48 protein-coding genes and 4 pseudogenes (1 of these 52 running past the window's edge) are annotated in these 57,671 nt (G+C 62.3%); 33 read left to right on the top strand and 19 right to left on the bottom strand.

The window, feature by feature from the left end:
- Positions 1–273: 273 nt before the first annotated feature.
- Together BKP54_RS29675 and BKP54_RS29680 are read left to right on the top strand one after the other, a co-directional pair.
- Positions 274–1,671 (top strand): PLP-dependent aminotransferase family protein, encoded by a 1,398-nt coding sequence (locus BKP54_RS29675; protein ID WP_025428411.1) that lies wholly within the window; start codon positions 274–276, stop codon positions 1,669–1,671.
- A gap of 383 nt (positions 1,672–2,054) precedes the next feature.
- Entirely contained in the window at positions 2,055–3,098 is a 1,044-nt protein-coding gene (locus BKP54_RS29680; protein WP_025428412.1) for a glutamine synthetase beta-grasp domain-containing protein, read from the top strand.
- Between the two features lie 185 nt (positions 3,099–3,283).
- On the opposite strand, the gene BKP54_RS29685 is transcribed toward BKP54_RS29680, so the two are convergent.
- The 7 genes and pseudogenes from BKP54_RS29685 to BKP54_RS29715 form a co-directional block, all read right to left on the bottom strand.
- Entirely contained in the window at positions 3,284–4,192 is a 909-nt protein-coding gene (locus BKP54_RS29685) for an ABC transporter ATP-binding protein (protein ID WP_025428413.1), read from the bottom strand.
- Positions 4,189–4,992: an ABC transporter ATP-binding protein gene (locus BKP54_RS29690; protein WP_025428414.1), complete on the bottom strand. Its 804-nt coding sequence runs from the start codon at positions 4,990–4,992 to the stop codon at positions 4,189–4,191. The genes BKP54_RS29685 and BKP54_RS29690 overlap by 4 nt, the downstream gene beginning before the upstream one ends.
- Positions 4,989–5,879: an ABC transporter permease gene (locus BKP54_RS29695; RefSeq protein ID WP_025428415.1), complete on the bottom strand. Its 891-nt coding sequence runs from the start codon at positions 5,877–5,879 to the stop codon at positions 4,989–4,991. Before BKP54_RS29695 ends, BKP54_RS29690 begins: the two co-directional genes overlap by 4 nt.
- 1 nt (position 5,880) lies before the next feature.
- The gene (locus BKP54_RS29700; RefSeq protein WP_025428416.1) at positions 5,881–6,858 is read right to left on the bottom strand and encodes an ABC transporter permease; all 978 of its coding nucleotides are present in this window, start codon (positions 6,856–6,858) and stop codon (positions 5,881–5,883) included.
- Between the two features lie 164 nt (positions 6,859–7,022).
- A pseudogene (locus BKP54_RS29705) lies at positions 7,023–8,668 on the bottom strand (ABC transporter substrate-binding protein).
- 35 nt (positions 8,669–8,703) lie between these two features.
- A complete protein-coding gene (locus BKP54_RS29710) occupies positions 8,704–9,726 on the bottom strand; it encodes a glycoside hydrolase family 3 N-terminal domain-containing protein (RefSeq protein ID WP_025428418.1) in 1,023 nt (340 codons plus the stop codon).
- A gap of 24 nt (positions 9,727–9,750) precedes the next feature.
- A complete protein-coding gene (locus tag BKP54_RS29715) occupies positions 9,751–10,230 on the bottom strand; it encodes a GNAT family N-acetyltransferase (protein WP_057208907.1) in 480 nt (159 codons plus the stop codon).
- A 521-nt stretch (positions 10,231–10,751) separates the two neighbouring features.
- On the opposite strand from BKP54_RS29715, the gene napE reads away from it, so the two are divergent.
- The 6 genes from napE to BKP54_RS29745 are packed head-to-tail and all read left to right on the top strand — an operon-like array spanning position 10,752 to position 15,375.
- Positions 10,752–10,943, top strand: coding sequence for a periplasmic nitrate reductase, NapE protein (napE, locus tag BKP54_RS29720; RefSeq protein WP_025428420.1), 192 nt, complete (start codon positions 10,752–10,754; stop codon positions 10,941–10,943).
- An 8-nt stretch (positions 10,944–10,951) separates the two neighbouring features.
- A complete protein-coding gene (gene napF / locus BKP54_RS29725; protein WP_081788922.1) occupies positions 10,952–11,446 on the top strand; it encodes a ferredoxin-type protein NapF in 495 nt (164 codons plus the stop codon).
- A complete protein-coding gene (locus BKP54_RS29730; RefSeq protein WP_025428422.1) occupies positions 11,439–11,726 on the top strand; it encodes a chaperone NapD in 288 nt (95 codons plus the stop codon). The genes napF and BKP54_RS29730 overlap by 8 nt, the downstream gene beginning before the upstream one ends.
- Positions 11,701–14,205 (top strand): periplasmic nitrate reductase subunit alpha, encoded by a 2,505-nt coding sequence (gene napA / locus BKP54_RS29735; RefSeq protein ID WP_084815339.1) that lies wholly within the window; start codon positions 11,701–11,703, stop codon positions 14,203–14,205. The genes BKP54_RS29730 and napA overlap by 26 nt, the downstream gene beginning before the upstream one ends.
- Positions 14,175–14,675 carry a nitrate reductase cytochrome c-type subunit gene (locus tag BKP54_RS29740; RefSeq protein WP_038577799.1) on the top strand — a complete coding sequence of 167 codons (501 nt, stop codon included), beginning with the start codon at positions 14,175–14,177 and terminating at the stop codon, positions 14,673–14,675. The genes napA and BKP54_RS29740 overlap by 31 nt, the downstream gene beginning before the upstream one ends.
- Positions 14,676–14,679: 4 nt before the next feature.
- Positions 14,680–15,375, top strand: coding sequence for a NapC/NirT family cytochrome c (locus BKP54_RS29745; RefSeq protein WP_025428425.1), 696 nt, complete (start codon positions 14,680–14,682; stop codon positions 15,373–15,375).
- 40 nt (positions 15,376–15,415) lie between these two features.
- Here the strand turns inward: BKP54_RS29745 and BKP54_RS29750 are convergent, their stop codons facing one another.
- On the bottom strand, positions 15,416–15,784 hold the full coding sequence (locus BKP54_RS29750; protein WP_025428426.1) for a YbaN family protein: 369 nt from the start codon (positions 15,782–15,784) through the stop codon (positions 15,416–15,418).
- Positions 15,785–15,803: 19 nt separating this feature from the next.
- Entirely contained in the window at positions 15,804–16,505 is a 702-nt protein-coding gene (locus tag BKP54_RS29755) for a DUF2161 family putative PD-(D/E)XK-type phosphodiesterase (RefSeq protein WP_025428427.1), read from the bottom strand.
- Positions 16,506–16,749: 244 nt separating this feature from the next.
- Between BKP54_RS29755 and BKP54_RS29760 the strand changes: the two genes are divergently transcribed.
- A complete protein-coding gene (locus BKP54_RS29760) occupies positions 16,750–18,114 on the top strand; it encodes a nodulation protein NfeD (protein ID WP_025428428.1) in 1,365 nt (454 codons plus the stop codon).
- Between the two features lie 26 nt (positions 18,115–18,140).
- Positions 18,141–18,914, top strand: coding sequence for a slipin family protein (locus BKP54_RS29765; RefSeq protein ID WP_025428429.1), 774 nt, complete (start codon positions 18,141–18,143; stop codon positions 18,912–18,914).
- 22 nt (positions 18,915–18,936) lie between these two features.
- Here BKP54_RS29765 and BKP54_RS29770 read toward each other — a convergent pair whose 3' ends face one another.
- The 4 genes from BKP54_RS29770 to BKP54_RS29785 form a co-directional block, all read right to left on the bottom strand.
- A complete protein-coding gene (locus BKP54_RS29770) occupies positions 18,937–19,749 on the bottom strand; it encodes an inositol monophosphatase family protein (protein ID WP_025428430.1) in 813 nt (270 codons plus the stop codon).
- Between the two features lie 122 nt (positions 19,750–19,871).
- Positions 19,872–20,933 carry an ABC transporter ATP-binding protein gene (locus BKP54_RS29775; RefSeq protein ID WP_025428431.1) on the bottom strand — a complete coding sequence of 354 codons (1,062 nt, stop codon included), beginning with the start codon at positions 20,931–20,933 and terminating at the stop codon, positions 19,872–19,874.
- The gene (locus tag BKP54_RS29780; protein ID WP_057208918.1) at positions 20,930–23,167 is read right to left on the bottom strand and encodes an iron ABC transporter permease; all 2,238 of its coding nucleotides are present in this window, start codon (positions 23,165–23,167) and stop codon (positions 20,930–20,932) included. The genes BKP54_RS29775 and BKP54_RS29780 overlap by 4 nt, the downstream gene beginning before the upstream one ends.
- 136 nt (positions 23,168–23,303) lie before the next feature.
- Positions 23,304–24,332 carry an ABC transporter substrate-binding protein gene (locus BKP54_RS29785; protein ID WP_025428433.1) on the bottom strand — a complete coding sequence of 343 codons (1,029 nt, stop codon included), beginning with the start codon at positions 24,330–24,332 and terminating at the stop codon, positions 23,304–23,306.
- A 192-nt stretch (positions 24,333–24,524) separates the two neighbouring features.
- On the opposite strand from BKP54_RS29785, the gene BKP54_RS29790 reads away from it, so the two are divergent.
- Entirely contained in the window at positions 24,525–25,526 is a 1,002-nt protein-coding gene (locus tag BKP54_RS29790) for a substrate-binding domain-containing protein (protein ID WP_025428434.1), read from the top strand.
- A 39-nt stretch (positions 25,527–25,565) separates the two neighbouring features.
- Here the strand turns inward: BKP54_RS29790 and BKP54_RS29795 are convergent, their stop codons facing one another.
- Both BKP54_RS29795 and fabZ read right to left on the bottom strand, forming a co-directional pair.
- The gene (locus tag BKP54_RS29795; protein WP_057208920.1) at positions 25,566–26,363 is read right to left on the bottom strand and encodes a phosphatase PAP2 family protein; all 798 of its coding nucleotides are present in this window, start codon (positions 26,361–26,363) and stop codon (positions 25,566–25,568) included.
- Between the two features lie 277 nt (positions 26,364–26,640).
- Positions 26,641–27,129 carry a 3-hydroxyacyl-ACP dehydratase FabZ gene (gene fabZ / locus BKP54_RS29800; protein WP_025428436.1) on the bottom strand — a complete coding sequence of 163 codons (489 nt, stop codon included), beginning with the start codon at positions 27,127–27,129 and terminating at the stop codon, positions 26,641–26,643.
- A 354-nt stretch (positions 27,130–27,483) separates the two neighbouring features.
- Between fabZ and BKP54_RS29805 the strand changes: the two genes are divergently transcribed.
- The 4 genes from BKP54_RS29805 to BKP54_RS29820 all read left to right on the top strand — a co-directional run bounded on the left by BKP54_RS29805 (position 27,484) and on the right by BKP54_RS29820 (position 31,106).
- The gene (locus BKP54_RS29805) at positions 27,484–28,179 is read left to right on the top strand and encodes a response regulator (RefSeq protein ID WP_025428437.1); all 696 of its coding nucleotides are present in this window, start codon (positions 27,484–27,486) and stop codon (positions 28,177–28,179) included.
- Positions 28,176–29,348 carry an ATP-binding protein gene (locus tag BKP54_RS29810; protein ID WP_171521349.1) on the top strand — a complete coding sequence of 391 codons (1,173 nt, stop codon included), beginning with the start codon at positions 28,176–28,178 and terminating at the stop codon, positions 29,346–29,348. The genes BKP54_RS29805 and BKP54_RS29810 overlap by 4 nt, the downstream gene beginning before the upstream one ends.
- Before the next feature lie 216 nt (positions 29,349–29,564).
- The gene (locus BKP54_RS29815; protein ID WP_234908102.1) at positions 29,565–30,569 is read left to right on the top strand and encodes a DUF535 family protein; all 1,005 of its coding nucleotides are present in this window, start codon (positions 29,565–29,567) and stop codon (positions 30,567–30,569) included.
- 144 nt (positions 30,570–30,713) lie between these two features.
- The gene (locus BKP54_RS29820) at positions 30,714–31,106 is read left to right on the top strand and encodes a GFA family protein (protein WP_025428440.1); all 393 of its coding nucleotides are present in this window, start codon (positions 30,714–30,716) and stop codon (positions 31,104–31,106) included.
- Between the two features lie 25 nt (positions 31,107–31,131).
- On the opposite strand, the gene BKP54_RS29825 is transcribed toward BKP54_RS29820, so the two are convergent.
- From BKP54_RS29825 to BKP54_RS29835, 3 genes are all read right to left on the bottom strand, one after another.
- Positions 31,132–31,761 (bottom strand): LysE family transporter, encoded by a 630-nt coding sequence (locus BKP54_RS29825; protein WP_025428441.1) that lies wholly within the window; start codon positions 31,759–31,761, stop codon positions 31,132–31,134.
- A 3-nt stretch (positions 31,762–31,764) separates the two neighbouring features.
- Entirely contained in the window at positions 31,765–32,214 is a 450-nt protein-coding gene (locus BKP54_RS29830; RefSeq protein WP_025428442.1) for an Lrp/AsnC family transcriptional regulator, read from the bottom strand.
- Positions 32,215–32,303: 89 nt separating this feature from the next.
- Complete coding sequence (locus BKP54_RS29835) at positions 32,304–33,362, bottom strand: LacI family DNA-binding transcriptional regulator (protein ID WP_057208922.1); 1,059 nt, start codon at positions 33,360–33,362, stop codon at positions 32,304–32,306.
- Positions 33,363–33,604: 242 nt separating this feature from the next.
- Between BKP54_RS29835 and BKP54_RS29840 the strand changes: the two genes are divergently transcribed.
- The 8 genes from BKP54_RS29840 to BKP54_RS29875 all read left to right on the top strand — a co-directional run bounded on the left by BKP54_RS29840 (position 33,605) and on the right by BKP54_RS29875 (position 42,056).
- Positions 33,605–34,597, top strand: coding sequence for an autoinducer 2 ABC transporter substrate-binding protein (locus BKP54_RS29840; RefSeq protein WP_025428444.1), 993 nt, complete (start codon positions 33,605–33,607; stop codon positions 34,595–34,597).
- Between the two features lie 183 nt (positions 34,598–34,780).
- Positions 34,781–36,295: a sugar ABC transporter ATP-binding protein gene (locus BKP54_RS29845; RefSeq protein WP_025428445.1), complete on the top strand. Its 1,515-nt coding sequence runs from the start codon at positions 34,781–34,783 to the stop codon at positions 36,293–36,295.
- The gene (locus BKP54_RS29850) at positions 36,288–37,289 is read left to right on the top strand and encodes an ABC transporter permease (protein ID WP_025428446.1); all 1,002 of its coding nucleotides are present in this window, start codon (positions 36,288–36,290) and stop codon (positions 37,287–37,289) included. The genes BKP54_RS29845 and BKP54_RS29850 overlap by 8 nt, the downstream gene beginning before the upstream one ends.
- On the top strand, positions 37,286–38,284 hold the full coding sequence (locus BKP54_RS29855) for an ABC transporter permease (RefSeq protein WP_025428447.1): 999 nt from the start codon (positions 37,286–37,288) through the stop codon (positions 38,282–38,284). Before BKP54_RS29850 ends, BKP54_RS29855 begins: the two co-directional genes overlap by 4 nt.
- 2 nt (positions 38,285–38,286) lie before the next feature.
- Positions 38,287–39,135 carry a sugar phosphate isomerase/epimerase gene (locus BKP54_RS29860; protein WP_025428448.1) on the top strand — a complete coding sequence of 283 codons (849 nt, stop codon included), beginning with the start codon at positions 38,287–38,289 and terminating at the stop codon, positions 39,133–39,135.
- Between the two features lie 93 nt (positions 39,136–39,228).
- A complete protein-coding gene (locus BKP54_RS29865) occupies positions 39,229–40,674 on the top strand; it encodes an FGGY family carbohydrate kinase (protein ID WP_057226875.1) in 1,446 nt (481 codons plus the stop codon).
- A gap of 20 nt (positions 40,675–40,694) precedes the next feature.
- Positions 40,695–41,390: a class II aldolase/adducin family protein gene (locus BKP54_RS29870; protein WP_057208924.1), complete on the top strand. Its 696-nt coding sequence runs from the start codon at positions 40,695–40,697 to the stop codon at positions 41,388–41,390.
- A 78-nt stretch (positions 41,391–41,468) separates the two neighbouring features.
- Positions 41,469–42,056, top strand: a complete 588-nt coding sequence (locus tag BKP54_RS29875; RefSeq protein ID WP_057226796.1) for a gluconokinase — start codon at positions 41,469–41,471, stop codon at positions 42,054–42,056.
- Positions 42,057–42,426: 370 nt separating this feature from the next.
- On the opposite strand, the gene BKP54_RS37205 is transcribed toward BKP54_RS29875, so the two are convergent.
- The gene (locus BKP54_RS37205) at positions 42,427–42,549 is read right to left on the bottom strand and encodes a hypothetical protein (RefSeq protein ID WP_025428452.1); all 123 of its coding nucleotides are present in this window, start codon (positions 42,547–42,549) and stop codon (positions 42,427–42,429) included.
- 620 nt (positions 42,550–43,169) lie between these two features.
- On the opposite strand from BKP54_RS37205, the gene bcsN reads away from it, so the two are divergent.
- The 10 genes and pseudogenes from bcsN to BKP54_RS29925 form a co-directional block, all read left to right on the top strand.
- Positions 43,170–44,147, top strand: coding sequence for a cellulose biosynthesis protein BcsN (gene bcsN / locus BKP54_RS29880; protein WP_025428453.1), 978 nt, complete (start codon positions 43,170–43,172; stop codon positions 44,145–44,147).
- Positions 44,148–44,259: 112 nt separating this feature from the next.
- Entirely contained in the window at positions 44,260–46,440 is a 2,181-nt protein-coding gene (bcsA, locus tag BKP54_RS29885) for a UDP-forming cellulose synthase catalytic subunit (RefSeq protein WP_057208928.1), read from the top strand.
- A pseudogene (locus BKP54_RS29890) lies at positions 46,437–48,784 on the top strand (cellulose biosynthesis cyclic di-GMP-binding regulatory protein BcsB). Before bcsA ends, BKP54_RS29890 begins: the two are co-directional and overlap by 4 nt.
- On the top strand, positions 48,781–49,836 hold the full coding sequence (locus tag BKP54_RS29895; protein WP_025428456.1) for a glycosyl hydrolase family 8: 1,056 nt from the start codon (positions 48,781–48,783) through the stop codon (positions 49,834–49,836). The pseudogene BKP54_RS29890 and the gene BKP54_RS29895 overlap by 4 nt, the downstream one beginning before the upstream one ends.
- Positions 49,833–52,042, top strand: a pseudogene (locus BKP54_RS29900) (cellulose synthase). Before BKP54_RS29895 ends, BKP54_RS29900 begins: the two are co-directional and overlap by 4 nt.
- A 283-nt stretch (positions 52,043–52,325) precedes the next feature.
- Positions 52,326–53,489, top strand: coding sequence for an isovaleryl-CoA dehydrogenase (locus BKP54_RS29905; RefSeq protein WP_025428458.1), 1,164 nt, complete (start codon positions 52,326–52,328; stop codon positions 53,487–53,489).
- A gap of 53 nt (positions 53,490–53,542) precedes the next feature.
- Positions 53,543–55,150: a carboxyl transferase domain-containing protein gene (locus BKP54_RS29910; protein ID WP_025428459.1), complete on the top strand. Its 1,608-nt coding sequence runs from the start codon at positions 53,543–53,545 to the stop codon at positions 55,148–55,150.
- 10 nt (positions 55,151–55,160) lie between these two features.
- On the top strand, positions 55,161–55,544 hold the full coding sequence (locus tag BKP54_RS29915; RefSeq protein WP_057208934.1) for a RidA family protein: 384 nt from the start codon (positions 55,161–55,163) through the stop codon (positions 55,542–55,544).
- Between the two features lie 16 nt (positions 55,545–55,560).
- A pseudogene (locus BKP54_RS29920) lies at positions 55,561–57,548 on the top strand (acetyl/propionyl/methylcrotonyl-CoA carboxylase subunit alpha).
- Positions 57,545–57,671 carry the beginning of a hydroxymethylglutaryl-CoA lyase gene (locus tag BKP54_RS29925; RefSeq protein ID WP_025428462.1) on the top strand. It continues 743 nt past the right edge of the window, so 127 of the gene's 870 nt are visible here — the first part of the coding sequence; the start codon lies at positions 57,545–57,547; its stop codon lies beyond the right edge, outside the window. Before BKP54_RS29920 ends, BKP54_RS29925 begins: the two are co-directional and overlap by 4 nt.

The raw sequence follows: 57,671 nt of genomic DNA on the forward strand, positions 1-57,671 counted from the left end.
TTGTGGTAGTCGACGCCAATATGGTAATCATAAGAGGCAGTCATGCTTCCAACTCCCTTGTTGAGATCTTCGAAACCCCAATAAGGTAAGCCGAAAGGCCGGAAGCGTGACTGTCCCTCGATCATCACCTGCATCTCAATGGTCCGTTCTCTCCTGGGACGCGGCTGCTTTCATGCCACCTCCTTTCCACCTGTATCGGCTGGGGGCGATGGTTCTTCCAGAGACAATGCGGTACAGTTACGCCAAACTGTCCTGTGCGAAGGTCCAATACAGATGGCGTTTCAACAAACGGAGATCGGTGGCGAAACCTTGCTCGACGGGGTCATGGGCACGATCCGGCAGCGCATTGCCAGCCGGTCGTTGACGCCGGGCGCCAAGCTTCCGTCCATTCGGGCGCTTGCGACAACGATGCGGGTTTCCAAATCGACGGTTGTCGAGGCTTACGAGCGTCTGGCGGCCGAAGGCGTGATCCGGTCGCGGCCCGGCTCCGGCTTTTTCGTGTCTGCCCCCCTGGCGCCGTTGTCGCTCACGGAAGTCGGACCGCGGCTCGACCGCGCAGTCGACCCTCTCTGGGTTTCGCGTCAGGCGCTTGAAACGGACGCCCACGTTCTGAAGCCCGGTTGCGGCTGGTTGCCGGCGTCCTGGATGCCGGAGGCAGCGCTCAGGCGGGCGCTGCGCTCGCTCGCGCGCACGGATGCCGCGAGCCTGACGGATTACGGCACGCCGCTCGGCTTGCGACCGCTGCGGCAGTTGCTGTCGCGAAGGCTGGCCGAGCATGGTGTCGAGGCATCGCCCGATCAGATCATCCTGACCGAGTCAGGCACCCAGGCGATCGATCTTCTCTGTCGGTTCCTGCTCGAACCGGGCGATACCGTCATCGTCGACGATCCATGCTACTTCAATTTCCAGGCGCTGTTGCGGGCGCATCGCGTCAATGTCGTCAGCGTGCCCTATACGCCTGTTGGTCCCGATCTCGATCGCTTCGCCGAGGCGCTGGAGGCCTACCGTCCTCGCCTCTACATCACCAATTCCGCCGTGCACAATCCGACCGGCGCCACGCTTTCTCCCGTGATTGCCCACCGCCTGTTGCGACTTGTCGAGCAGGCAGGGTTGACTGTTGTCGAGGACGACATCTTCGCCGATTTCGAGCATGTGCCGGCGTCACGGCTTGCCGCCTTCGATGGGCTCGACCGTGTGGTGCAGATCGGCAGCTTTTCCAAGACGCTCTCCGCCTCGGTGCGCTGCGGCTATATCGCCGCCCCCCGAGGCTGGATCGAGGGGCTGACCGATCTCAAGATCGCGACCACTTTCGGCGGCCCGAGCCTTGCAGCCGAACTGGTGCTGACCCTTTTGCGCGATGGCAGCTACCGAAAGCACATGGAGGCGCTGCGGCTGCGGCTGACGCGGACGATGACCGAGACGGTAGCGCGCCTGGCCACGGTCGGGATCACGCCCTGGATCGAGCCGCAGGCCGGCATGTTCCTCTGGTGTCGGCTCTCGGAAGGTCTTGATGCCTCGGAGCTGGCCCAGAAGGCGCTGGCTCACGATATTGTCCTCGCCCCCGGCAATGCTTTCAGCCATTCGGGTTCGGCGGCAGGATTTCTGCGCTTCAACGTCGCCCAATCGATTGATGAGCGGCTCTATCGCGTGCTGGCTGAGATTGCTCGATAACCACTCATATCCATAGCGGCCGATTTGAGCGAGCCGCGAGACGGTGCTTGTTCTTCGAGCAACCCTTTTGACGCAGGTTGTTGTCGACCGCGCGGCCGCGCCGCTTCTATTCGCCGGTGTTTACGGCACTCCGCCGGGCCTATGCCTCAAACCGCGGCGTTCAATGCCTATTTTATGTGCAATCCGCTTCATCCTTAGTCTTGGCGCGTCTTTCGCTCCATCGCCGCGAGTGGCGTGGGCATTGATTTTTCGATCTTTGGCGGCGCAAACGCAAACTGGCACGATTAATGCTTTCTTGTGAGTACCGGTTGTTGGGCAGCTGAATTGGGTTGCCGGGCCGCTTCGGAACTTAGCCAGATCATGGCGCCATGTGAGAGAACGCAATGACAAAGTATAAGCTCGAGTACATTTGGCTCGATGGGTACACACCGGCCCCGAACCTCCGCGGAAAAACCTTGATCAAGGAATTCGATGCATTCCCGAAGCTGGATGAGCTTCCTTTCTGGGGCTTCGACGGAAGCTCGACGATGCAGGCGGAAGGCAAGAGCTCGGACTGTGTCCTGAAGCCTGTCGCCGTCTATCCCGACAGCGAGCGTAAGAACGGCGTTCTGGTGCTCTGCGAAGTCATGATGCCCGACGGCAAGACGCCGCATCCGTCCAACACCCGCGCAACCGTCATGGAAGACGATAGCGCCTGGTTCGGCTTCGAGCAGGAATACTTCTTCTACAAGAACGGCCGCCCGCTCGGCTTCCCGGAAACCGGCTTCCCGGCACCGCAGGGCCCGTACTACACCGGTGTCGGCTACAGCAATGTCGGCGATATCGCCCGCCAGATCGTCGAAGAACATCTCGACATCTGCCTGGCGGCCGGCATCAACCACGAAGGCATCAATGCCGAAGTGGCTAAGGGCCAATGGGAGTTCCAGGTCTTCGGCAAGGGTTCCAAGAAGGCCGCCGACGAAATCTGGCTGGCGCGCTACCTGCTGCAGCGCCTGACTGAAAAGTACGGCATCGATATCGAGTATCACTGCAAGCCGCTCGGCGACACCGACTGGAACGGCTCGGGCATGCATGCCAACTTCTCGACCGCCTTCATGCGCGACGTCGGTGGCAAGGACTACTTCGAAAACCTGATGTCGGCTTTCGAGGACGCCCGCGCGGATCACATCGCCGTCTACGGACCCGACAACCATATGCGCCTGACCGGCAAGCACGAGACGCAGTCGATCCACCAGTTCAGCTACGGCGTGGCTGACCGCGGCGCTTCGATCCGCGTCCCGCACAGCTTCGTCAACAACAACTACCGCGGCTACCTCGAAGATCGCCGCCCGAACTCGCAAGGCGACCCCTACCAGATCGCTTCGCAGATCCTGAAGACGATCTCGACGGTTCCGACCGATGTCGAAAACCAGATGAAGGCGGCCTGAGCATGTGTCATGGCGTGCTGTAGCGGCACGCCATGCACGCTCTGTCTCCAAGCATATGCAATCGCTAACGGTTGCAAAGACAAAACGCCCCGCTTTCGAGCGGGGCGTTTTGTCTTTTGCTGTCCTGGGAGGATAGCTTCGGGGAGGGTGGGTGCCGGCGGCAATGCCGGCGGCGGCGCCGCGGTTCAGGCGGTGCGAACGAAGTGGTCCGTATCCACTTCGACGATGCGGTCCTGCGTCATCGCGGATTTGCGCCGGATCTCTTCGACATCCTCCGGACGCAGCCGAACGCTCGGGTCGTCGAAGCGGATATCCGGGTCAGGCACGGCAGAGAGCAGCAGCTTGGTGTAGGGGTGAGCGGGGTTGTCGATCACCTTGCCGACATTGCCCCATTCGACGATCTGGCCGGCATACATGACGGCGATATCCTCGGCGACATAACGGGCGGTGGCGATGTCGTGGGTGATGTAGAGCAGACCGAGCTTCATCTGCTGCTTCATCTCGCTCAAGAGATTGAGCACGCCGAGGCGAACAGAGACGTCGAGCATCGACGTCGGCTCGTCGGCGACGATCACTTCCGGCTTGGCGGCAAGCGCGCGGGCGATATTGACGCGCTGGCGCTGGCCGCCGGAAAGCTCGTGCGGATATTTGGGCGCGACGAGGTCGGGGTCGAGTTTCACCTGTTGCAGCAGCGCACGAACCGTCGCGTCGATCTCGGAACGCTTGATATCCGGGCGGTGCAGCAGCAGCGGCCGCTTCAAATGATAGGCGATGGTATGAGCCGGGTTGAGCGAGGCGAACGGGTCCTGGAAGATCATCTGCACCGCGCGTCGGTAGAGGACCGTCTCGGCCGGGCTGGCGCCGTCGACCGGCTCGCCCCTGAAGAGGATCTTTCCCTCCGTCGGCATATATTCGCGCATCGCCATACGGGCGCAGGTGGTCTTGCCGCTGCCTGACTCGCCGACGAGGGCGAGTGCGCGGCCTGCATGCAGCGAAAACGAGATCGAGCGGGCCGCATGGACTGCGCCCGGACCGTGGCCGAATGTCTTGGTGACCCTGTCAAGCGCAAGGATCGGGGTTGGCTGGGCGGTCATAGCAGGACACCTCCATGGAGCGACGGGAAGGAGGTCCAAAGTTGTTTTGTGTAGTCGTGCTGCGGCGATCCGTAGATCGCCTCCGCCGTGTTCTGCTCGACGAGCTTGCCGGCGAGCATGATGCCGATCCGGTCGCAGAACTGCACCATCAGCCCGAGATCGTGGGTGATGAACAGAACGGCGAAGCCGAGGGTTCGCCGCAATTCGTTGATTCGCTGGAGGATTTCACGCTGGACGACGACGTCGAGCGCCGTCGTCGGTTCATCCATGACCACCAGCCTCGGATCGAGCGCCAGGCAAATGGCGATGACGATGCGCTGGCGCATGCCGCCGGAAAACTGATGCGGGTAGTCGCGCATGCGGTCCGGGGCGATATCGACGAGTTTCAGCATTTCGGCGGTGCGGTCGCGCGCCTGCGCACGGCTCATGCCTTTGTGGGTCTTCAGCACGTCGTAGAATTGCTGCTCGATGCGCAGCACCGGATTGAGCGAGTTCATCGCGCTCTGGAACACCATGGCGACCTCGCGCCAGCGAAAATCGCGCAAGGCCTTGTCATCTAGGTCGAGCACGTTGCGGCCATTGAGCAGAATGGTGCTTTCCCTCCTGATCAGCGCTGGTGGCTTGTGTAGCCGGCTGATGGCAAAGGCAATGGTGCTCTTGCCGCAACCGGATTCGCCGGCAAGGCCGAAGACCTCGCCGGGAGCGACGTCGAAGCTGACATTGTCGACGGCGCGAAAGTCCTTTTCCTCGCCGATATAGTCGATCGTCAGGTTTTTGACGGATAGCAGTGGCGCGGTCACAGGCGACCCTCCCCGGATCGGATGAGTGCGGACCAGCGACCGAGCCGATTGCCGGTGCGCAGCCGCGGGTTGGCGATCTCGTCAACGGCGAAGTTCAGAAGCGACAGGCCGATGCCGAGGAAGGCGAGCGCAAAGCAGGGCGTGAGAATGTCCCACCACGCGCCGACCGAAAGCGCCGACGCCTTCTGCGCGGCATAGAGCATGGTGCCCCAGGAGACGACCTTCGGGTCGCCAAGGCCGAGAAACTCGAGCGTCGCCTGGGTGATGATCGCGAAAATGACGCTGCCGATGAAGTTGATGCCGACGATCGAGATCAGGTTGGGGAAGATCTCGAAGGTCATGATGCGCCAGCGCGGCTCGCCCATCATCTCCGCCGATTTGACGTAGTCCTTCTGCTTGACGGAAAGCGTCTCGGCGCGGGTGACGCGGGCGCCCCAGGCCCAGGAGGTTCCGCCGAGGATCAGCGCGATGACCCAGGGGCTGGCCTGACCGATGAAGGCGGCGAGCACCAGGAGCAGCGGCAGGTTGGGAACCACTAGCACCATGTTGGTGAAGAAGCTGATGACTTCGTCGACCTTGCCGCCGCGATAGCCGGCGAGAATGCCGAGCGCCGTGCCGACGATTGTTATGAGCAGGCCTGCGCCGAAGCCGACGGCAAGCGAGGTGCGGGCGCCATAGATCAGCCGCGTGAACACATCCTGGCCGATGCGGGTGGTGCCGAGCCAATGGGCAAACGACGGCGCCTGATGCGGGCGGCCGACGCGGGCACCCGGATCGTAAGGGGTAAGCAGCGGTGCGGCGATCGCCACGATGAGGATGAAGGCGATGATGGCGACGCCGACCAGAGCCTTGCGATTGCGGATCAATCCGAAGGGTTGGGTCTTCATCTCACGCCTTCTTCAGTCGGGGGTCGAGCAGCACATAGCTGACGTCGACGATGAAATTGGCAACCAGCATGGTCGCAGTCATGATCAGCAACTGCCCCTGGATAACGGGATAATCACGGGCGAGGATCGCCTGATAGAGGATGTTGCCGAGACCCGGATAATTGAACACGACTTCGGTGACGAGCGAGCCGCCGAGGATCGTGCCGATGGCGATGGCAAGGCTCGATACGGTCGGCAGCAGCGCATTGCGCGCCGCGTACCAGAGCATCACATGTCCGTCCGATAGGCCCTTGGCGCGGGCCATGACGATATAGTCCTCGCCGAGCAGGTTGATCATGTTGTTGCGCATGGTGACGGCGAAACCGCCGGTCAAGACCGTGCAGAGCGTCAGCATCGGCAGAATGCCGTGATAGAGGACGCTGCCGAGGTATTGCAGCGTAAAGGCCGGGTCGAGCGCCGGATCGGCAGCGTAGCCCGTCGGGAACCAGTTCAGCGTAAAGCCGAAGAAGAAGACGACGATCAGCGAGGTGACGACGGCCGGAACCGAGGTCGCGAAGATCGCACCGACCGAAACGATGACATCGAAAAGGCTGCCGCGGCGCCAGGCGGCGAGAATGCCGAGGAAGGTTCCCAGCGTGAAGCTGATGATGGTCGCCGTGCCCATCAGGCCGACCGTCCAGACCAGCGCGTTGCCGAGAACCGTCGTCACCGGAAGCGGGAAATATTTGATCGAGCGGCCGAGGTCGCCGCTGAAGATGCTGCCGAGATAGGTCAGATATTGCTGCCAGAGCGGGCCATCGACGAAACCGAAGGTGAGCTTCAGCGCCTGCAGGCTTTCGGGGGGAAGCTCCGCGCCCGCGCTCGAAAACATGATCTGCACGGGGTCGCCGGGCATCAGCCGTGGCAAAAAGAAGTTGATCGTCGCCGCCGCGACGAAGGCTGCCAGATAGAAGCATAGGCGGCGAAGCAGGAAAGCCATGGGGACTCCATCGACTGCGCCATGGCCCTGTTACCGGCAGGAAAGGCGGCAGAAACGCTTTGAAATGGCGCAAGCCTTTAATCGCGGAGCTATTGTGCTCCCGAGGCCGGCGCGAAAGCGGGAGCGGCCCGGTGATGAGCCACTCCCGCCAGTCCTGGGGGTGTTTAGTTGACCGGTTCGAGTGCCAGCAAATGCAGCAGGCGCGCCGGGTTGGTCCGCGAGATCGACGGATTGACGAACGGGGTCTCGGCCGTCACCCAGCCTTTGAAGCGCTTGGTGTTGTACTGGTACCAGTTTGGATTGTTGAAGACCGGCATCATCGGCAGGTTCTCGGCGACGATGCGCTGAGCCTTGTTCATGGCCTCCTTCTGCTTGGCGAGGTCAGCCGTGTGGGTGAACTCGGTCAAAAGCTTCTCGACATCGTCATTGAACCAACGCTGCGCGGTAAAGCGCGTCTTGCCCTTGTCCGAAGCACTGAAGGCGCGCTTGTACGGATAGTAGGGCGAGGCGGAGGCCGGCAGGCTGTTGATCGCCGCGTCGAACGTGCCGTTGATGAGATTGCCGGTCCAGACCGCTTCTTCCGGCGTCTCGATCTTGGCATCGAGGCCGACGGCTTGCAGGCCCTCGACGGCGATCGTCACCGTGTCGATCCAGTCGGTCCAGGAGCTCGGCACGATGATCGAGAAGGAGATCTTGCTACCGTCAGGATTGTCGCGGAAACCGTCGCCGTCCTTGTCGACATAGCCGGCCTCGTCGAGCAGAGCCTTGGAAGCATCGGCGTCGTACTTGCCGTAGGTGCCGAAGTCGGTCGCGACGACGGATCAGCCCAGCTCTTGTAGAGTTCGCCCATGCCGGCCGGATCTTCGTTGAGCGTCGGATAGCCGTAGCCGGCAACGTCGACCATGGTGCCACGGTCGAGCGCCATGCTGGCCGCACGACGGAATTTTACGTCGTTGAAGGCCTTGCGGTTGTTCTCGTTGGCGGTTTCCTGGTTGAAGAGGAATGCCACCATGCTGCTCGGCGAGTACCAGAAATGGAAGTGCTCCGGATCCTTGGCGACGTAGACGTTCTCGATATCCGGGATGAAGGAAACGCCCCAGTCGAGCGTGCCCGACGCGGTCGCGGTCAGGATCTGGTTGTTGTCGGCGAGCTGCGGGAAGCGCATGCAATCGACCTTGAGCGCGGCGTCCCAATAGTGCGGGTTGCGGCACTGGTCGTAGGTCTGGCCGGTGAAGCGCGGGATCTCCGTCATCGGGCCGCTGCCAACAGGTGTTTCGTTGGCGAAGGTCACCGGTTCGGCGACATCCTTCCAGACATGCTCCGGCACGATCGGCAGCTGGGCAAGCTGTTCGGCAGCAAGCGAGCTTGGATTGGCGAGCGTGAAGCGAACGGTCTGGCCGTCGACGGCCTCGACGCCGGTGATGAAGGTCCAGATGCTGACGAAGTCGAGCGCCGGGAACTTCTTCAGGTAGTCGTAGGTGAACTTGACGTCAGCAGCCGTCAGCGGCTTGCCATCGGACCATTTCAGGTTTGGGCGCAGCTTGAACTCGATGCTTTTCAGATCGTCGGCAAGCTTGAAGCTTTCGGCAAGCCGGAAGACCGGTTTGTTGTCATCGAAGCGATTGAAGACGACCAGCGGCTCGTAGATGAAGTCGAGCGTGCTTTGGCGCGCCGACGTCTGGTTGAACGGGTTGAAGTTGCGAACCCAGGTCGTGGCCGGCTCGATATTGACCGTCAGGATCGACTGCGCCATGGCCGGTGCAGCGAAAAGGGTCAGCGCGGTCGCTGCCCAGAGAATGGATTTTTTCATTGTTTCTCCCCTCTTGATTTGTGAGTGGCGTCTCGTCAGGCGACGAGAACGCTCTTGAACATCTCTTCGACTTCGGCGTGGGCCGCGCGAATGTCGACCTTGAGCTTGCCGAGCCGGCTCTGGCCGGCGGCGATGCGCTTCTGGGCGGCCTCTGTCAGCGGACGGGCGGCCTTGGCGGCAGCCTCGCTCTCGGCCAGATCGCCGTGGCTGTGAAGTGCGACGTCGGAGCCGGCGTCGAGCACCTGCTTCACACGCTCGGGCAAGGTGCCACGCAGCGATTCCATGAAGATGCAATCGGACACCAGCACGCCCTCATAGCCCATGTCGTTGCGGATCACTTCATGCATCGTCGGCGAGATCGAGGCTGGCAGCTCGCTGTCATAGGCGGAGTAGACGACGTGAGCGACCATCGCCCAGGGCGTGTCCTTGAGGGCAACGAAAGGCTTGAAGTCGGTCGCGACGAGCGTTTCTCGCGATGCATCGACGACCGGGCGCTCCTTGTGAGAGTCGCGTGTGGCGCGGCCATGACCGGGGATGTGCTTCATGACAGGCATGTTGCCGGTCTCAAGCAGGCCATCGACCACCTCGCGGCCGAGGGCGGCGATGAAGTCCGGATCCGAACCGAAGGAGCGCGCACCGATGACGGCGCTGGTCGTTTCGAACACGAGATCGAGGACCGGCGAGCAGCCGCTGGTGAGGCCGAGTTCGCTCATCATCGTGCCCATTGCCTGGGACGACAGGCGAAGCGCCTTCTTGCCGAGCGCAAGGTCATGGCGCGCCAGTTCGGCAAACTGGCCGAAGCTGCGGAAAAGCGGCCAGGGACCGGCGTCGAGATGCTGGACGCGGCCGCCTTCCTGGTCAGTGAAGACAGGTGCGTCTTCGCGCTCGACCGCCTCGCGGAAGCGCTCGATCAGGATCTTGACCTGGCCGGGCTCGCGCAGATTGCGCCGGCCGACGAAGAGGCCGAGCGGGTTGGTTTCGCGAAACAGGGCGAACTCGTCGTCCGAGAGTGTTGGGTTTGGTAGGCCGACGAAGAGGGCGAGCGGTGTCGATGCCATTGGAGAGCTCCGATGTTCAGATGATTATTTGGATGGATTACGAAGCATGCCTTCGTAGATGCCTTTGTCGGCGGCGGGGATGGCAACGGCGCCGATGGTCTTGGCGTAGAAATCGACCGGGCCGGCATCGCCGATAAAGGCATAGGCATGGCCGAGCGTCTTCATGGTCTCGAGCGATGCGGTCAACAGATCGACGCCAATACCGCGCCCACGGCTCTCGCCGGCGACCCCGGTTGGGCCGAAGAAGCCGCGCGCCGTCGTGTCGTAGCAGGCAAAGCCAAGCAGCTTGCCACCTTCCACCGCGATCAGGCAGGCGATTGGCTGGCGGGAGAAGGCGACCGAAACCTCGCTCGCCCAATTCTCACTGAAGTTCTGCCTTACCCAGTCGACGACGACATGCATTTCCGGCGGAAGCGCCGGGCGAATGCGAATGCCGGTCGTGTCGGTTTTCCGCTTGAGATTGGCGAGCGTCGGCGAATACAAGCTGACAAGCAAGTCCGGCACCCCTAGTCCTCCGTATATTCCTTTATTAAGGAATTGATCCCTTTGTAATGCAATATGTGTCCTCATCTCCGGCGGGTTGTCAACCGGCAATCGCGGCGATGGGGTGGGAGGGTTGACGCTTCACCATGACGGCAGCGAGAACAGTCGGCTGCGCAAGTATTATCGCGTCACAGAGTCTTGGCTCCGGCGAACTCGTCGGCGGTCAAACGACGAATCATCGAGTTGCCTTCGAAAACCAATGGCTTCGAGACCGAACATGCGCGCACTGCCAGCACACGCGTCAAGCTGTCGCCGCCGCTCTTTGTTCTGCTATTGTTCTTTTCATATTGTAATTTACAAAAATACTAAGTTTGATTTTCGCTGTTTTTCTCCAAGGAACCACTGCAATTCCCAGGGCAAATATCTTGTTGAATTGACAGATGTTATTTTTATTCTTGATTACAAAAGTAGAGTTTGTTCCGCTTTATTTTCTGTCACGGATTGTTACTATGCTTTCGGTTCAACGAGCCCGGGAGCCAGGCGTGTCAGAGTTACCTCCACAGCACTTGACCGAGCAGGAGCCGCGATCTCGCCGGCGCCAGGAGCTTTTGACATTTCTTGTTCTTGCCTTTGGCATCTGGCCGTTGGTCGCCGTCGGCGTGGTCGGCGGTTACGGCTTCATCGTCTGGATGCTGCAGATCGTTTACGGCCCGCCGGGCCCGCTTGGGCATTGAGGTGATCGATGGGGGCAATGACAACCAGACGAGGATTGTTCTTGGGCCGGCAGGCGGAGCGAAGGCGCGTCCTGCCGCCGGGCGTCACGCTTGAAAGCCTGACGGCATGCACCGGTTGCGGCCAATGTGTGGAAAAGTGTCCCACCCGCATCATTTCGCTCCTGGACGAGCGTCCATCGCTCGATTTTTCAGGCGGCGAATGCACCTTCTGCGGCGACTGTGCGCGGGCCTGTCCGGAGCCGGTATTCGCAGCCGAAGGCGTAACGCGGCTTGCCCATGTCGTTGCGATCGGCGACGGCTGCCTCGCGCGCAACAACGTCGCCTGCCAATCCTGTCGCGATGCCTGTCCGCAGCAGGCGATCCGCTTTCGGCCCCGGACCGGCGGGCCGTTCCTGCCAGAGGTGGATGTCAACAGTTGCAGCGGATGCGGTGCCTGCATCGGCGTCTGTCCTGTCGGTGCAATCGGCATTGCGGATCGGGTTCAGGAGGGCGTCCATGCCTGATCCCTCCCGGCAATATCATATCTCAAGCGCCGTCGTCGTCGCTCTTCCGGCGATGAAGGATGCTGTCCTTGCCGCGCTGGCGCGCATGGCAAATGTCGAGGTTTACGGCCATGAGGGCGGCAAGATTGTCGTCGTCATCGAGGGAACGAGTACCGGCATGCTTGGCGAATGCCTGTCGACGATCTCCACGCTCGAGGGCGTGGTAGCGGCCAATATGGTTTTCGAACATGTCGAAACGGAAGGAGTGACGGACGATGACCACCGAACTGACGCGGCGTGATATCCTGAAGGCGCACGCGGCCGGCATCGCCGCCGCCACCGCCGGCATCGCACTGCCCGCCGCCGCTCAACCGGTGCCCGGCGGTATCAGCGCGCTCGAAATCAAGTGGTCGAAGGCGCCCTGTCGCTTCTGCGGCACCGGCTGCGGCGTCATGGTCGGCGTCAAGGAGGGGCAGGTCGTTGCCACCCATGGCGACATGCAGGCCGAGGTCAACCGCGGCCTCAACTGCATCAAGGGCTATTTCCTCTCCAAGATCATGTATGGCTCCGACCGGCTGAAGACGCCGATGCTGCGCAAGCTGAACGGCGCCTACAGCAAGGACGGCGAGTTCGAGGCGGTGAGCTGGGACGAAGCCTTCGACGTCATGGCCGAACAGTGCAAGAAGGTGCTGAAGGAAAAGGGGCCGACGGCGGTCGGCATGTTCGGATCCGGCCAGTGGACGATCTTCGAGGGCTATGCTGCGACGAAGCTGATGCGCGCCGGCTTCCGCTCGAACAACCTCGACCCCAATGCCCGCCACTGCATGGCCTCGGCGGCCTACGCCTTCATGCGAACCTTCGGCATGGACGAGCCGATGGGCTGCTATGATGACTTCGAACATGCGGACGCCTTCGTGCTCTGGGGCTCGAACATGGCGGAGATGCATCCGATCCTGTGGACAAGGCTTGCTGATCGCCGCCTGGGCCAGTCGCATGTGAAGGTGGCTGTTCTGTCGACCTTCACCCACCGCAGCATGGACCTCGCCGACATTCCGATGGTGTTCAAACCCGGCACCGACCTGGTGATCCTCAACTACATCGCCAATTACATCATCGAGAAGGGCCGGGTGAACGAGGACTTCGTTCGTAAACACACCACCTTCATGCGCGGCGTCACCGATATCGGCTATGGCCTGCGTCCGGACAATCCCATCGAAGTTAAGGCGGCCAATTCATCCGACCCCGGCAAGATGGAGCCGATGGACTACGAGGCGTTCAAGGCGTTCGTGTCGGAATACACTCTGGAGAAGACCGCCGAGATGACCGGTGTCGACCCGGCGTTTCTGGAGGAACTCGCCGAACTCTACGCCGATCCGCAGCGCAAGGTGATGTCGTTGTGGACCATGGGGTTCAATCAGCATGTGCGGGGCGTCTGGGCCAACCAGATGGTCTACAACATTCACCTTCTGACCGGAAAGATCTCGGAGCCCGGCAACAGCCCGTTCTCGCTGACCGGCCAGCCGTCGGCCTGCGGCACCGCGCGCGAGGTTGGCACCTTCGCCCACCGTCTGCCCGCCGACATGACCGTCACCAATCCGGAGCACCGCAAGCACGCCGAGGAGATCTGGCGCGTTCCGCATGGGATCATCCCGGAAAAGCCCGGCTATCACGCTGTCGAGCAGGATCGCATGCTCAAGGATGGCAAGCTCAGCTTCTACTGGGTTCAGGTCAACAACAACGTCCAGGCCGCCCCCAATACCAGCAACGAAACCTACCAAGGCTATCGAAACCCGGAGAATTTCATCGTGGTCTCGGATGCCTATCCGACGATCACGGCCATGAGCGCCGACCTCATCCTGCCGGCGGCCATGTGGGTGGAAAAGGAAGGCGCCTACGGCAATGCCGAGCGGCGGACCCATGTCTGGCACCAGCTGGTGCACGCGCCGGGCGAGGCGCGCTCGGATCTCTGGCAGATGGTCGAGTTCTCCAAGCGCTTTATAACCGACGAAGTCTGGCCGGCCGAAATCCTCGCTGCCAACCCAGAGTTCAAGGGCAAGAGCCTGCATGACGTCCTGTTCCAGAACGGTGAGGTCAACCGCTTCCCCTTAAGCGAAGTCAGCGGCGACTACGCCAACAACGAGGCCGAAGCCTTCGGCTTCTACCTCCAGAAGGGGCTGTTCGAGGAATATGCCACCTTCGGTCGCGGCCATGGTCACGATCTCGCGCCCTACGACCGGTACCACGAGGAACGCGGTCTGCGTTGGCCGGTGGTCGACGGCAAGGAGACGCGCTGGCGCTATCGCGAGGGCTACGACCCCTACGTCAAGGCCGGCGAGGGCGTGAAATTCTACGGCCGCCCGGATGGCAAGGCGGTCATTCTTGCGGTGCCCTACGAGCCGCCGGCGGAATCGCCCGACGAGGAATTCGATCTCTGGTTGGTGACGGGTCGCGTGCTCGAACACTGGCATTCGGGTTCGATGACGATGCGTGTGCCGGAGCTCTATCGCGCCTTTCCGGGCGCCCGCTGCTTCATGAATGCGGATGACGCCCGCAAGCGCGGCATCAATCAGGGAGCGGAGGTGCGGATCATGTCGCGGCGCGGCGAGATCCGCTCACGCATCGACACGCGCGGACGCAATCGCATGCCGCCCGGCGTGATCTTCGTGCCGTGGTTCGATGCGAGCCAGTTGATCAACAAGGTGACACTCGACGCAACGGATCCCATCTCCAAACAGACGGATTTCAAAAAATGCGCAGTCAAGATCGTCTCAGTCGCTTGAAGCGACCAGAATGGGTGGTCGTTGCCATCGGCCTCGTCATGTTTGTCACGACGACGGCGATTGCCCAGGTCGTCCAGCAAATGGTGCCGCAGCTTGAAGGCCCGACACCACAGATGGAAACCGGGGCTGCCGCGAGCTTGCCGAAATGGGTGGTCGATGACAAACGCAAGATGCGCGCCTACCCGGACCAGCCGCCGATCATCCCGCACTCGATCGAGGGTTACCAGCTTTCGGTCAATACCAACCGCTGTCTCTCCTGCCACAAACGCGAGTTCACGCAGGATAGCGGCGCACCGATGATCAGCGTGACGCACTACATGACGCGCGACGGGCAGATGATCGCCGACGTTTCGCCGCGGCGCTACTTCTGCACGGCATGTCATGTGCCGCAGGCGGATGTTCGCCCATTGGTCGACAATGTCTTCAAGGACATGAGCGAACTCGGCGTCAAGCCGGCCGGAAGCGAGTGAGCCCATGCAGCGGATCCGGAGACTTATCCTGTGGGCGTGGCGGCTTGTCAGCACGCCGGCGGGCACGCTCAGCCTCGGCTTTCTGACGCTGGGCGGCTTCATCGGTGGCGTGATGTTCTGGGGCGCCTTCAATACGGCGCTGGAGATCACCAATACCGAGAAGTTCTGCACTTCCTGTCACGAGATGAAAGACAACGTCTATGAGGAACTGACGCGCACGATCCATTTTTCCAATCGTTCCGGCGTGCGCGCCTCCTGCCCGGATTGTCACGTTCCGCATCAGTGGACCGACAAGATCGCCCGCAAGATGCAGGCGTCGAAGGAGGTCTGGGGCAAGATCTTCGGCACCATCAACACCCGCCCCAAATTTCTGGAAAAACGGCTTGAACTGGCCCAGCACGAATGGGCGCGGCTGAAGGCCAACGACAGCCTGGAATGCCGCAACTGCCATTCCTCTGTTGCCATGGATCTGCAGAAGCAGACGGAGCGGGCCGCCACCATTCACACGCGCTACCTGCTATCGGGCAAGGCGACCTGCATCGATTGCCACAAGGGCATCGCGCACGAACTGCCGAACATGCAGGGTATCGATCCCGGCTGGAAGATGCCGAAGGAGCTGGAAGGCACAAGCACCTCGGGCATGACGCCGATCGACGATCTTCGCCGCGCGATGATGGAGCTTCACGCCAGCAATCTCTGATCGTCGCTTCCGGTAAATGCGCCGCGAAGGGGGTGACCCCTCAGGCGGTCGGCCTGGTGATGATAAAAAGGGCCGGGAGCAGCATCGCCCCGGCGACAACCGACGCAAGCGGCAGGCTCGGTTTGCTGACGATGCAGAAGAAGGCGAAGCTCGTAGCCATCAGCGAAATGGCTATGATCTTTGCCCGAGCCGGTATCGCACCTTTTTCCCGCCAGAGCCGCAAGGATGGACCGAAGGTCGGGTGTTCCAGCAGCCAGCGCTCAAGTCGCGGCGACGCGCGAGCGAACAGGCCGGCCGCCAGGAGAAGAAAGGGCGTGGTTGGCAAGATCGGCAAAAAGATGCCGGCGACGGCGAAACCGATCATCAGCCATCCAAGACCAAGACAGAGCAGCCGAAGAGGAAGGTTCATAGCTGGTCTCCAAGCCGGGTCAATCTTCGGAACATGTCGACATCGCCGCGGTATCATTCTCACCCGATACTCGGCCTTGCGGCCAGCGCCGAAGTGCTTCAGCTCCCATTCCGGTCAGCGCATAGATGCCGCGGTCGACCCGTTCGAACCAGCCATAGACATTGCCTTGCAGGATCTTGGCGGCATCGGGTGCGGCCTCACGCAGGTCGCGAGGACGTAGATTGCCATCCTGCAATGCCGCCGCGCAGGCGAGGGCCTGCTGGCGATAGGCGGTCATGATCGGCGCGCGCGTGCTGCCGCCGAGCGTCGGGTCGCCCTTGCGACGGCGGTGTTCCTTGATGAGACGCGCTCGCTTTTTCAGGTTCCTGCGCGGCATGGCGGCCGATGCCGCAACAATCACGTCGACCGTGCCGTTGTCGGCAACGGCGAGCATGCCGAACCCGAGCCGGCGGCAGAGATCGCGAAAGCGGCGGTCGCTCTCCCGCCCTTTGCCCTTGGCCGAGACACGCGCTGCGATCCAAACTTCGTCACCGGCATTGGCGCGATCCACTGCCTGCAGCACCAGTTCCAGATTGAACGTCAGCTTCAGCTCGCAGATAACGACGAGCGGCGGCTCGTCGTCGCTGAGCGCAAGGATATCGCAGCCCCCGACCTCACCTTTGACGGAGTATCCCGCCTCTTCGAGGAAGCGCTTGATCGGAAGATAAAGTGTTGTCTCCAAGCGGATGGGTTCCTGTCGAGATCGAAGGCGGTTCGTCTTGGCAAGTGCCGCCATGGTCGTTTGTTACGCGAGCCGGGGCAATTGTTCTGACATGCAGATAGCCCCGATCCGGGGCTTTGTCATCCGGTTGTCCGGTCGCAGCGCGGTGGTGCGTTGTGCTTCGTCTTAACTTTATGGTGTGTTAATATTGCTGCGTGGGCGGCCTTCGCCGGAGGGCGCCCGGTATCCGAGGCTTTGACGACAGATGTTGCGAGTCCTCACCCTGTTGCTGTCGCTGATATCAGCATTCGTGTTTCCCGCCGCGTCCGCGCCAGAAACCGAGAAGGTTGTTTTGGTGCTGTCTTTGAAGGGGGCGATCGGTCCGGCATCGGCTGAATATATCAAACGCGGATTGCAGAAGGCCAATGATCGGCACCTGCCGCTTGTCGTTCTCCAAATGGATACGCCGGGTGGTCTCGATACCTCCATGCGCGAAATCATCCAGGCGATCCTGGCATCATCCGTTCCAGTCGCGAGCTTCGTTGCACCCAGCGGAGCACGTGCGGCAAGCGCTGGCACCTACATCCTCTATGCAAGCCATATCGCTGCCATGGCGCCGGGAACCAATCTCGGGGCGGCAACGCCGATCGCTATCGGCGGAGACATGTTCGGCGGCCAGAAGGACGAGCGTCCCGGCGAGAACGACAAAGATACTGCTGCCCAATCTCGGCCAACCCAGACGACAATCGAGGCCAAGCTCATCAACGATGCCGTCGCCTATATCCGCGGACTGGCCGAGTTGCGCGGGCGCAATGCCGATTGGGCCGAACGGGCTGTGCGCGAGGCTGCGAGCCTGTCTGCGGCTGCTGCCGTTCAGGAGAAAGTCGTCGATTTCACTGCCGCTTCCATCGACGATCTGCTGAAGCAGGCGCAGGGGCGAATTGTCCGTGTCGGGCAGGCGGATATCACGCTTGAAACGACTGGGCTTGGCGTGGAGGCTTTTGTGCCCGACTGGCGCACGCGCCTGCTTGGGGTGATCACCGATCCGAACATCGCGATCATTCTGATGATGATCGGCATCTATGGACTGATCTTCGAGTTCCTGACCCCCGGATCGGTCGTGCCTGGCACCGTCGGCGGGATCTGCCTGCTGCTCGGTCTCTACGCACTGGCCGTTTTGCCGGTGAGCTATGCCGGTCTCGGTTTGATCCTGCTCGGCGTCGGCCTGATGGTTGCGGAGGCGCATTCGCCTTCTTTCGGTGTACTCGGTGCCGGCGGCGCCCTGGCGCTGGTTCTCGGCGCTGCGATCCTTTTCGATACCGACACTCCGGGGCTGCAGGTCTCATGGGCGATGCTTGCCGGCGTCGGCATTGCCAGCCTCGGTTTCAGCCTGCTCGTCGCCCGTCTCGCCTTCAGCGCGCGGCGCCATGCGGTGGTGACCGGCGGCGAGCAGATGATCGGGCTGGCGGGCAAGGTCGATAGCTGGGCCGGCGCCAGCGGCTATGTGATCGCCCACGGCGAACGGTGGCAGGCTGTCAGCAGCCAGACGCTGGATGCGGGAGAAAATGTGAAGGTTGTCGGCCGCAACGGGCTGACGCTCGAGGTCGCGCGCGACGAGGCAAAAGCCTGACGCATGCGGTAGAAGGAGTAAAGATCATGGACATACTTGGGAGCCTCGCTCCCTATCTCGCGATCCTGTTGTTCCTCCTGATCGTCATTGCCTATGCGATCAGGATCCTGCGCGAATATGAGCGCGGCGTCATCTTCACACTCGGTCGCTTCACGGGCGTCAAGGGTCCGGGGCTGATCCTGCTTCTTCCCTATGTCCAGCAGATGGTGCGGGTCGATCTTAGAACCCGCGTGCTCGATGTTCCAAGCCAGGACGTCATCTCGCACGACAACGTGTCGGTCCGCGTCAGCGCGGTCATCTACTTCAGGGTGATAGATGCCGAAAAGTCGACGATCCAGGTCGAGGATTTCATGATGGCGACGAGCCAGCTCGCCCAGACGACATTGCGCTCAGTACTCGGCAAACACGACCTCGATGAGATGCTGGCAGAACGCGACCGCCTGAACGAAGACATCCAGAAGATCCTCGACAGCCAGACCGATGCCTGGGGCATCAAGGTTGCCACGGTCGAGATCAAACATGTCGACATCAACGAAAGCATGGTCCGCGCCATTGCCCGCCAGGCAGAGGCCGAACGGGAACGTCGTGCCAAGGTCATCAACGCCGAAGGCGAGCAGCAGGCGGCGGCCAAGCTGCTCGAGGCCGCCGAGATCCTCGCCCGGCAGCCCGAAGCCATGCAGTTGCGCTATTTGAGCACCTTGAACGTGATCGCCGGCGAAAAGAACTCGACGATCGTGTTTCCGTTCCCGATGGAGCTCGTCAACCTGCTGTCGGCCAAGGTCGATAAGTCGACGAGCTGATCACGTTTGGGGTCTCGATGTTTCAGGCTGCCTTGCGTTCGAGTTGTGCGACCTTGAGCAGGTCGTCGATAGCACCGGGCGCTGCGACCAGAACAGCGCTTCCCCGGGTCAGGGCTTCGCCCTGTGTCGGGAAGGGCAGCGACCAGCCGCCTGCCTCGTTGACGAGGCAATAACCGGCCAGGCAATCCCAGGCATGCATGTAGGGTTCGTAGTAGCCGACGAGCCGACCGGCGGCCACATAGGCGATCATCAGCGCGCCCGAACCGTTGCGCATGAAGTTGCCGCCGGCGGCAAGAAGGCGCTCGACGATCCCCGCGACTTCGGCCGGCGTCACGTGATTGTTGGCGCCAAGTCCTGTCACGGCATCGCGGATCGTCCGTGTCGCATCGAGGCGCAGGGTCTTGCCGTTCAGTGTCGCGCCCAGTCCGGAAGCAGCCGCATAGAGCTCGTCGTGACACGGCGACTGGATCACGCCGATCACGGGTTTGTCGGCATAAAGCACGGCGATCGAGATGCACCAGTTGGGCATGCCGTTGACAAAGGGCGTCGTTCCATCGATCGGATCGATCACCCAGGTGAAGCCCGAAGTGCCACTGACAAGGCCGTGTTCTTCGCCGAGCACACCGTCGTCCGGGAACGAGGCGCTGATGCGATCGCGGATCAGCGTCTCGACGTTCCGGTCGGCGATTGAAACAACGTCATGGGCGTCGGCCTTGGTTTCGATGACCAGAGTCTCGCGCTGCAGGAAGTAGTCATGGGCAAGCCGTCCGGCTTCCTCGGCAATGGTCTTGGTGAGCGCGAAGCGAGCTTCAAGGCCCGCGATTGGCGAAGTCATGCAATAGTCCTTCCTGTGTCGATCTCAAGACATCATACGCTACAGAGGCGCGCGTCAGTTGGGCGCGCAAAAGATGCTGTAACGCTCTAAATTTGCTGCATAATGTTCCCGGGTTTAAGGAGTTATGCAGTAATCAAAGCAAGGCCGCGGTTGCGGAAGCCGATGGCGACTTCGGTCGAGGGAGATAACATCTCCTCGATCGCATCATCAACCACGAATAGCAATCCATTCTGTGTTTCAACTTCATACTCGATGTGGCCGCCGAGATAGGCGGCGGTACTGATCGTACCGGGCAGTGCTGCACCAGTCGCCGGCGTCAGCGTCACGGCATTGGGGCGCACGGCAAGCTTCGATGGGCCGGGCCGAGCATCGCGCGATGGCAGCCTGTGTTCGAGGCCGCCGACACGGATGGTGGCAAGGCCGGCGTCGGATGCGGTGATCTCGCAAGGCAGCACATTGGCCTCGCCCATGAAGTCGGCGATGAAGGCCGATGCCGGCGCCTCGTAGAGTTCGCGCGGCGCCCCCTCCTGGGCGATCTCGCCATCCTTCATGACGATGATCCTATCGGAGACGGCAAGCGCCTCGTCCTGGTCGTGCGTGACGTAGACGGCGGTAAAGCCGAGCCGTTGTTGCAGCTCGCGGATTTCGGTGCGGACGCGCCGGCGCAGCCGCGCGTCAAGGTTGGAAAGCGGTTCGTCGAGCAGCAGCACCTGCGGCTCGAGCACCAGCGCGCGGGCGACGGCGACGCGCTGCTGCTGCCCACCGGACAATTCGGCCGGCAGCCGCTGGCCAAGGCCGCCGAGGCCGACGAGCTTCAGGCCTTCCTCGGCCCGATCGCGTGCCTCCTTCTTTTTCATGCCCGAGGATTCCAGGCCGTAGGCGACGTTGTCGAGCGAGGTCATATGCGGGAACAGCGCGTAGGACTGGAACACCATCGACACATCGCGCTCGTTGGCCGGTAGCATGGTGACGTCCTTGCCGCCAATCAGGATCCGGCCGGCGGATGGATGCTCCAGGCCGGCGAGCATGCGCAGCGTGGTGGTCTTGCCGCAGCCGGATGGCCCCAGCAGGGTGACGAGAGTGCCGGGTTCGATGGTCAGCGACAGATCGTGGATGGCGGTGAAGGCGCCGAACTGCTTGCGCACGTTCTGGAAGACGACCGAGCCGGTGCGTGGGGTGCTCATGCGGGGTTCTCCTGGGAAAGGGTCTTGGTGGCAGCGCGGGCCGGAGCCGCGCCGAAGACGCGGTTCTCCCGCCGAAGCTTGCGCTCGCCGACAAGCAGTTGCAGGCCGGTGATGACAGTGATCATCACCACGATGAGGGCCGACGAATAGGCGATCGCCACGCCGAACTCGCCGTTTTCGACGAGGCCGACGATATAGGACGTCGCCATGTTGTATTCGGCGCTGACGAGGAAGACGACGGCGCTGATCGACGTGATCGCCCGGACGAAGGAGTAGACGAGGGCGGCGACGATCGCCGGACGCAAGAGCGGCAGGATGACCTTGCGCAGCGTGCGGAAGCTGGTTGCCCGGAGCGTCAGCGATGCCTCGTCCAGGCTTTTGTCGAGCTGGCTCATCGCCGCGATGCCGCCGCGTACGCCCACCGGCATGTTGCGGAAGACGAAGCAGGCAACGAGGATCAGTGCCGTGCCGGTCATTTCGAGTGGCGGCAGGTTGAAGGCGATGATGTAGCTGATGCCGATGACCGTGCCGGGAATGGCAAAGCTCAACATCAAGGCGAATTCGAACACATCCCGCCCGGCAAATCGCTGCCGGACGATCAGGTAGGCGGTCAACAGCCCGACGAGGGCCGTCAGTGGCGCTGAGATCAGCGCGATTTCCATCGTCGTCCAGAATGAATTCCAGGCGACGCCGGTCCAGGCGATGACGCCGTCGGTGACCGAGAACGAGAAGGCCTTGATATAGTGCTCAAACGTCAGCGAGTTATCGAGACCCCAGGTTTTCACGAAGCCGCCAAACAGGATCATGCCATAGACCACGACCGTGAAGATCATCCACGGGATCACCACGGCGTGGACGCCGATCGACAGCGAGCGGGGCAGAGCGATATGCGAGCCGGAATCGCCCTTGCCGGTGACGGTGGAATAGTTCTTGCCCGCCAGCCAATAGCGCTGGGCGAGGAACGCCGACAAAGTGAAGCACAAGAGGATGATCGCGAGCACGGCGGCGCGTGACGGGTCGTTCTGCGCGCCGACGACGGCAAAGAAGATTTCCGTCGAAAGCACACCATGGCTGCCGCCAAGCACGAGCGGATTACCGAAATCGGCCATGCTCTCGATAAAGCCGATCAGGAAGGCGTTGGCGAGGCCCGGCTTCATCAGCGGAAGCGAGACGTTCCAGAATGTCCGCCAGCGGTCGGCCCGCAACGTCTGCGATGCCTCTTCCATCGAAGGGCTGACGCCCTCGACGACGCCGATCAGTACCAGGAACGAGATCGGGGTGAAGGACAGCACCTGCGCGATCCAGATGCCGGTGAGGCCATAGAGCCAGCGCCCCGGCTCGATGCCAAAAGCATCGGACAGGAACTCGGTAATGACGCCGGCGCGACCGAAGAGCAGGGTCAGCGCCAGGCCGATGACGAAGGGCGGCGTGATGATCGGCAGCACCGTCAGCATGCGCATGCCCTTCTTGAAAGGGAAGCGGGTGCGGGTTGCGACGAGCGCGAAGGCAAGGCCGAGCAACGTCGAGCCGGAAGCGGTCATCAGCGCCAGCCACAGCGTGCGCCAGGCGACGCCGCAGCGCTCGCCCCCGGTGACGCAGCCAAGGCTCCAGATCGAGCCGTCCTGGATGTTGCGCAGGAAACCGTCAGGTTTGAACGAACCGTCGAAGTCCTGGACTGAAGCCGCAAACATGCTGCCGACGGGATAGAAGACGAAGACGACGACGAGGCAGACGAGCAGCGCGATGGAGGCGACGATGAAGGCATCGCCCTTCATGACGCCGCGCTCCGCCAGCCCAAATGCGAAGATGAGGATGAAGGCGAGGGAGGCGAGAACGGCGCCGGCGCCCATCGAGGGCTGTCCGTCGGCAAGCGGGCCGAACAGGGTTTCGCTGATCGTCCAGGTCCAACCGGTAAAGCCGATCGCCAGACCCTGGGCAGCGATGAAGAGAAGGCCGAGCGCGCCGGCTACCGCCAACACCAGGCCGCGGCGGGCCGGATCGCGGACGAACCGGGCAACTGCGCAGATGCCGAGCAGGACGAGCGCGACGACGAGCCATGAACGCCCGTGGGCAAAGATTTGCGCAAGGCCGGGTGCCACGGCAGCATCGGAGGGGAAGCCGGAAAGCCAGCCAAGCCCGAAGAAGCCTCCCTCGATGCGGTACCAGGGCACAGCCAAGAATGCGGCCAGCCCGAGCCCGAGTGTGAGGTCGAGCCTACGGTTGCGATGTTCCATCACGGTCCTCGCGTCTCTTCAATATTGGAATGTCGATTTGTTGCAGGGCCGGCTTTCGGCCGCCGGAAACGCCTGCGGTCTTTCGAGATGTGATCGACCGGATCGTTCGATCCGGCCGATCGTAAACCGAATGGCGTCAGTTGGCGCTGGCGCCGACGTCGCGGTCCCAGCGCTCAAGCAGCGCCTTGCGCTTTTCGGAATCGCCGTAGGTGGCGAAGTCGTAGTCGATCAGCTTGATGTCCTCGAACTTGGGTGCTTCCTTCGGCACTTCCGCACTCTTGTTGGACGGCAGCTGGAAGGACTTGGCATCCTTCATGCGCGACTGAACGTCTGCCTTCAGCGCCCAGTCGTACCACGCCTTGGCATTGTCAAGGTTCTTGGCGCCGCGGATGATCGACATCGAACCGATCTCGTAGCCGGTGCCTTCGCAAGGGGCGATCGCCTTGATCGGGAAGCCTTCGGCTGCCTGGGCGACGGCATCATGCATGAAGACGATGCCGAGGCCGGCTTCGCCGCGGGCGGCCGACTTGACCGGCGCCGAGCCGGACTTGGTGTATTGCGCGACGTTGGCGTTGAGCTTCTTCAGGTAATCGAACGCCTCGTCTTCGCCCATGATCTGCACCAGCGATGCAAGCGCCGTATAGGCGGTGCCCGACGAGTTGGGGTTTGCCATCTGGATCTCGCCCTTCAGCGACGCGTCCAGCAGGTCGGCCCAGCATTTCGGCTCCTTGAAGCCCTTCTTCTGGAAGATCTCGGTGTTGTATCCCCAGCCGAGCGCGCCGGCATAGACGCCGACGGTGCGATAGCCGGAGCCTTCGGCCTGCTTCTTTGCCCAATCCTGGAGCTGATCGAGCATTGGCGACTTGTATTCGAGCGTCAGCCCGTCGGATGCGGCCTGCAGATGCGGGTCGCCGGTGCCTGCCCACCAGATATCGGTCTTGGGGTTGCGTGCCTCGGCACGAACCTTGGCATAGGTCTCGCCGGAAGACAGGCGAACCATGTTGACCTTGATCCCGCTTTCCTTCTCGAAATCGGCGGTCATCTGCTCGCAAATGACGACGTCCGCCGAGCAGATTAGATTAAGACTGCCTGCCGCCTGCGCCTCAGACGCCGCGAATGCTAGGCCGGTTGCGGCGAGCGCAACCGAAATGGATACAGCTTTCATAACTTCCTCCCAATGATGCGATGCCTCCACACCGCAGTAATGCAAGCGCGTGCAAGGTGTCACATGGATTGGAATGTTGTCAATCCGAGTCCAAACAAAAGCGGAAAGTTTAATCTGTTGGGTTTGATCGAGCTTGCACAGGTCTGCGATTTGTTGCAAGAAGTTTGCAAGGCCGTGCAAGATTGGTTCCCGATGAGCGACAAGATATTCGTCAGTGCCGAGGAAGTAGCAAGGAAGGCCGGCGTTTCCCGGTCCGCCGTTTCACGCGCGTTTACAGCGGGTGCAAGCATTGCGCCGGAGACACGCCGCAAGGTTATGGAAGCGGCCGAGGTGCTCGGCTATCACGTCAATCATCTGGCCCGCGGACTGATGCGCAACGAAAGCGGCATCGTCTGCCTCGTCGTTTCCGATATGGGCACGCCTTATCGTTCTGCGCTGATCAAGGCGCTGACGCAGCAACTGCAGAACGCCGGCAAGATCGCGATGCTCGTCAACACCGACCGCTCCGACGAACGTGTCGATATGGCGTTGCGGCAGGCGATCCGGTACCGGGCCGATGCCTCGATCGTGCTGTCCGGCATGCCGGACAAGTCGCTCGTCGACCTCTGTGTCAGGAATGGCCAGCGGTTGGTTCTGATCAATCGAAACGACGAGCATCAGGGACCGCTCCGGATAAACCTCGACGAGGACGACACGGCGCAGAGCGTTGTGACGGCGTTCCTGCGGGCTGGCTGTCGCCGTCTCGCCTTTGCCAATTCGGAGGCGGGAACGCCAAGCCTCATGGCGCGCGAAGTGGGCTTCGTTGCCGCCGCGCGGGAGCAGGGGCTCGATGTGACCGTCGAGCGCTTCGGCCCGACGGGTTACGAAAGCGGCAAGGTTCTCGCTCAGCGACTGATGACCCGCCGCGAGCGCCCGGATGCGGTCTTCTGCGTCACCGATCTCGTGGCTCTCGGCTTCATGGACGCGGCCCGACATCAGTTTTCGCTGTCGATCCCCGACGATCTCTGCGTCGTCGGCTTCGACGACATTCCGCAGGCGGCCTGGAACTCCTATGACCTGACGACATTTGCCCAGCCGATCGAGGAGATCGCGGCAGCGGCGGTCGCGTGGCTGATGAGTGATGATGTCGGGCAATCGCAGTCGCTGCGGCTCAACGCCCCCTTCGTCTGGCGCCGGTCCGTGCGCAGCGCCTGAGTAAGCAGAAACCGACCGGCAGCGAGGCTGCCGCCGATCTCATGTTTCGAGATGGCGTCGGCCGCGTGTCAGAGCGGCATCGATGCGCGTGCCGTGGGCTGCAAAGGCCGACCATAGCCACAGCATGATCCAGAGCATCAGCAACCAGGCGAGCACAACATCCGAGAGAAAATGGGCGCCGAAGGCGATGCGATTGAGCGAGAAGGCGAGCACGACGGGGATCAAGGCGATTATCGTCGTCAAGCGCCATCGTGTTGGTAGAAAGACCACCAATGCAATCAACGCAATTGCTGTCGCCGCCTCGCCGGAGGCAAACGAACAACTGCGCGAACAGGCGCCGGACACCTGCCAGGCGGGCGTAAACGGCAGGGTTCCGCCGAACTCGATGATTTCGGAGGGGCGGGCGCGACCGACCAGTCTTTTCAGAAGCTGGATGGCAAGGCCCGGGCCGGCCGCATAGAAGGTCAGGAAAAACAACATTTTGTGCGGGCGTGGCAGCCAGGCGCGCGGCGCGCGCATCTGCACGGCTAGCGTGACTGCTACGGCAGGCAGGATCAAAATCGGGATCAGACGGTTGAAATCGCGCAGCAAACGCAGCGCGTGTTCTCGCGATAGCGGAAAATCCGCGTCACCGGCCGCCGCCCAGCGAGACACGGCAAGATCGATGCCGGGAAACGCCATGAAAATGAAGCCTACGAAGATCGTTGCCGATGCGGCTGCCTGGACCGGCTGTTCCTGGACGTAGGCGTAGCATCGCGCAAGCCATGTCTGGGGATTGGCAGCCTGCCACCGGCGGCCGGCGGCAGGTGTGATGGTGGATCGCAGGAAGCTGGACATTCCGAATGCTCGCGATGAAAAAATCTGAGGAGGTGCGAGCGGGAGAGTTGCGGTTGTCTGTCAAGGAAGGGCGGGGAACTCGAGAAGGCTCGGAGCGCACGGAAAATCAACCATTCGAAGTGGTGCTTAGGGCCGCTGGGGCAGGCATTCCTCCCCACGCGGCGCTGGGCAAGGCTGCGCCACCGCGAGCGCCAAAGTGACTGCTAAGCGGTTAACGCAAGCATCGATAAGAAACGGACGACCCATCGAATCGCCACGCGTGGCTGTCATGGCAAGCTCAAGCCGCCGCCACGGGTTGCTTCCCTTCGGTCTCCAGGTATGCCGAAATCTCGGCCTCGGCAACGAGCGCGCCGTCGACCAGGGCCTCGCCGCGGTAACGCCAGATATTGCGGCGATAGGCGAGCTTGGTCATGTGATAAGCGATGGCGTCGCCAGGGCGGACGGGCTTGCGGAACCGTGCCTTGTCCACCGTCAGCATGTAGATGATTTTGGGCGTCAACCCTTGCGCCAGCTTGGAGGCGGCACACATGACGCCTGCCGTCTGCGCCATGCCCTCGATGATGAGCGCTCCGGGAAAGACCGGATTGCCGGGGAAATGCCCTTGAAACTGCGGCTCGTTGATCGAAACATTCTTGATCCCTACGCAGCTTTCTTCGCCACGGATCGAGACGAGCCTGTCGACGAGCAGGAATGGATAGCGATGCGGGATGCATTGCAGAATCCTGGCAATGTCGGCCGACGTAAGATGGTTCGTTTCAAGAGGCATGAAAGTTTCCTTGTGGTTTTTAATGGTTGGCCCGCGTCCGGCCATGCGAGAAGAGGTGGCGGTCCGCCATTCGGCCCGATCCGGATGAGCGAGCCAGGCGTGTGCAGTTTCGATCGGTCGTGTTGGATGGGGCCGCAAGTTAGCGTTACCGGCACATGCACCGTGCTCGACAGCTATGGTCCGGGGGCGTCGGCGGGGACACTCTGTTCGATTTGTCAAGAAATGGCGGAGAAACGAAGAACGCTTGATGCGGAACGCTCTGTGATGCTGTCGAGCACTGCTCGGATGAATTGCATGCCGGATTTTTTCGTCCCATAAGTTCGAGACCACAACACATGCGCGAGGAATTTGCAGATGGTCGACAAGGGGCTCATCCTTTTGGTCGAGGACGAACCGGAGATCGCGCAGATCCTCGATGCCTATCTCGTGCGCGATGGCTTCAGGACTGTGCGTGCCGCGGATGGTGAAACCGCGCTTACCCACCATTCCGTGCTTTCGCCCGATCTCATTCTTCTCGACGTGCGCATCCCGCGGCTCGACGGTTTCGAAGTGCTGGCGCGCATCCGTCGCGAGAGCAACACTCCAACGATCATGGTGACGGCCCTTGCCGAGGATCTCGATCGACTGGCTGGCCTTAGGCTCGGCGCCGACGACTATGTCGTCAAGCCGTTCAATCCGCAGGAGGTCGTGGCTCGCGTCAATGCGGTGCTGCGGCGGACGCGAAACGGCGCCGGCGCCACGATATTGCGCTTCGAAAACGTCGAGGTCGACCTCGACGCCCATGCCGCCTTTATCGACGACAGCGGCAAGCGCCGGTCCCTGCCGCTGACGCTCAGCGAGTTCCGTATCCTGGCCCACATGATCCGCCGCCCGACGCACGCCTTTGATCGGGCCGACATACTCGACGCCTGCCTTCCGGATAGTGACGCGCTGGCGCGCACCGTCGATACCCACGTCGCCAACCTTCGGCGCAAGCTTGAGGATCTCGGAGCCTGCGGATTCTTCACCGCGGTTCGCGGCGTCGGCTACCGGTTCGTGGAGCCGAGATGAAAATCAGAATGTCGCGGCTGCCGCTCAGCGTTCTCACCGCCATGCTTCAGGCGGTCCTGCTCGTGGTCAGTGTTTGTATCGTCTATTTCGGGGTCATGTGGGTCGAGTCGGACCTTGAGGAGCGGATGCTCAAGCGGATGCCGTCTGGCGCGGCCCAGGCATATACCGACCTCAATGCCGGCCGCATGCCTCAGGAGGAGCACCTTCGGTCGCTCGTCACCAACATCCCGCAGATTGAGGAATGGGGCAACAACGAGATCGACCTGTCGATCATCACGTTCGGTGTCATCGCTGCGGCAACCTGCAGCCTGATCGGCTATTGGCTTGCCCGCAAAATCAGCCGCCCATTGGAATTGCTCGCGCAGGCAACCGAGGATCTGCGCGCGGGCGATTTCGCAGTCCGTGTTGGATCCGTGCGGAAGGGGGCGAAGGAAGTGGCGACGTTGATCAGGACTTTCGATGAACTTGCGGCGGAACTTGAAAGCATGGAAAGCCGTCTGCGCTTCAACACGATGGCCGTCGCCCACGAACTGCGCACACCGCTGACGATATTGCAGGGCAATCTGCAGGGCATGGCCGACGGGGTCTTTCCGCTGGAACAGGAGCGTGTGCGGCAGCTCCTCGTGCAGGTGGAAGGGTTGTCCGCCCTGGTCGAGGATCTGCGCACACTCTCGCTGGCGGCGGGCCAGAAGCTGGTCACCCAGCTCAGCGCCGTCGATCTTTCTGCCGAGGCGACACAGGTGCTCGGCGCCTCCCGCACCATTCTGGCATCCGCAGGCCTCTCGCTTGAGGCAGCGCTCGAACCAGCGGTCGTGTCGGGCGATTCCCAGCGCCTGCGCCAGGCCCTGCTCGCGCTCGTCGAAAATGCCTGCCGCTATGCGGCCTCCGGTGGCGTGCTTCGCTGCGAAACCGGTGCGCGTGGAGCCGATGAAGCCTTCATCCGCGTGCTCGATCGCGGGCCAGGGCTCCCGGACGACGTGTCGACCCATTCGATCGACCTGTTCTGGCGCGGCGATGCGTCACGATCGCGAGCAACCGGCGGAACAGGCCTTGGCCTCTCCGTCGTGCAGGCGATTGCCAAGGCCCACGGCGGCCGGCTGGAGTTCGCAGCGCGCCCCGGCGGCGGAGCGATGATCACCATAATGCTGCCGCGCGAAAGCGCCGCCTGATCACTATCAGAATGACCTTGAATAGGGCCGGGTCAGGTCCTGTGCAGCGTTCGGCGAAAGCCGAGCGGCGATTTGCACGCGGAGATGGATGCGCCACAAACGGCGCTCAATTCCCGATCACATCTCCGCATTCCCTTGACAAACAGAAGGCAAACCCAGCGGCGCCGGATATCCCGGCGATGCTTGGACAAGCATTTGCTTTCAAGGAATTGCATCATGTCCCTGGAAGGTCGTTTGCAGGAATACAGCGCTCGATCGGGTTTGCCATCGCTCCCCTTAGATGGCGGTGACACAGTAGAGGCCCTGCCGCCATCGGTGGGCTTTGTCGCTGCCGCCAATATGCCGGAGCGCGGTCGCTCGGGCCGGCAGATCCTGTGGCAGGTCCTCAAACTCGGCGGGCGGCTCACGTTGAAGCGAGCGGCCGTGTTCTCGATGCGCCTTTTGCTTCAGCCGGTGCTGACGACGCGCTGGCTCGCCTTTCTCGGCGCGTTCGGCGATCGCTACAAATTGGGGCTTCCGCATGACGATCTCATCCGCAAGTCGGTCCCGACCTTTCTGCTGCATGGCGCGTCCTCGCGGCGGCGTCTTGAACTGTTGATGGACCACTTCGATGTGGCGAGCGAAGTCCTGTCCCGCCGCTCGCTGATGGCGCTTTGGCGCGGCACACCGATGGAAATGGGCACCGTTGGCGGGCGCGACGAAAACTATCGCATCCAGTTGCTGCTGGCCGACCACTGCGGCGGCCGCCATGAGGGCGCCTTTGCGATCAGGCTCAGCCGGCAAAGCGATCGCTATGCGCTGTGTACCGTCAGTTTTGCCTTCGTGCGCTGCGGTGAAGGCGCCTATAGCCTGGCGATCGGCGGTATGCAGGGGCCGCGCGGAGGCGATGCGAAACGTGCGTTGATTACCGCGACCCGCGATCTTGGTGGTTTGCGGCCCAAGGACGCCGTTTTGCTGACGCTTCAGGGGCTCGCCTCCGAGGGCAACGCTCCGCACGTCTATGCCGTCTCCAACGAAAGGCATGTGATCAATCGCAGGCGGCGCAAACGCCGCCGGATGATGATGGCCGATCTCGATGCCTATTGGCGCGACAGGGGAGGCGAGCCGTCTGATCCGTTCGGCTTCAGTCTTCCGACCGGCGAGGGCCAGGCCGCGCAAGGCGGAAACAGGCGCGACCAGAGCAAACGTGCGTTTCGCGACATCGGCGCGTGGTTCTACTGACCGCCGGCGCATGACTGCTCTTTTCCTGGACCTCTGACGGAGTGTGTCAATACAGCGCTACGCCAAGTTGCGTGCTGCACGCTATGTTGTGCGAATCGAAACTGCAACTGAGGGTAAAGAGTGACAAGAGCCGTGACCAAGAGGATGAAACCACATACTGGTGGATGCCTTTGCGGGGCGATCCGTTTTGAGGCGCAGGGGCCGGCTGGAAAGCCGCACACGTGCTCCTGCAAACTGTGCCAGCGGCATTCGGGTGCACTGACCGTCGCCTGGGTTGAATTCCCAACGGAAGCTGTTGCCTGGATCGGGCCGGGCGGTGCGCCCTCGACCTATCGCTCCTCGGACTATTCCAGTCGCGCCTTCTGCGCCACGTGCGGGAGCACGATCGGTGCGCTCGATGACGCACCCGTCGTGGCATTGGTGCTCGGCTGTTTCGACAAGACCGGTGCCATTGATCTGATCCCGGTCTCGCATAGCTACCGCGGCGGACGACCGAAATGGTGGCATGTCGAATGCGTTAAGCCGACAGCCGGATAGCCGCCGACAGCTGTTGGCGTAGCTCTTAATCTGAGGCGAGGTTCACAACGACCGATCCGATGGCTATCGCACCGAAGGCAATCAGGACGATACCCGAAAGGCGTGAGACCCAGCTGACAAAACGGTCGGGCAGGCGTTGCCGGGCAAGGGCGATCCCGCCGCTCAAAAGCATCCACCAGGCGAGTGAACCGAGGAATACGCCGGCAACGACGATGGCGGCGTTCGCAAGCCCACCGGCTTTCGCCAGGCCGAGGACGGCGAAGAACGCGGCAAAGGACAGGATCGTCAGCGGATTGGCGATCGTCAGCGCGAAGGTCGCCGCGGTTGTCTGGATGAGGTCGCGCGCACCGACCTGGGCCGCGGCTGTGACCGGGCTCGGTTGAAGCCCACGCCAGCCAAGCCAAATCATGAAGGCGCCGCCGAGCAGGCTGAGCGGTGTCGATACCGTGGCGAGCAGGGTCGCAAAGGCAGCAAAGCCGGCGGCCGCTAGCAGCGCATAGCTGGCGTCAGCAAGCGCCGTGCCCAAGCCGCCGGCGACACCGGCCCAGAAGCCGCGCTCGAGCGTGCGGTTGATGCATAGCACACCGATCGGGCCGAGCGGGGCAGCAATGGCCAGGCCGAGCAACAGGCCTTTTCCAAACAGCAATGCAGACATGGATCAGCGCTCCGGGCTGGTGAACTGGGTTTCCCTTACAGTCGACAAGGCAATCACCGTCTCGCTACGAGCCAGGAAGCGGCGGTGCTTGAGCTCTGCCAGGAAGGGCTCGATATCGCCGAGCGATGGCATGCGTACCTTGACGCAATAGGACCAGGCGCCGGTGACGTGATGGCACTCCGCCACGCAAGGGTGATCGGCCATGAAGGTGCGAAACGCGGCTTCATCCGCATCGGGGGATAGTCCGACCCAGACATAGGCGAGCACGTCGAGCCCGAGCGCGCTATGGTCGGCGTCGATGGTGAAGCGGCGGATCACCCCGCTAGTGACGAGCCGGCGGATACGTTCGTTGACCGAGGAGGGCGAAAGCTCGACCGCAGCACCAATGTCGGTCAAAGACCGGCGGGCGTCCTGCGCGAGAATTCCAATGATTTTTCTGTCTATTTCGTCCATATCCAATGAATACGTGGAAATAGAATAGATGTACAGAAAAATCATCGGTGGAAATATTGCGCAGCCGAAAAATCAACGGAGATCGTAGCTCAGTCGATGTCCTTGAGGGCATCGAGCGGGCCAGTGAGCGCCGTGCGCGGTTGGACCAGCTCGGGGCTGATCAGGTGAATGCGTGGCTGGGGCCGCCCTTCTTCGATGACCTCGAACGCCTTGGCGATCATGCCTTCGACGTCCTGCCGGATCATGATGACCGGGAAGGGCAGGAAGGACGCGAAGGGGTCGTAGTCATAGCAGCCGACGGTGAGGTCGGCGAAGTTCTCGTGCGGATGACCGGCCATGAAACGCAACAGGCCCTCGAAGTTGATCGAGGAGTTGACGAACAGGGCGCGCGGCAGCTTGCCGTGTTTTTCGTAGAAGGCTTCGAAGGCGAGCCTGGCATTGTTGGGAGCGTAGCCTGTCGGCTGGATGCAGCCGTCCGGATCCTCTCCCAACAGCTCGCGTTTGACGGCGCGGAAGCCACGGATGCGCTCACGGCTGGCGTGGTCGTCGCGGCCACCGAAGAGGTAGAGCTCATCCGGCCGCAGTGGCTGATCCGCCGGGAAATGGCGGATGATCGCCTCGGTCAGCATCCGGCCGCCTTCGTAGTTGTCGCTGATGACGGACGGAACCTTGGTGCCGGGTAGGTCGATATTGATATGCTTCAGGCCCACGGTCTCGCAGACTTCGTGCACGCCGTCCGGGTCTGTCGCTCCGCAGATGAATAGCTCGTCGATCGAGTAGGAGATCAGCGTCTCTGCAGTCCGGCGCTCTTCTTCCGGGTCGCGACTGGCGCTGACGACGATCGGGCATTGTCCCTTGCTTCTGACATGCGCTTCGAAGGTCTGCGCCATCGAAGAGAAGTAACGGTTGTCATGGACGGGCAGCAGCAGGCCGATGAGGCCCGAGCGCGAACTGCGCAGGCCGCGTGCCTGGCGGTTGGCGGTGTATTGGTGGGTTTCGGCCAGGTCGCGGATCAGCGCCGCCGTGCTCTCCTTGATCCGCCGCTTCTGCCAGGTTCCATTCAGAACCGCACTCACGGTTGAAGGCGAACTGCCTGATAGCACCGACAAGTCGTAGATCGTCGCCTTCTTCTTGCTGCTCTTCGTCATCCACGTGCCTCCCTCATCGTCTTAGTGCCGATTTCCCCTTGACGAAAGATTAAGTCTGCACAATAGTCTTTGCACCATCGATTGTGCAAACAAGAAATATCGATTGTGCATGCGATGGTGTCGTCTGAGGAGGCGGCGATCAGGGAGGCGGGAATTCGTTCCCAGCCAGTTGCGATTTGAAACTGGAGGCCGGCGCTTTTGCAGCCGGGCGTGTCCCCTATGGGGGCGAGTGGAGGAGAGACATGATCAAGAAAATTCTGGTCGCCGCCCTGGCGACATCGCTGTCGCTTGCCGGTGCGGCTGCCGCATTCGCTCAGGACGCCGGAAAGGTCGGCGTCGTGGTCAAGATTGGCGGTATTCCGTGGTTCAACGCCATGGAGGCCGGTATCAAGGAACGTGGCCAAAAGCTCGGCATCGACGCCTTCATGGTCGGCCCGACGAGCGCCGACCCGGCGCTGCAGGTACGCGCCATCGAGGATCTGATCGCCCAGGGCGTGAAGGTCATCGGCGTCGTGCCCAACGATGCCAAGGTTCTGGAGCCGGTTCTGACCAAGGCGAAGGAAAAGGGCATCATCGTCATTACGCATGAATCGCCGAGCCAGAAGGGCGCCGACTGGGATTTCGAGCTGGCGTCCTCGACCGGCTTCGGCGAAGCGCATGGCAAGCTGCTCGCCGAGAAGATGGGCGGCAAGGGCGAATATGCCGTCTTCGTCGGCTCGCTGACCGTGCCGCTGCACAATGCCTGGGCCGATGCAGCGATTGCCTACATCAAGAAGAACCACCCGGATATGACGCTGGTCGGCGAACGCTACGGCGTTGCCGAAGACGTCGACAAGAGCCGCTCGACCGCGCTCGACCTGATTTCCGCCCATCCGGACCTCAAGGGCTTTCTTGCCTTCGGCAGCCAGGGACCGATCGGGGCAGGCCGCGCCGTGGAAGAGCGCCGCAAGGTCGGCGAGATCTTCGTGCTCGGCCCGTTCTCGCCGGGCCAGGGGCAGAAGCTGGTGAAGTCGGACGCGATCTCCGGCGGCTTCATGTGGAATCCGAAGCAGGCGGGCGAAGTGTTCGTGACGCTCGCCGACAAGCTGATGAAGGGTGAGGAAGTCAAGGACGGCGACGAGATCGAAGGTCTCGGCAAGGTCAAGCCGGACTTCGAGAACCACAACATCATCGTCGATCAGCTCGTGCCGATCAACAAGGATACAGTCGCGGACCTTGCGGCCATGGGTCTCTGACCCGCTACAGCGTCGCACGTCCTATTGGACGCGCAAAGACCGCTGTAACGCTATGAATTGTTGCATGTTTTATCCCTAGATCAGCAGCGATTTAAGGAAACATGCAGTGGGTTCTCCCGGCTGCTGGGCCGGCTTCGGCCGGCCTGGCACGTCCCTTCAAAACGGTATTCGGGGCACACGTTCATGCATCAGCTTGCGACCGCGGGAGGCAGCGAAATGCCGCTTCTGTCCCTGCACGACATCAACATGACTTTCGGTGGCGTCAAAGCGCTCAAAAATGTGAGCTTCGACGTTCGTCCGGGCGAGGTCCATTGCCTCGCGGGCGAAAACGGTTGCGGCAAGAGCACCCTGATCAAGATCATTACCGGCGTCTACCGCCCGGCCGAAGGCGCCTCGATCGAATATGACGGCGAGACCTATTCGCACATGTCGCCGGTGACCGCTCAGGATCGCGGCATTCAGGTCATCTGGCAGGACCTGGCGCTTTTCCCCGAAATGAGCGTCGCTGAAAACATCGCCTTCCAGACCGTTCTCGGCCGCTGGCCGAAGCTGGTCGATTATGGCCGCATGCGCAAGATCGCGACGGATGCGCTTGAGCGCCTCGGCATCACGCTCGACGTCGACCTGCCGCTCAAGGAATATGCGATTGCCCAGCGCCAGATCGTGGCGATTGCCCGCGCGCTCGTCGGCGAAGCGAAGCTCGTCTTCATGGATGAACCGACCGCATCGCTGACCCAGTCGGAGACCGATCATCTGCTCGACATCGTTCGTGGCCTTTCGGCCTCCGGCGTCGCCGTCGTCTTCGTCAGCCACCGCCTTGCGGAAGTGCTGGAAATTTCAAGCCGCATCACCGTGCTGCGCGACGGTGCGCTGGTCGGCGTCTATCCCGCCGCCGGCATGACGCAATCGCGCATCACCGAACTGATGACCGGCAAGACCTTCGACCAGCAGGTCCGCGCCAAATCCGGGCAGGATCAGCCCGTCGTGCTGGAGGTAAAGGGCCTGAGCCGCCCCGGCCAGTTTGATGACATATCGCTGACCGTCAGGCGCGGTGAGACGCTGGGGATTACCGGTCTTCTCGGCGCCGGTCGAACCGAACTCGCGCAGACGCTCTTCGGCATGCTGCAACCGGTGGTCGGTACGATTACGCTCGAGGGCAAGCCGGTCCGTTTCGCCTCCAATCGCGATGCCATCAAGGCGGGCGTCGCCTATCTCTCCGAAGACCGGCTGTCGCTCGGCCTCATCCAGCCGCAGTCGATCGCCGACAATCTCGTCATCAGCTCGCTCGGCAAGATCGTTTCGGGCGGCTTTCTTTCGGATGAGCGCAAGCGCAAGCTCGTCGCCGGCTGGATTGCCGATCTCGGCGTCAAGATCGGCCTGCAAGGCGACGCGATCTCGACGCTGTCAGGCGGCAATCAGCAGCGTATCGCCATCGCCAAATGGCTGGCGACCGATCCGAAGCTGCTCATCCTCGACGCGCCCACCGTCGGCGTCGACGTCGGCGCACGCGCCGGCATCTTCGACATCGTCGCCAAGCTCGCAGAGACGGGGCTCGCGATCATTCTGATCTCCGACGAGGTTCCGGAGGTCTATTTCAACGCGGACCGCGTCCTGCACATGGCGCAGGGTCGCATCGTCGGCAGCTATGATCCCCGCAGCGTTCCGCTCGCCGAAATCGAGGGGGCGGTCTATGCATAGTTTCGCCCGCACCCACGCGACGGAAGTCGCGCTGCTCGCCGTCATCGCCGTCATCTGCACGGTGCTGTCGTTGGCGACGGCCAATTTCTTCTCGCTCGGCAACGCCTTCGATCTCCTGAACACCAGTTCGGTCAACATCATCTTTGCCGTCGGCCTGCTGGTCGTGCTCATCGCCGGCGGCATCGACATCTCCTTCGCTGTTGCCGCCTCGGTGGTGCAGTACGGTACGGCGATCGCGCTTGGCTGGATCGGCGGCGGCGGCTGGATCTCCGGCCTGATCATCGCCGGATCGATCGGCATATGCCTTGGCGCCATCAATGCGCTGCTGATCCACCGTTTCCGCATCATTTCGATCGTCGCGACGATCTCGACCTTCAATATCTACTTCGGCCTGCTGATGTTCTTCACCAAGGGCGTTTCGATCTACGACCTGCCGGAATGGCTGACGGATCGCGTCGTGCTCTTCGAGCATGAAATGGCCGACGGCAGTTGGATCGAGATCACCCTTCCGGTGCTGGTAATGGTGCTGTGCGTCATCGCCACTTGGGTGCTGATCACGCGCACGACCACCGGTCGCCAGCTCTATGCCTTCGGTGATAATCCGGAAGGCGCGCGCCGCTTCGGCATCAACATCGGTGCCATGCAGTTCATCGCCTTCGGCTGGCTCGGTCTGATGGCCGGCATCGGCGGGCTGGTGCAGGCACACTATGCGCAGGAAGTGGTGCCGAACGCGCTCTACGGACGCGAACTCGATGTCCTCGCTGCCGTCGTTCTCGGCGGTGCAAGGCTCGGCGGCGGCAAGGGCTCGGTGCTTGGCTGCGTGCTCGGTGTGCTCTTGATCGCGATCACCCAGAACGGGCTGAACCTGATGGGCGTTTCCCCCTTTGCGTTCAAGATGATCGTCGGCGCCATCATCCTGATCGCCATCACCCTTTCCAACACCAGCATCGAACGGCTCCTGCCCTTCGCCAGCCAGAAAGGTGCACGCCGATGACAAGGTTTTCGGATCGCCTGAAGGCATGGATCGGACCAGAGATGGCAGGCCCAGGCTTGGCGCTGGTTGCCGTCATCCTGGTGTTCGGCCTGGCGTCGCCTCAGTTTCTGAGTGCCGCGACCTTTGGCTCGGTGGCGTTCCAGCTGCCCGAACTTGGGTTGCTGACCCTGGCGATGCTGCTGCCGATCCTGACCGGTGGCCTCAACCTTGCCGTAACCTTCACCGCCAACATTGCCGGGCTGACGCTTGCCTGGGTGCTGCAGGCAAACGGTGGCGCGGATGCCGGTGCCGGTGCCTTTGCGCTCGGCTGTGTGCTCGCTGTCACAGTCGGGGCCGCAAGCGGCGTCGTGATGGGCCTGGTCATCGCCTTTACCCGCGCACACCCGATCCTCGTCTCGTTGTCGATGATGATCTTCCTGCGCGGTCTCGGCGAATTTCTGACGCGCGGTGGAGACGTTTCGGGTTTTCCCCCATTCATCGGGCCGCTCGGCCATGGTTCGATCGCTGGCGTACCGGTCCCGTTGATCGTCTTCATCGTCTGCGTGCTCGCCTGGCATGTGCTGCTGACCCGAACCAGGCTCGGCTTCAACACCTACATGATCGGCTCAAACCTTGAGGCAACGCGCTATTCCGGTATCAACACCCGCAAGGTGATCGTGCTTGTCTACACGCTCTCGGGCGCCATGTGTGCGATTGCCGGCATCATCATGCTGGCGCGGTTCAACTCGGTGCGCATCGGCCATGGCGAATCCTATCTGTTGATCACCGTGCTCGCCTGTTTCCTCGGCGGCGTCAATCCGTTCGGCGGCTTCGGCCGGGTCATTCCGGTGTTCGTGGCGCTCGTCGTGCTGCAGCTGCTGTCGTCCGGTCTTAATCTCATCGGCGCCAATCAGCACCTCGCCACGGCGGTCTGGGGATTGCTGCTCGTCGGCGTCATGGTGCTGCGCTTCGCCGCCTCCAAGTTCAAGATTTCATTTGTCAGAAAAGGAACGTGATCATGCAGGGTTTTGGCGTCCATACGAGCATGTGGACCATGAATTGGGACCGGCCCGGTGCCGAGCGTGCGGTCGCAGCTGCGGTCAAGTACAAGGTGGATTTCATCGAGATCCCGATGCTCAATCCGCCGGCCGTCGACACCGCCCACACCAAGGCGCTGCTGGAGAAGAACAAGCTGCGCGCGGTCTGCTCGCTCGGTCTTCCTGAACGCGCCTGGGCTTCCGTCAGGCCAGATGCGGCGATCGAGCACCTGAAGATCGCGATCGACAAGACGGCCGATCTCGGCGGCGAGGCGCTGTCCGGCGTCATCTATGGCGGCATCGGCGAGCGTACCGGCGTACCGCCGACCGAAGCCGAATACGACAATATCGCCCGCGTGCTGACGGCGGCGGCAAAACACGCCAAATCGCGCGGCATCGAACTCGGCGTCGAGGCCGTGAACCGCTACGAAAACCACCTGATCAACACCGGCAGGCAGGCCGTCGACATGATCAAGCGCGTCGGCGCCGACAATGTCTTCGTGCATCTCGACACCTACCACATGAACATCGAGGAAAAGGGCATCGGCACCGGCATTCTCGATGCGCGCGAGCACATCAAATACATCCACCTATCCGAAAGCGATCGCGGCACGCCGGGCTATGGCAATTGCGCCTGGGACGAGATCTTTGCGACGCTTGCGGCGATCGGCTTCAAGGGTGGCCTTGCCATGGAGAGCTTCATCAACATGCCGCCGGAAGTCGCCTATGGCCTCGCCGTCTGGCGCCCCGTCGCCAGGGACGAGGAAGAGGTGATGGGCAACGGCTTGCCGTTCCTGCGCAACAAGGCCAAGCAATACGGGCTGATCTAGAGCGTTTCCGGGCCTCGTTTAAACCGGAAACGCTCAAATTGGGCGGCGATCCGATCCTTGGCGGCCGGGCATGTGACGGGAGGTGCGGACATCATGCCAACACCATCACGCAACGAGCAGGGCACGATCGCGGTGCTCGACGTCGGCAAGACCAACGTCAAGCTCAATGCCGTCACGGCAGATGGTGTCGTGCTTGAGACGCTCAGCATCCCCAACCCGGTGCTGCCCGGACCACCCTGGCGCCATCACGATCTCGGCGCCATTAGCGAGTGGGTCTTTTCCGGCATCGGACAACTCTGCCGGCGTCACCCACTTTCGGCCTTCGTTGCCTCCGGACACGGTTCCGGAGGCGTCCTTGTTGGTGACGATCCCGAGATCGGCGAGGGCGCCACCCTGCCGATGATCGACTATGAACAGCCGCTGCCGGAGGCGATCAAAGCCGGTTATGTCCCGCTGTCCGGATCGTTCTTCGACCGCGGCAGCGCGACGATGCATGCGGCAACCCATCAGGCCCGGCAGCTCTACTGGATGCAGGAGTGCGAACCGGAAGCCTTCTCGCGGGCGCGCTGGTATCTCGGTCTGCCGCAATACTGGGCATGGCGGCTTTCGGGCGTGGCGACCTCGGAGGCGAGCCTGCTTGGCGCGCAGTCGCATCTCTGGAACGTGGCGGAGCGGCATTTCGCACCGATCGTCGCGGCGCGTGGCTGGGGCCGGCTGATGCCGCCCTTCGCCGACGCCTGGCAGGATCTCGGGCCGGTGCGCGCAGATTTGGCGCGGCGTCACGGCTTGCCGCAGGGGCTTCGTATCCTGGTCGGTGCGCATGACAGCAGCCTCAACCACTACCGCTATCATGCCGCCGGACTGCACGAGTTCACCGTCATTTCCACCGGCACCTGGATTGTCGGTTTCTCCGGTCAGACCTCGATCGACAAGCTCGAAGAAAACAGGGGCATGACCTTGAACAGCGACGTCTTCGGCAATCCGCTCGGTGGCGTGCTGACCATGGGCGGGCGAGAATTTTCGCTGGTGGCCGGCCCCGGGCAACCAAGCGACCCTGTGCCCGAACAGATCGTCCGGCGATTGATCGCCGGCAGAACGATGGCGCTGCCTTCCTTCGGCGACGACAACGGCTTGTTTCCGGGCAGCGCCGGGCAGGGACGTATATCAGGGCCGAAGCCGGAGACTGCCATGGAGCGGAAGGCGGTGGCGCTCGTCTATTGTGCGCTCTTGACCGCCGAATGCATCGAGGCCCTGGGGGCGGGATCTCTGGTCGTTCTCGACGGCAGCTTCCTGGGCGACCCGCTTTATGCCCGCCTTGTCGCCGCACTGCTGCCGGACCGACAGGTCCGGTTCAATCTCGATGCCTACGGCGTTGCATCCGGCGCGGCCCTGCTTGCCGGCCAACATTCCCGCAGGCGGCCAGCGCCGCTTTCGCTGGCCGAGGCCAGCGATGTCGCATCACTCACGGCTGCGATCTCCGACTACGCGACTGAGTGGCGTGCGAGGGCGCGTCAGCCAGCCGAACCCGTTTTCCACTGACACTTCGAAAGGAACGACTGATGAACCAGCCCGATGTACTCTCCCTTCGCCGCGAGATGGTGGATATCTGCCGCCGGATGAATTCGAGCGGCATCAACCAGGGGACGGCCGGCAACCTGTCGGTGCGCATCGGCGATGGTTTCCTGGTCACGCCCTCGTCGCTCGCCTATGAGACGATGCAGCCGGAAGATCTGGTCGAGATGGATTTTAAGGGCAACTACACAGGCCTTCGACCGTCATCCGAATGGCGTTTCCATCGCGATATCCTGCGCGAGCGCACGGATATCAACGTGGTTCTTCATTGCCACTCTATCTATGCCACCACGCTTGCTTGCCACCACAAAACCATCCCCAGCTTCCACTATATGACCGGCATTGCCGGTGGCACGACGATCCGCTGCGCCGAATATGCGACGTTCGGGACCCAGGCGCTGTCCAACAACGCGCTGGTGGCGCTCAAGGACCGCACCGCCTGCCTGCTCGGTCAGCATGGTCAGATCTCGCTCGGCAAGACGCTGGAATCGGCATTGTGGATGGCGATCGAAATCGAGACCCTCTCGCGCATGTATGTCCAGGCCCTCACGCTCGGCGAGCCGCCGGTTCTGCCCGACGACGAGATGCAGCGGGTGATCGCCCAGATGCGCCGGATGAGTTATGGCCAGGCACCTGATGATGAGGGCGTCAACGATCTCGCTCGCCCGCGGGCCGCCAGTTGACAGCAGCCGGGCTTGTGTCGTTGCTGGTGCAGCGCTATCAGCGACGTCGCGATTAGGCACCGGAGAGACGAGCGATCCATGGCGAGCCCCGATATGTCATCCCGTAGTCATGCGCCGAGGTTCCGTTGCTCGATTGTCGTCATGGGCGTTTCCGGCAGCGGCAAGACTTCTGTCGGCGAGGCGGTGGCACGGGGCTTTGGCTATCGCTTCATCGAAGGCGATGCTTTGCACCCGCAAGCCAATATCGCCAAGATGTCAGCCGGCATCCCGCTCACCGATGAGGACAGATGGCCCTGGCTCCGTGAGATCGGAAAGCAGCTTTCCTCGAGCGCCGACCCGCTCGTCGTTTCGTGCTCGGCGTTGAAGCGGAGCTATCGCGATCTGTTGCGCGAGAATGCAGGGGGAGATCTGGTCTTCGTCTATCTCCATGGCAGCCGCGACGTTCTCGCCGGCCGAATGCAACACCGCGAGGGGCATTTCATGCCGGCGTCACTGCTCGACACGCAGTTGGCGACGCTTGAAGAGCCGATCGGCGAGCCGCTCACGGTCGTCGTCGATGTCGATCAGCCCACGGTCGACGTGGTCAAGGCAACGCTTGCCGCACTCGACGGCCTGGGTTTGTCGAACAATGCTGCGTCATCTGATACCGCATTCGGATCGCGCTAGACCCGTCATCATCTGGATCTCCAGCAATTGCTGTGTCAGCTCCGACCGGGTGTCGGAAAGGCACCGCAAGTGCAGCAGTGCCGACCGTGAAACCGGCAGTACCGCTATTGATGACCGTCTGGATGCTAGCAGCCCTGTCTATCGGTCTCCCCGGCTTTTGTTCAGTGCCACAAACGGATTTGATCAAAGCCGGCACATCGGGCGTGAGAGCGATAGGCGTGGCTGGCCGCGCCCATGGGCTTGACATCCGATGGTTCCGATCATGGCGTTGTCCAAGCGGCGTTGAAGCCAGAAACGCGGCGTGCCTTGCTGTTCAAGGTGTGGCTGCAGACGCAGATCGCATAAACAGGCCTGCTGTTGGTGCGCCTCGCTAGAGGATGCGACCAAACAAGGAGCCGTAGGCGATGACGGCGATCGCGAGAGTAAACCCGGCACCCACGAAGATGGGGGTGAAATCGTAGTCATGGAAACGGGCGGGAAGTAGGCTTCGCATGGCGAGCTCCAATTTTCACTCTGCTTGCGACGGCCGCCGGACGGTGCGGGCAGCACGCTGCGATGACGAAAATGCCTCAAAGGAACCCGCAGCAGAGGCTTTGGCTCGTTCAAGAATTCGATCAGGTGGATCAAATCTATTTCAGCGTAAATCTCGGCGCAGATTTTTGTTGAAGATGAGCTTCACCAAAGATTTTGTACGCAGAAAGTTTTTCTATCCTGCGCTTCGGATATTAATAAGTAAACGTCTGGCTGCGGCAAATCTTCATGGATTGCATCGCTTCTGATGTTTTCTATTATTACCTGTTCGGCGAAAGAATTTATTTGAGTATTTTTCCGATTTTCACCCGGTCTTTGTATGTGAGGCGCGATAGCTATGCGCCTGTAGCGCCGTTTATGTCGCCTTTTTCAACATAGCGGCGGGCTCGCGGCGGTTGATCTGAAATGGCTCTGTAGGTTGCGCCGGATTGCCCGAGTTGGCGACCGCTGATGGACGCGTTTTCGCGGGGCTACTGTGCCAACTGCAATAGCTGCAACGGTCACCCCGCCACCAGAGCTCGAAAAGCCATCCCCTATCCTTTGCGGGTTTGCGAAATTGCCTGAATCACCTAATGCTCGGGCATGGCAGGACGATTTTTCAGCAGGCGATTCGACGTATCGGACGACCGCTCCACGATCACCAACAAGCCGCTGGGCGTGGTCGCGCCTACAGCTCTGCTTGCGGCAGGCCTCCTCATGTCCGGCTGCGCGACGCACAATGACGTCGGTACGCCGACCAATGCGACGATTGTTCCGGCCGAGAATGCGCTGATCCTGCCGCCGCCAGGCGGGCCCGCCGTTCTGAATGTGGTCGAGCGGCGAAGAACCAACGCCATCGAGCAGGATATCTACCTCTACACTTCGGCCGCGACGCCGGGGCAGAACTTCCTGCGCGCGCAGTTCTTCGGGCCGATGGAGACCAGGTTCGACCAGCAGAAGAGCAGCGGCTACGTTGCGGTCAGGAGCTCCGAGATGATGCGGCAGGCGCGGCGTGCGCTTCCCGGTGTGTCGTTGGAGCAGTCGTCGGACTTTCTGCAGAACAATTACGGGCCCTTCGGTTATGCTTATGGCCGTGGCCGCGGCGACGACGCCTGCATTTTCGCCTGGCAGCAGATACGCGGGGCGGAAAATCATCGTTCTCCCCTTAAAGGCTACGGCACCATTCAGATCCGCTTCCGCTATTGCGCAACTGGCGCAAGCGAAAACGACCTTCTCGCACCCGTCTATGGCTATACGATCGTCGGCACATTCGGCGATCCCGCCTGGAACCCTTACGGCGCCCCGCCGCCGCTGGAGGCGGGCATCGGCCGCGTTGGCAACCCGATTTACCGCAAGGAGCCGGCGCCCACTGACACGCGACCCGTGACCGTGATGACGGCGCCTGCGCCGACCAGGCGCGTGGTCCGCGTCGAGCAACCCGCGCGTCAGCAGCCAGTCGCCGTGCCGGCGACGGCGAATTCGATCAGGTTGCCGGAACCGGGTGGCGCGGCAAAGACTGGAGCGACCGTGATTGTGCCGTTACCTGCCTGCGATGCACCGGCGGGGGGCAATTGTCCTTAATCAGCTCCTAACGATCGTTTGGTATGGGCTCGTATCGGGCTTGCAAAAGCCCAGATGAAGTCAGGTCAAGCGATACCAGTGGCATGATGCCGAATGCTGGAAGGCAGAATGAATGAGCAAGATCGGTCCCGTTGCAGCGTGGGCGTTTTTCTCCCTTTGCGTCATTGCCGTCATCACATTGCCGGTCAATCTTCAGACCCAGCTGATCGTGAGCGTGCTCGTCGTTACGTTCATGGCGATACTGAAGCTCATCAAGGCCGAAGGTCGCTGGCGCCTGATCGCGCTCGCCTTCGGAACGGCTATCGTGCTTCGCTATGTCTACTGGCGCACGACCAGCACGCTGCCGCCGTTGAACCAGCTTGAGAACTTCATTCCCGGCTTCCTGCTCTACCTCGCCGAAATGTACAGCGTGATGATGCTGTCGCTGAGCTTGTTCGTCGTCGCGATGCCGCTGCCGCCGCGCAAGGCAAAGGCCATCTCGCCGGGGGCGTTTCCGAAGGTCGACGTCTTCGTGCCGTCCTATAACGAGGATGCAGGGTTGCTGGCCAATACGCTGGCTGCCGCCAAAGGCATGGATTACCCGGCCGACAAGCTGCAGGTCTGGCTGCTTGATGATGGCGGCACCCAGCAAAAGCGCTACTCGATGAATCTGGTGGAGGCGCAGCGCGCCTCGGCCCGGCATATGGAATTGCAGGCTCTCTGCGACGATCTCGGTGTGCGCTACCTGACCCGCGAGCGCAACGAACATGCCAAGGCCGGTAATCTCAACAACGGCATGCTGCATTCAGACGGCGAGTTGATCGCCGTCTTTGACGCCGACCACGCGCCAGCTCGCGATTTCCTGTTGGAAACGGTGGGCTATTTCGAAAGCGACCCGAAGCTTTTCCTGGTGCAGACGCCGCACTTCTTTCTCAATCCTGATCCGCTCGAGCGCAATCTGCGAACCTTCGAAAAGATGCCGAGTGAGAACGAAATGTTCTACGGCATCATCCAGCGCGGCCTCGACAAGTGGAACGCGGCCTTCTTCTGCGGCTCGGCTGCCGTGCTCCGGCGCAAGGCGCTCGATGATACCGACGGCTTCAGCGGCATGAGCATCACCGAGGACTGCGAAACGGCGCTGGCGCTGCACGGCCGCGGCTGGAACAGCATCTATGTCGATCGGCCGCTAATCGCCGGGCTGCAACCGGCAACCTTTGCCAGCTTCATCGGCCAGCGCAGTCGCTGGGCGCAGGGCATGATGCAGATCCTATTGTTCCGTTTTCCGCTGTTCAAGCGCGGGCTGTCGATCCCGCAGCGGCTTTGCTACATGTCGTCGACGCTGTTCTGGCTCTTCCCGGTGTCGCGCACGATCTTTCTGTTTGCGCCGCTGTTCTATCTGTTCTTCGACCTGGAAATCTTCACCGCGTCGGGTGGTGAGTTCCTTGCCTATACGCTCGCCTACATGCTCGTGAACCTGATGATGCAGAACTATCTCTACGGCGCCTTCCGTTGGCCGTGGATCTCGGAGCTCTACGAATATGCCCAGACCGTGCATCTGCTGCCGGCGGTCATCTCGGTCCTGATGCGCCCGAGCCGGCCGACCTTCAAGGTGACGGCCAAGGACGAGTCGATCCTGGAGAGCCGCCTGTCGGAAATCAGCCGACCGTTCTTCGTCATCTTCGCCGTGCTTTTCATCGCCCTTCTGATGACGGTCTACCGGGTCTACACCGAGCCCTACAAGGCTGACGTAACCCTGGTCGTGGGAGGTTGGAACCTCCTCAATCTGATCATGGCGGGCTGCGCGCTCGGCGTGGTCTCGGAACGCGGGGAAAAGGCGTCATCGCGGCGCGTGAAGGTCAGCCGGCGCTGCGAATTCGGTGTCGCAGATCAATGGTATCCGGCAACGATCGAAGACGTATCGGCCAACGGCGCCCGAATTCAGGTCTATGGCGTCGATGCGGCGACGCTACCCGTCGACACGGACGGGCTCATTCGCTTCGAGCCCTATAGTGGCGATGGCACCTCCGAGACCTTGCCGGTCGCGATCAAGAACAAGGAGAGTGCCGGCGACATCACCACGATCGGCTGCCGTTATCTGCCGCAGGTCGCGCGTCACCACAGTCTGGTGGCGGATCTGATCTTTGCGAACTCCCAGCAATGGAGCGAGTTCCAGAAGGCGCGGCGCGGAAACCCAGGACTGGTCGCAGGCACGGCCTGGTTCCTGTGGCTGGCTTTCTATCAGATGAGCCGCGGCCTGATCTATTTCGCGCGCAGCTTGCGCTCCTCCGACAGGCAAGCGGAGGCGCGGCGATGAAGCGGATGCAGGTTGCCCTCCTCATCATGTTCCTTGCCGCGACGACACAGACGTTCGCGCAGTCGAACCCGTTCGACATGTCGCCGGAGCGGCCGGCCGTCGAGCCGTCTATCGAACTGCCGGAAGGGACGGATGAGGGCCAGCCGACCAGCGAGCCCGGCGCGGACGCAAGCAGTCCCGCAGCGGTTGGCGGCGGGCCCGATGGTTTCAGGCGGTACATCATTCCCTTCAGCGCGCTGTCGCTCACCGGTGAGGTCGATGAACGCGCCTGGTCGATGTATCTGACGCCGGCCCAGGCACAATCGGCTGCAACGTTGAATTTCGGTTATCAGAATGCGATCGTGATCGCGCCGGAGGCTTCGTCCCTTTCGGTTTTCGTCAACGGCGAGCTGGTCGGCGAGGGGCCGATCAAGGCGTCGGGCACCGCCGAGACCCGGAGTTACGCACTGCCGGCCGGTCTGCTGCGGGCCGGTTCCAATGACATCAGGTTTCGGGTGCAGCAGCACCACCGTACCGACTGCACCATCGAATCCACCTATGAACTCTGGACCGAAATCGCGCCGGAGACGGCTTTCATCAGCTTTGCGGATGCGCAGAGCGCGGCATTTGCGAGCGTGGACGATATCCGCGCCGTCGGTCTGGACGACAGGGGACACACGCAGTTCAATCTTGTCGTTCCGGGAATGCAGCAGCCGAGCCGCGCTGCGGGCCTGATGCGGCTTGCACAGGGGTTGGCCCTGCGCGGCCATATGCCGGCGCAGCGGGTCATTCTCAGCGAAGGACTGCCGGAGCTGGGCAAGCCCGGCGAGTTGACCGTGATTGCGGGCACCGTCGATGAGGTATCGCCGCTGCTCCCTTCGCTGCCCGATGGCGCTGCCAGTGGGTCGGTTGCGGCCTTCGTCCGCGATGGCGAGACGAATGCGCCGGTTCTGGTTCTCAGCGGCCCCGACTGGCCGGCCGTTCAGGCCGCGATCGAGGCTATCGCCGAGCCAATGGACCGGCCGAGCAATGTCCCCCGCGACGTCATCAACACCGAACGTTGGCTTTTGCCGGAAACACCTGTCGTTGCCGGCAACACGCGCTTGCGTTTCTCCGAGCTCGCGTCGAGACCAGCGAATTCACCGGTCGTCGCTTCCGGTCCCGGTTTTCGGTGGCAGTCCCGTCGGATTTCTATGCGGACGCCTATGGCGAGGCGACGATCCTGCTGGATGCGGCCTATACCGAGACGGTGCGGCCCGGCAGCCGGATCGACATCTATGTCAACGGCAACATCGCCTCGACGGTCCCGTTCGATTCGGCGACCGGCGGCATCCTGCGGCATTTGCCGATCAATGTGACCATGCGCCATTTCAAGCCCGGGCCCAACCTGATCGAGCTCGAGGCCGTGCTTTTGACGGAGCAGGACAAGGCCTGTGCGCCGGGTGCGCCAGCCTCGACGGATCCGCGTTTTGCACTGTTCGACACGTCCGAACTTCATATGCCCAACTTCGCGCGGATCGGTCGGCGGCCCAATCTCGCCGCGATGTCGGGCGCGGCGGCACCCTATCGCAACAGCGCGGGCGTGATCCCGCTCTTCATTGACCGGGCCGATGCCGACACCTTGTCGGCCGCTGCCACGTTCCTGGCACGGTTGGGGGTGGCCGGCGGGCGGCCGATCGCGGTCGAGATGATTGCCTCGCCTTTGGCCGCTGGCACGCGCAATGCGCTCTTCATCGGTACGTTGCCCGAATTGCCGAAAACTGTGCTGACGCAAGTCGGTATCGATCCCAGCCGCCAGATGTCCTGGGGCAGCGCACAGGCCGTCGGGCGCGGCGCGGATACCCAGAAGGCGATCGATGAATGGCAGACGCGCCTGAGTGGCGGCGCCTGGCGCACCCAGATCACGGCTCTTCAGGATTGGGTAAAGCAGGAGTTCGACATCTCCCTGAGTTCGCTACGCATTCTGCCGCAGGAACAAAGCGATTTTGTCCCTCCGGAAACGGCAACCTTGCTCCTCGCTCAAGGGGCAAACCCCACGGATGACGCCACGTGGACGCTGGTTGCAGCGCCGTCCGCCAAACAGTTGAGCGATGGGGTGTCGGCACTTGCCGACATCGATCAATGGCGAGAGATCGCCGGGCACATCTCGACCTACGAGCCGGCAACCAACGCCGTCAAGGTGGTGCCGGTCGCCAATTTCAGTTTCGTGCAGACAAGGCCGGCCTCGTTTGGCAATTACCGGCTGATCATTGCCAACTGGCTGTCGAGCAACATTCTTTTCTACGCCGTGCTGCTCGTAACACTATCGGTGCTGCTGGGCCTCGCCACGTCATCCATGCTCAGTCGGCTCGGGCGCCGCCCATGATCTGGCGCACGGTTCTTCTCCTCACCCTGGCTCTTGTCGTCGCTCTGCCTCAGACGCGCGCGGCAGCCCAGGGACGGGGCGAGACCGTGAGCGCCGAGGATTGGCAGAAGTATAAGACAAAGTTCCTCGATCCCGGTGGGCGCATTATCGATGACGGTAACGGCGGCATCAGCCACAGCGAGGGACAAGGTTATGGTTTGTGGCTGGCGGTGCTTGCCGGCAGCGCTGCCGATTTCGAGCTGATCTGGTCCTTTACCCGTCGCGAGCTGCTTTTGCGCGACGACGGACTTGCCGCCTGGAAATGGAGCCCGAGCGAAAAGCCGCATGTGATCGATATCAACAATGCGACCGACGGCGATATCCTGATCGCCTATGCGCTGACGCTTGCCGGCGAACGGTGGAAGCGAAAGGACTACCTCTCGGCGGCCTCCAAGATCGCGAAAGCAATCCTCGACCGGACCGTGATCGACTACGGCGGCCGAACCTTGCTGCTGCCGGGGGTTGCCGGTTTTTCCGCAACCGATCGCGAAGACGGTCCCGTCGTCAACCCTTCCTACTGGATCTTCGAGGCCTTCCCTGTCCTTGATCGCGTCGCGCCTTCGCCGATATGGGCGGCGCTGGCGAATGATGGTCGCAAGATGCTTGATCAACTGCAGCTCGGCCCGCGAAAGATGCCGGCCGATTGGATCAGCGCCAAAACGCGCCTGAAGGCGGCGCAGGGCTTCCCGGCGGAATTCGGCTACAATTCGCTGCGCATTCCGCTCTACCTGGTTCGGGCAGACATCGATGACGCCGAATTGCTTTCAAGATTGCGGCAGGGCATGCTTGGTGCCAATGGCGAATTGCTCATCAGCGACGTAACGACAGGGGCTGTTCGGGCGACGCTGACGGACCCCGGTTATCAATTTGTTAACCATATTCTGGCCTGTCTCATGGAGCGGGCTCCGTTGCCCGACAGCGTCAAGGTGTTCAGCCCGACGCAATATTACCCTTCGACACTGCACCTCCTCGGGTTGTCTTATGCGAAGGAGAAGCGTCCGGAGTGTCTATGAAGTCCTCAACCGTTGTCATCGCCGGAATCATCCTCACGGCGGTCGGGATTGTCGGATTTACCGACGATGGGCTTCTGCGCAAGAATTGGGCCGGCAACGCCGGTGCGCCAGCGACGGGCCCTGACGGAGGCGCGCTTCCCGACGAGGCGTCGTTCGGTGTCGTGGACAGAGGTTCGAGAGGCGCAGCGCCTGAGTTTCGGCAGGTCACGCAGAATACGCAGCCCGCCGATGCGAGGCGGTCGCAGGCAACGGCGCCGGTGGTAGACGAATCGGCACTGCGCTACTTCGCCAGCAAGGGTGATACCGCTCGACTGCAGGCCGAGATATCACGGCTGAGGGCGCTCTATCCCGATTGGACGCCGCCCAAGGACCCACTTGCGGTTCCGCGTAACAAGGATGTCCAGCTCGAAACGATGTGGCAGCTCTATTCGGAGGGGCGCTACGCCGAGGTTCGAAAGGCGATCGCCGAGCGCCAGGCAAGCGAGGCCGCCTGGAAACCGCCGGCCGATCTGCTCGAGCGGCTGAACGTCGCCGAAGCACGGGCGCGCCTGGTGAATGCCTCCGATCTCAAGCAGTACGAGACGGTCATCGAGGTTGCGGCGAGCACACCGAGCCTGTTGACGTGCTCGGAAGTGGATGTGCTGTGGCGGGTGGCCGATGCCTTCACCGAGACCAAACGTCCCGATCGCGCCCGAGACGCCTATCTCTACGTGCTGAAGAATTGCGAGAACGCTCCGGAGCGGCTGGCGACGGTGCAGAAGGCGGTTTCCGGACTGCCCTATGAGATGGCGCAGGAGATTTTGGCCCACGAACGGACAGCACCTGGAGGCGCTGCCGAGTTCGAAAGCATTCGCGACGACCTGGCGCGCCGCTTCGTTGCGGAAGGCGACGCGGATGGCAAGCTGGCGGTCGATCCCAAATATATCCAGCGCCTCGAACGCCTGGTCGAAACCGAGGGCATGGCGAGTGACGCGCTGCTCCTGGGCTGGTACCAGCTTCGCCGGGAGAATATCAGCGCGGCCGAACAATGGTTCCGTCGCGCCCACGACAAGGAAGATTCAGCCTCCGCGTCGCAAGGCCTGGCGCTGACCTTGATCGCCCGCAAGGCGCATGAGGATGCGGAAAAAGTACTGTATCCCTGGCGCGATACGTCGACCGATGCCAAGGCGACCTATTTTGCCGCGACGGCAAACCTGCTGGCGATCGAGCCACCGGTCACGCTGAGCGAGGAAGTACTGACCCGGATCGCGCAGGAGACGACCAAAGGGCGTGATCCGGCCACGGCGCAGCAGTTCGGCTGGTATGCCCGTGCCATGGAACAACCGGCGACGGCCGCACAATGGTTTGCCACCGCGCTTCGCTGGAAGCCCGATGACGAACCTTCGGCCTATGGCCTGGCGCTCAGCCGCAACCAGCTGGGCGATGCTGCCGGCGTCGCCGAGATCCAGCGGCTCTGGGCGGGGCGCTCGGAGCGCATCGCCCTCCTCGGCGAGACCGAGGAGGAACGGCGCGACGCCATCGCCCGGCAACAACAGCCGCTTGCGCGAGAGCCGGCACCGATAGCTGATGCGGAGCGAAGGTCACCTGCAGTCGTGACGGAGGCCGCGCCACGAACGACGACACGCTATGTGGTCGAGCAGCCGGTTGCCGTTGCTCGCCGACCACAAGCGGCCGGCAGGGCGGTAACGGGATGCCGGACGACCATCAACCCGGCGCGGCTGTCGCCGCAGGCGCGCTGACGCGCGGCTGGTGCCTGATGGATCTGAACCGCCCGCTGGAAGCGGCCGAATCCTTCGAGGTCGCCCTGCAGGCACCAGCATTGCAAATGCGCGAAGATGCCGCTTATGGCCAGAGCCTCGCCTATCTCAGGGCCGGGCTGACCAACAAGGCTGCGGTCGCCGCAACGAAATCAACACAGAGCCGTGGTCGGGCCGAAGAACTCCAGAGCGCGATCCTCGCCGACCGGGCGATTGCCGCTTTCGATGCCAAACGTTATCGCGAGACGCTGATTTTTCTCGATCAGTTGGGGCAGATCTCGACGCAGCGGTCCGACCTGATGGTGCTGCGCGGTTACGCCTATCTCAGTCTCAAGTATTACGCCGAAGCCCGACGTATCTTCGAGGCAGTCGCTGCCACCGGCAATCGTGAGGCGCAGCGCGGCCTTGCCGATGTCGGCAAGGCGCAGGAGATCTGGCCGAACAAGTAAACGCTTCGCAAGCGATTCCGTCGCGACACGACAGTTGCCGCGAGCCAGATTGGCCGAAGCACCTTCACGCAGCGGATGTATCGCCAAACGTTCCTAAACTTTGCAGATCGTGCTTCCCGGATTTCCTCTTTGGAAGGAAATTAGCGGGACGCGGTGTTATCGTCGCTCGACATCGCGGCGTTGATATCATTGCAATCGCCGCGTTGCGCGTAGAGGATGGAGCGCAGACCGGCCAGTTGGTGGTGAGGAGATCACTGATAGGGTCGAGGGGAGGAGACGAGAGATGTTTCAGGGCGGATTGAGCTTCGCGCTCGGCGAGGACATTGACGCGTTGCGCGATAGCGTGCGCCGTTTTGCGACTGAGCGTATCGCGCCGCTGGCGGCGGAAACCGATCGCAACAACGCTTTCCCGACGCCACTCTGGCGTGAGATGGGAGATCTCGGGCTGCTCGGCATCACCGCCGACGAGGCCTATGGCGGTGCGGGCATGGGCTATGTCGCCCATTGCGTCGCCATGGAAGAGATCAGCCGCGCCTCCGCCTCCGTCGGCTTGAGCTACGGCGCCCATTCCAATCTCTGCGTCAACCAGATCAGCCGCAACGGCAACGAGGCGCAGAAGGCGCGCTACCTGCCGAAACTGATCTCCGGCGAACATGTCGGCGCACTCGCCATGTCCGAACCGGGAGCGGGCTCCGACGTCGTTTCCATGACGCTTCGGGCCGAGAAGCGCGGCGACCGCTACGTTCTCAACGGTGGCAAGATGTGGATTACCAACGGCCCGGATGCGGACGTGCTGGTCGTCTACGCCAAGACGGACCCAAGTGCCGGTCCGCGCGGAATTACCGCCTTCCTCGTCGAAAAAGACTTTGCTGGCTTTTCCACCGGCCAGAAGCTCGACAAGCTCGGCATGCGCGGCTCGAACACCTGCGAGTTGATCTTCCGGGATTGCGAGGTGCCGGCGGAAAATATTCTCGGCAACGAAGGCGGCGGTGTCCGAGTGCTGATGTCGGGCCTCGATTATGAGCGTGTCGTTCTGTCCGCCGGACCGCTCGGCATCATGTCCGCTTGCCTTGACGTCGTCGTCCCCTATCTCCACGAGCGCAAGCAGTTTGGCCAGGCGATCGGCGAGTTCCAGCTCATGCAGGGCAAGCTTGCCGACATGTATGTGACGGCGAACGCGGCGCGCGCCTATGTCTATGCGGTGGCTGCAGCCTGCGATCGTGGTGAGACCACCCGCAAGGACGCGGCCGGCTGTATTCTTTATGCGGCCGAGAAGGCAACGGCGCTGGCGCTCGAAGCCATCCAGGCGCTCGGCGGTAACGGCTACACCAACGACTATCCGGCCGGGCGGCTGTTGCGTGACGCCAAGCTCTACGAGATCGGTGCCGGAACCAGTGAAATCCGCCGCATGCTGATCGGCCGCGAGCTGTTCACCGAGACCAGATAGACGCCAGGGTAGACCTCCGAAGCCACAATCAGGCTCGATCGAATGAGGACTTCATGACTGTTCTGAAATCTCACATCTCGCCCTCGTCCGACGTGTTCAAGGCCAATCAGGCGGCGATGGCGGAGGCGATTACGACTGTGGAGGACGCCGTCAAGATGGCGGCCGGCGGTGGAGGCGAGACGGCGCGCGAGCGCCATGTCAGCCGCGGCAAACTGCTGCCGCGCGACCGCGTCGCCTCGCTGATCGACCCGGCAACGCCCTTCCTCGAAATCTGCTCGACGGCCGCACACGGCATGTATAACGGCGATGCGCCGGCAGCGGGTCTCATCACCGGTATCGGCCGGGTGTCCGGCCGCGAATGCATGATCGTTTGCAACGACCCGACCGTCAAAGGCGGGACCTATTATCCCATGACGGTCAAGAAGCATCTGCGTGCGCAGGAGATTGCCGCCGAGAACCAGTTGCCGTGCATCTACCTGGTCGATTCCGGCGGCGCCAACCTGCCGAACCAGGACGAGGTCTTTCCCGACCGGGAGCATTTCGGTCGGATCTTTTACAACCAGGCCAACATGTCGGCGGCCGGAATTCCGCAGATCGCCGTTGTCATGGGATCGTGCACCGCAGGTGGCGCCTATGTGCCGGCCATGTCGGACGAGACGATCATCGTCGAGGGTCAGGGCACGATCTTCCTGGCCGGCCCGCCGCTGGTGCGCGCGGCGACCGGTGAAGTGGTCTCGGCCGAGGACCTTGGCGGCGCCGACGTGCACACGCGTCTCTCCGGTGTTGCCGACCATATGGCGCGCGATGATGCGCATGCGCTGGCGCTTGCCCGCCGTGCGGTCGCCGCACTCAACCGCCGCAAACCGACGTCGGTGGAATTGCAGAGCCCGGAGCCGCCGCTTTACGATCCGCAGGAGATCGCCGGCATCGTGCCGGCGGACCTGCGCACGCCCTATGACATCCGCGAAGTCATCGCCCGACTTGTCGATGGCTCCCGCTTCGACGAGTTCAAGGCGCGCTACGGCACCACGCTCGTCTGCGGTTTCGCGCATGTCCACGGCGTTCCCGTCGGCATCATCGCCAACAATGGCGTGCTTTTTTCGGAATCGGCGCTGAAGGGTGCGCACTTCGTCGAGCTTTGCGCCCAGCGCAAGATCCCGCTGGTGTTCCTGCAAAACATCACCGGCTTCATGGTCGGCCGCAAATATGAGACCGAAGGCATCGCCAAGCACGGCGCCAAGCTGGTCACGGCCGTGGCGACGGCGCAGGTGCCGAAAATCACCATGCTGGTCGGCGGATCGTTCGGTGCCGGCAACTATGGCATGTGCGGTCGCGCCTTCTCGCCGCGGTTCCTCTGGACCTGGCCCAACAGCCGGATTTCTGTAATGGGCGGCGAACAGGCGGCCGGCGTGTTGTCGACGGTGCGCGGCGAGGCGCTGAAGCGCGCCGGAACGCCCTGGAACGAGGAAGAGGAAGCCAAGTTCCGGCAGCCGGTTCTCGATCTCTTCGAGCGCCAGAGCCATCCGCTCTATGCCTCGGCCCGGCTCTGGGACGACGGCGTCGTCGACCCGCGCAAGAGCCGCGACGTTCTCGGGTTGTCCCTGTCGGCGGCGCTCAATGCGCCAATAGAAGATACGCGTTTCGGCCTGTTCAGAATGTAGGGAGATCGCGATGAAGCGCGAAAACGTCAACGCCAAGAATGCGCCGCAACCCCGTGGCGGCTATTCGCAAGCCGTGCGGCTCGAGAATTTCGAGCGACTGGTTTTCGTCAGCGGCCAGGTGCCGCTCAATTCCGACGACGTGCTGCCCGACGGCTTCGAGGCACAGGCGCGCCAGGTCTGGCTGAACATTGACGCCCAATTGAAGGCCGCCGGCATGAGCAAGGCCGATATCGTCAAGGTGACGGCCTTTCTCGCCGATCGCAACCACACCATGGCCAACCGCGCGGCCCGTGCCGAATATCTCGGTCCGCTCGCGCCGGCGATGACGGTGGTGATTGCCGGCATCTTCGATTCCGGTTGGTTGCTCGAAGTCGAAGTGATCGCGGCACAATAGGGCGGGCCATATGCCGATGTTTTCAAAGCTTCTGATTGCCAACCGCGGTGAGATCGCCTGCCGCGTCATCCGCACGGCCCGGCGCCTGGGCATCCGCACTGTCGCCGTTTATTCCGATGCCGATGTCGACGCTTTACATGTGACGTTGGCGGACGAGGCGATCCGCATCGGACCGCCAACAGCCTCCGAGAGCTATCTTTCGATCGAGCGGATCGTGGCTGCGGCTCGGTCCGTCAACGCGGATGCCATTCACCCGGGCTACGGTTTCCTGTCGGAAAACGCCAATTTTGCCGAGGCGGTCGAGGCCGCGGGCATGACTTTCGTCGGCCCGTCGCCGGACGCTATTCGCGCGATGGGGCTGAAGGATGCGGCCAAGGCGCTGATGCAACAGGCCGGCGTGCCCGTTGTCCCCGGTTATCACGGTGACGAGCAGGAGCCATCCTTCCTGGCGGACCGGGCGGCTGACGTCGGCTTTCCCGTACTCATCAAGGCGCGCGCAGGTGGCGGCGGCAAGGGGATGCGCAAGGTCGAGCAGCCGCACGAGTTTGCTGCGGCCCTTGAAGCAGCGCGCCGCGAAGCCGAAGCCGCCTTCGGCGACGGCGCGGTGCTCATCGAGAAATACCTGACCAAGCCGCGTCACATCGAAGTCCAGGTCTTCGGCGACCGCCACGGCAATATCCTGCATCTGTTCGAGCGCGACTGCTCGCTGCAGCGCCGCCATCAGAAAGTGATCGAGGAGGCGCCGGCGCCCGGCATGACGGCGGAGGTTCGCCGCGCCATGGGCGAGGCCGCGGTCAAGGCTGCGCGCGCCATCGGCTATGTCGGTGCGGGCACGGTCGAATTCATCGCCGATGTCACCAACGGGCTCTGGCCGGACCAGTTCTATTTCATGGAAATGAACACCCGGCTTCAGGTGGAGCATCCGGTCACCGAGGCGATCACGGGCATTGACCTCGTCGAGTGGCAGTTGCGCGCCGCTGTCGGCGAGGCCTTGCCAAAGCGACAGAATGAAATCGCCATTGATGGCTGGGCGTTCGAGGCACGGATCTATGCCGAGGATCCGGCGCGCGGCTTCCTGCCGGCAACCGGGCGGCTCGCAACGCTCGATTTTCCTGTAGACGGCGTCCGCGTCGATGCCGGCGTCCGGCAGGGCGACGTCATCGCCCCCTACTACGACCCGCTGATCGCCAAGCTGATCGTACACGGGCCGAGCCGCTCGTCGGCGCTGGCGCGGCTGGAGAGCGCCCTCAAAGCCTGCCGTATCGGCGGTACCATCACCAATCTCGATTTCTTGGCCCGCCTCGCTGCAGAGCCCGAGTTTCGCGCCGGGCGCCGGATACCGGCCTTATCGACCGGGCAATCGATCAATTGACGACGCCTGTGGTGCCGAGTGACGAGGCGCTGGCACTGGCGGCGATCGCCGCCACCGGCGTGCTGCAGCCGATGAAATCCGACGATCCCTGGTCGTCGCTCGGTCACTGGCAGATCTGGGGGGATGCTCATAGAAGCATTGCCGTCGACCACGCCGGCGGGCGATCGGTCGTCACGCTTGCCGCGCGCGGGCGCGATCAGTTCGCAGTGCGGGCTGGCGAAAGCACCTTTCCGGTGCTTGTGCTCGATCGGTTCGACGATGGCGCCCGTGTGGAGATCTCCGGCGAGCAACGCGTCTTCCGCTTCCTGCGCGAGCATGAAACCATCACGCTCTTCGTCAGTGGCGAGACCTTCGTTCTTCGCCTTCCCGATGCGCTCGCCACCGCCCACGCCGGTGAGGCGGCGGAGGACGAGCTTGCCGCTCCGATGCCCGGCATCGTCAAGCTCATCCATGTTCGCGCCGGCGACGTGGTCACGAAGGGCCAACCGCTCGTGGTGATGGAAGCGATGAAAATGGAGCTGACGCTGGCAGCGTCGCGTGCGGGCGTCATCGAGAGCGCGCTGGTAACGCCAGGCGAACAGGTAAGCGCCGGCGCGATCCTCGTCGTGTTGCAACCGGAGCGCAGCGAATGAGCGTGCTGGCGCCAGAACATGTCACACTTGTCGAAATGGCGCCACGCGACGGCTTGCAGAACGAGAAGCGGCTTGTCGACACGAAGGACAAGATCCACCTTGTCGATCTGCTGTCGGACTGTG

Source organism: Ensifer sp. 1H6, assembly GCF_001976035.1.
Taxonomy (GTDB): Bacteria; Pseudomonadota; Alphaproteobacteria; order Rhizobiales; family Rhizobiaceae; genus Ensifer; species Ensifer canadensis.

Excerpts from the sequence above, each read along its gene's own strand:
- BKP54_RS29675 (WP_025428411.1), top strand. The coding sequence starts at position 274 with ATGGCGTTTCAACAAACGGAGATCGGTGGCGAAACCTTGCTCGACGGG.
- BKP54_RS29680 (WP_025428412.1), top strand. The coding sequence starts at position 2,055 with ATGACAAAGTATAAGCTCGAGTACATTTGGCTCGATGGGTACACACCG.
- BKP54_RS29685 (WP_025428413.1), bottom strand. The coding sequence starts at position 4,192 with ATGACCGCCCAGCCAACCCCGATCCTTGCGCTTGACAGGGTCACCAAG.
- BKP54_RS29695 (WP_025428415.1), bottom strand. The coding sequence starts at position 5,879 with ATGAAGACCCAACCCTTCGGATTGATCCGCAATCGCAAGGCTCTGGTC.
- BKP54_RS29700 (WP_025428416.1), bottom strand. The coding sequence starts at position 6,858 with ATGGCTTTCCTGCTTCGCCGCCTATGCTTCTATCTGGCAGCCTTCGTC.
- BKP54_RS29710 (WP_025428418.1), bottom strand. The coding sequence starts at position 9,726 with ATGGCATCGACACCGCTCGCCCTCTTCGTCGGCCTACCAAACCCAACA.
- napF (WP_081788922.1), top strand. The coding sequence starts at position 10,952 with ATGGGGGCAATGACAACCAGACGAGGATTGTTCTTGGGCCGGCAGGCG.
- BKP54_RS29730 (WP_025428422.1), top strand. The coding sequence starts at position 11,439 with ATGCCTGATCCCTCCCGGCAATATCATATCTCAAGCGCCGTCGTCGTC.
- napA (WP_084815339.1), top strand. The coding sequence starts at position 11,701 with ATGACCACCGAACTGACGCGGCGTGATATCCTGAAGGCGCACGCGGCC.
- BKP54_RS29740 (WP_038577799.1), top strand. The coding sequence starts at position 14,175 with ATGCGCAGTCAAGATCGTCTCAGTCGCTTGAAGCGACCAGAATGGGTG.
- BKP54_RS29745 (WP_025428425.1), top strand. The coding sequence starts at position 14,680 with ATGCAGCGGATCCGGAGACTTATCCTGTGGGCGTGGCGGCTTGTCAGC.
- BKP54_RS29750 (WP_025428426.1), bottom strand. The coding sequence starts at position 15,784 with ATGAACCTTCCTCTTCGGCTGCTCTGTCTTGGTCTTGGATGGCTGATG.
- BKP54_RS29760 (WP_025428428.1), top strand. The coding sequence starts at position 16,750 with ATGTTGCGAGTCCTCACCCTGTTGCTGTCGCTGATATCAGCATTCGTG.
- BKP54_RS29765 (WP_025428429.1), top strand. The coding sequence starts at position 18,141 with ATGGACATACTTGGGAGCCTCGCTCCCTATCTCGCGATCCTGTTGTTC.
- BKP54_RS29770 (WP_025428430.1), bottom strand. The coding sequence starts at position 19,749 with ATGACTTCGCCAATCGCGGGCCTTGAAGCTCGCTTCGCGCTCACCAAG.
- BKP54_RS29775 (WP_025428431.1), bottom strand. The coding sequence starts at position 20,933 with ATGAGCACCCCACGCACCGGCTCGGTCGTCTTCCAGAACGTGCGCAAG.
- BKP54_RS29780 (WP_057208918.1), bottom strand. The coding sequence starts at position 23,167 with ATGGAACATCGCAACCGTAGGCTCGACCTCACACTCGGGCTCGGGCTG.
- BKP54_RS29785 (WP_025428433.1), bottom strand. The coding sequence starts at position 24,332 with ATGAAAGCTGTATCCATTTCGGTTGCGCTCGCCGCAACCGGCCTAGCA.
- BKP54_RS29790 (WP_025428434.1), top strand. The coding sequence starts at position 24,525 with ATGAGCGACAAGATATTCGTCAGTGCCGAGGAAGTAGCAAGGAAGGCC.
- BKP54_RS29795 (WP_057208920.1), bottom strand. The coding sequence starts at position 26,363 with ATGTCCAGCTTCCTGCGATCCACCATCACACCTGCCGCCGGCCGCCGG.
- fabZ (WP_025428436.1), bottom strand. The coding sequence starts at position 27,129 with ATGCCTCTTGAAACGAACCATCTTACGTCGGCCGACATTGCCAGGATT.
- BKP54_RS29805 (WP_025428437.1), top strand. The coding sequence starts at position 27,484 with ATGGTCGACAAGGGGCTCATCCTTTTGGTCGAGGACGAACCGGAGATC.
- BKP54_RS29810 (WP_171521349.1), top strand. The coding sequence starts at position 28,176 with ATGAAAATCAGAATGTCGCGGCTGCCGCTCAGCGTTCTCACCGCCATG.
- BKP54_RS29815 (WP_234908102.1), top strand. The coding sequence starts at position 29,565 with ATGTCCCTGGAAGGTCGTTTGCAGGAATACAGCGCTCGATCGGGTTTG.
- BKP54_RS29820 (WP_025428440.1), top strand. The coding sequence starts at position 30,714 with ATGAAACCACATACTGGTGGATGCCTTTGCGGGGCGATCCGTTTTGAG.
- BKP54_RS29825 (WP_025428441.1), bottom strand. The coding sequence starts at position 31,761 with ATGTCTGCATTGCTGTTTGGAAAAGGCCTGTTGCTCGGCCTGGCCATT.
- BKP54_RS29830 (WP_025428442.1), bottom strand. The coding sequence starts at position 32,214 with ATGGACGAAATAGACAGAAAAATCATTGGAATTCTCGCGCAGGACGCC.
- BKP54_RS29835 (WP_057208922.1), bottom strand. The coding sequence starts at position 33,362 with ATGACGAAGAGCAGCAAGAAGAAGGCGACGATCTACGACTTGTCGGTG.
- BKP54_RS29840 (WP_025428444.1), top strand. The coding sequence starts at position 33,605 with ATGATCAAGAAAATTCTGGTCGCCGCCCTGGCGACATCGCTGTCGCTT.
- BKP54_RS29845 (WP_025428445.1), top strand. The coding sequence starts at position 34,781 with ATGCATCAGCTTGCGACCGCGGGAGGCAGCGAAATGCCGCTTCTGTCC.
- BKP54_RS29850 (WP_025428446.1), top strand. The coding sequence starts at position 36,288 with ATGCATAGTTTCGCCCGCACCCACGCGACGGAAGTCGCGCTGCTCGCC.
- BKP54_RS29855 (WP_025428447.1), top strand. The coding sequence starts at position 37,286 with ATGACAAGGTTTTCGGATCGCCTGAAGGCATGGATCGGACCAGAGATG.
- BKP54_RS29860 (WP_025428448.1), top strand. The coding sequence starts at position 38,287 with ATGCAGGGTTTTGGCGTCCATACGAGCATGTGGACCATGAATTGGGAC.
- BKP54_RS29865 (WP_057226875.1), top strand. The coding sequence starts at position 39,229 with ATGCCAACACCATCACGCAACGAGCAGGGCACGATCGCGGTGCTCGAC.
- BKP54_RS29870 (WP_057208924.1), top strand. The coding sequence starts at position 40,695 with ATGAACCAGCCCGATGTACTCTCCCTTCGCCGCGAGATGGTGGATATC.
- BKP54_RS29875 (WP_057226796.1), top strand. The coding sequence starts at position 41,469 with ATGGCGAGCCCCGATATGTCATCCCGTAGTCATGCGCCGAGGTTCCGT.
- BKP54_RS37205 (WP_025428452.1), bottom strand. The coding sequence starts at position 42,549 with ATGCGAAGCCTACTTCCCGCCCGTTTCCATGACTACGATTTCACCCCC.
- bcsN (WP_025428453.1), top strand. The coding sequence starts at position 43,170 with ATGGCAGGACGATTTTTCAGCAGGCGATTCGACGTATCGGACGACCGC.
- bcsA (WP_057208928.1), top strand. The coding sequence starts at position 44,260 with ATGAGCAAGATCGGTCCCGTTGCAGCGTGGGCGTTTTTCTCCCTTTGC.
- BKP54_RS29895 (WP_025428456.1), top strand. The coding sequence starts at position 48,781 with ATGATCTGGCGCACGGTTCTTCTCCTCACCCTGGCTCTTGTCGTCGCT.
- BKP54_RS29905 (WP_025428458.1), top strand. The coding sequence starts at position 52,326 with ATGTTTCAGGGCGGATTGAGCTTCGCGCTCGGCGAGGACATTGACGCG.
- BKP54_RS29910 (WP_025428459.1), top strand. The coding sequence starts at position 53,543 with ATGACTGTTCTGAAATCTCACATCTCGCCCTCGTCCGACGTGTTCAAG.
- BKP54_RS29915 (WP_057208934.1), top strand. The coding sequence starts at position 55,161 with ATGAAGCGCGAAAACGTCAACGCCAAGAATGCGCCGCAACCCCGTGGC.